Origin of the sequence: Dielma fastidiosa (assembly GCF_000313565.1) — a bacterium.
GTDB lineage: Bacteria > Bacillota_I > Bacilli_A > Erysipelotrichales > Erysipelotrichaceae > Dielma > Dielma fastidiosa.
Window position 1 is genome coordinate 173,014 of record NZ_HE578925.1, and the last position, 51,180, is coordinate 224,193.

Here is a 51,180-nt window from a genome sequence, read left to right on the forward strand (position 1 = left end):
ATGCTTTCCGGAAAGTAAAAGAGATTAACCCTTCGGCGATTAAGCTTTTAAAACTGCAGAATTTCAGTGTTAAGGGATTTGATATTCAATCCATCCTGCCATCTGGACAGATCAGTGATGTGCTGGATCATTTAGATGGGGTTAAATATTTTATTGAGGAATATCCCGATGCCGGTAAGGTGATTGAGCATGCTGTTATTCCGGTTAAGGAAGAAAATGCCAGCTTTATCATTTTGATGGATCTGACCGAAAAGATGCAGCAGGAAGAAAAACTGAAACAGCTGCGCCGTGATACGATTGCCTCCACGCAAAAGGTTATTGATAAACAGATGCGTGTGGTTCAGGAAATCGCTTCGCTGCTTGGTGAGACTACCGCTGAGACAAAGGTCGTATTGACTAACCTTAATAAGACGATTGAGGGAGAGTCGGAGTGATGAATATCCATGTTGAGACATATACCGCTTCTTTAAATAAGAAGTATGAGGAATTATGCGGTGATCGGGTGAAAATTGTCCGCAACGCGGATTCCTGCATTTTAGTGCTTGCCGATGGTCTTGGCAGTGGGGTAAAAGCAAATATATTAGCGACGCTTACTTCTGAAATCTTATCAACGATGGTTGCGGAAGGAACAACAATTGAAGAAGCCATTCAGACAATCACGGCTACGCTGCCGGTGTGCCGTGAACGCGGCGTTGCCTATTCGACCTTTATCATCGTCCAGATTTTTTATGACGGCCGTGTTTATTTGGCGGAGTATGACAGTCCTGATGTGATTTTTCTGCAGGGCAGCCGGGCTGGTACTTTTGAAAGAGAAATTCATGTGCATTCAGAGAAGAAGGTTCGGGAAGCGCATTTTATGGTTGAACCCGGAGATCGATTGATTTTATTTTCTGACGGCATCGTTCATGCCGGGGTTGGTTCAATTTTGAATTTTGGCTGGGATAAGAAAGAAATCACTCAGCATCTTTTAACGATGCAGCATTATAACGATAATGCCAGAACGACGACTTGGAATCTGCTGCATGCGGTTAATGATCTGTATCAGGGACTGCCGGGAGATGATTCCACGGTAGCAGTTGCGCATATTCTTGAGCCAAAAGAAACAATGATGATGGTTGGCCCGCCGGTAAATAAAGAAGATGATGAGGTTGTAGCTCGTAAACTAATGAGCGCTACCGGCAAGAAAATTGTCTGTGGCGGCACGACTTCACAGATCATTTCACGTTATCTCCATGAAGAAATCAAAATGGATGATCTGCTTAGCTTTACCGGTGATGTACCGCCGATTGCCAGAATCAAGGGAATTGATTTGGTTACTGAGGGTGCATTGACGATTGGCAAGGCACTGCAGTATCTTGAGGAATGTGCAAAATCAAGAGATTACTATGAGCAATTTATCGAAGCAGACCGTAACGATGGGGCTTTCTTATTGGCCCACACACTTTTATGCGACTGCACAGCGGTTCACTTCCTTTTAGGAACCGCCGATAATATTGCTCATGCTTCAATCAATTATTCGCCGATTTCACTCAGTCAGAAGATCAAGGTCATCGAAAAAATGGGTGAAGAGTTAAAAAAATTAGGTAAAATTGTCACAATTGAAAAATTTTAGTCGTTTTTCGACAAAATCCGCTCTTGGTTTCCACTAAAATAAGGAGTGGGTGATCAGAATGAGTATTCAATTAATTGCGTGTATTAATGATTCCGCAAAAATATTTAAGGGAAATGATAAAGTGCTGCTGCATACGCTGGCCAATGCTGACCGCAATCAGAAGCAGGCGTTCTTTCGCTTTCATGATTTTGAAACAATTTTAGCTGGCTGCAGTTCATTCTTTGAGGATCAGTGTATCTGTACAGAAGCAGATACACTTTATTTACGCAATGAATATCTCAGAAAAAATTATTCATTAACGGTATATGAAGATCTGCTGATCACCAATACCTTAGATGATAATCCATTTCTTGAATATCTGCTTCGATATGAAAGATGTTGGTGTGTCATTGATGAAAATCAAGGTGTTCACTGGCTGGGGGTATTGTCAAAGCGGTGAAAATCGTGTAAAATAGGTTATGATGTTAGGAGGCAGTATACCTATGTTGGAGTCTATATTATATACGCTTTTGGGTCTTATTATTGGTGGAGCATTAGGGTTCTATTTCACCAAGAAGAAGTTTGAAAAAGAATTGAGAGAAAATCCGCCAATCAATGAGAAAATGATTCGTGCAATGTTTTTACAAATGGGACGTAAACCATCTGAGGCACAGATCAAACAGATCATGAAATCGATGAATGCGAACAAATAACACAGCCTTAGCTGTGTTTTTTTGAAATTATGATTAAGAAGTTAATACGGTTTATTCTTTGTTTGATCTTGGCGGTGGTGCTGATTTTTACTACTTTAGGTTATTTTCAGTATAAAACAGCAATACAATCAATCAGTATTGAGGATAAGGTTGCACAAATCCAGGCGGATGAAAAATATGTATCATTAAAGCAGGTTTCTGATTATTTGAAAGATGCGACGGTTGCTATTGAAGACAGGCGTTTTTATGAACATCACGGTGTTGATTTCATCGCGTGGCTGCGAATTGCCAAGGATCTTATTTTTACTCAGCAAATAAACAGCGGCGGTTCTACGATTACGCAGCAGCTGGCTAAGAATATGTATTTTGGTTATGAACCCTCTTTAATCAGAAAGTTTTCTGAATTATTTGTTGTGCATGATTTGGAAAGCCGTTATGATAAGGATACGATTTTAGAGCTTTATATTAATATTATTAACTATGGGGACAATAATTTCGGCATTTATGATGCAGCATATAATTATTATGGTGTATCACCAGCAGAGCTTGATTTAGATCAGGCATCTACACTTGCTGGTATTCCGCAGTCACCGGCTTATTTGCAGTTAAGCAATTTAACGATGAAAACAATATATAAGCAGAAGGCAGTGCTGAGTGCGATGGTGAAGGAAGGCATGATCACACAGGCTGAAATGGATGCGGTGATGAGGAATAAGGGGGAGTAATCAGGAGGAAAGCTTATGGATCTGTATTCTGGACGGTATATTGCAATTCTATATGAATTTTTTGTATCTAAACAAACATTTCTGACTTCTGAAGAATTAGCAGAGAATTTAAAATGCAGTTCACGTACCATAAAGGAAGATATCAAATCATTAAATGCTTATTTGCGCCAAGAACTAATTGGTTTTATTGAATCAATTCCAGGCCGCGGATATCAATTAATTATTGAGGATCAAGGGAGAGGCAATCAATTAAAATTAATGATTGAGCGCAGCTATGAGTTTTTCTTTGATAAAGATGTTGGCCGCATAAAGCTGAGAATATTTATTTTGAAGAAAATACTCGCAGTCCCTTCTTTAGAATATGCGGATCTCTTAGATGAAGTACATTTGACACAGTCTGCACTTAGACGTGATTTTGACTGGATTCGTGAATTTCTTCAATCTTATGATTTAAAGCTGAAAGTCGTAAATGATGCAATTCAGGTCAAGGGCAGTGAGCTTCAGCGCCGTAAGGCAATGCTTGAAGCTTTTTGTGATAATTATTATGGTCTTGATGATGCATTACTTGTGAAAGAATTTAATTCCTTATTTTATGAAGATGATCAGGAATATGAAAATATTCGGCATGCATTCTTAAATATTCTGCGTCCTGAACAAATTGTCATTAACGATTTATCAACCAAAAAACTTTCAGCTTATATATGCTTGGCAAAAAGACGCAATGCAGCTAATTGCCGATTATCCGCCTTTACTGATGAAGAGATTGACGAAACAGAAAAACTATACGAATATTCAGTAGTACAAAAGATATTCAATGATCCGCTGATTGCGGCTGGTAAATGGTATGACAAAAATGAAGTTATAGCATTTACACGCATGCTGCTGACGCATCGTGATATCGATTTAAGCCGGCATCGTGATGTTGAAACCATCCCACCAGTCTATCTATTAAAAGCATCACAGAATTTACAAAGTACATTAGACTGCTTGAAAAATACGGTTTGGCAAGAATTATTTGCTTCTGAGTTATTTGCATCTTTGAACGCGATTTCTTATCTATTGTGTTGCTTTTGACTCTCAGACATCGATTGGATTCAAATAAAGAAATTCAATTGGTAATCTATTCAAAATATGAGAATTATAATTTCACGCCCTTGGCTTTAGAATTAACGCGGGTATTTATTTATCATCTAAGCAGTGTGATGAATTGTTCTGTCAACGTCATGAATCTATCAATTATTCCTTCTGTTTTTGAATATATTCTAAAACAGGTGAATTATGAGTATCATCGTCAAAATATTGCTGTTGTTTCCACGGCAGGCAGAATTGTCGCAGGCTATATAGCCAATGATTTAAACAAGAAATTCAGCCGTTATATTCAAAGCCTTGCTGTATTAAATCTTTATGAGATGCGAAGCTTGAATTTCGACGATTTTGATTGTGTAATCTGTGATAAAAATGATTACTACAAACGTTATCCAATTAAATTTGTTGCTTACACATCAATGACTAGCTTAGCCCAGGATGACCTTTATGGGAAAGTTTTTAAATCTGGCTATGATCGTCATATATTGGATTTTATGAAGCGAATTACTAAGATCACAGAAGATGTGGTAAGTGATAATTTTAATGCATTGGTTAAATGTATATGTTTTCGTCATGCGGCAGAAAGTAAATTGACTGAACTTGAAAATGCTATCCTTTGGAAAAACTCACTCATTTCTTATGTTAAACGGCAGTGTTTAATTATTTTTTGTGATATATCTCATACCAAGAAAGAATTTATTGAATTTTATCGGGTTAGCAAATTTGCCAAGTATGCAATAGTAGTATCCATAGATTATGGTTATGATTTATCTAAGATTAAATTGATTAATTCAATATTAGATCGGCTGATTGAAAATGATGGCTATTTTGATTTGATGCTTAGCGATACTTCAGCCGCTTATGATCAATTATTTGACGATATTATTGAGAATCAGTCTTAGCGGAAGCAATTCCGCTTTTTTTTTCATCAGCATTCGTGAAAAAGCATGAGTTTCACGATATCGAATGAAAAAGTAAGCGTTTACATAGGCTGCCTGTAATGTGAAAATAAGGGCAGGAGGAAGGCACATGATTAAAATTTTTTTAGCTACACACGGTCATCTAGCCAGTGGTTTTAAAAGCTCTTTGGACATCCTTTTAGGTGATTCATCAAATGTTACTATTTTTGATGCTTACGTTGATGAACATTCTGTACAATCTAAATTGGATGATTTCTATCGCAATGTTGATGAAAGAGATCAGGTATTTCTATTATCAGATTTATATGGCGGCAGTGTCAATCAAGCGATGTTTACTTATTTGAAGCATCAAAATACTACACTGATAACAGGGGTAAATTTAGCTTTGATTTTAGAGCTGGCAATGAAATTGGAACCATTGGATGAAAAGGCAATGAATCAGCTAGTTGAAAATAGCCGCAAAGCATTATTAATTGTAAAAGATGACCAAACACAATTTTTTGATGATGATTTTTTCTAAAAGAAAGGAGGCATAGAATGATTAATCTAATACGTTTAGACGAACGCATGATTCATGGACAGATTGCTATTAAATGGTCGAAACATACTGGTGTGGATCGTATCATTGTAGCTAATGATGCGGCAGCAGCCAATAGTATTGTTCAAAAATCATTAATGATGGCTGCTCCTTCTAATATTAAGGTAGCAATTAAAAGCATTGATGATGCGGTTCGTTTAATCAATGATCCGCGTTCAGATAAATTGAAAATATTGCTGATAGTGGCCAATCCTGTTGATTTATTAAAGATGGTTGAACAGGTAAAAGGAATTCCTAGAATCAATATTGGCAATTATGGAAGAATTGCTGAGAAAAAGGGAAATCTTCAGCGATGCGCCTATGGCAGTAATTTATACGCATATGAAGATGAAGCAGCAATTTTCGCAAAGATTATTCAAACTGGAATTGAATGTGTTTATCAAACAACTCCGGAAGATTATCCGGAACCATTAGCAAAAGTGCTGAAAATTAAATAAGGAGGATGGCATTATGATTATCGATGCAATGAAGTTGAGTATTCTCTATTGGATTATTTTATTACTTGATACGTATATTTTATCATGGCAATGTTTAATGCGGCCAATAGTAGTAGCGCCGTTAGCGGGATTACTGCTTGGTGATCTTAAAACTGGAATTGTAATGGGAGCGGCTTTGGAATCAGTATTTATGGGGATTTCAGCAATCGGCGGTTCAGTGCCTGCGGATGTAACAACGGGCAGTATCATTGCAGTTGCGTTTACTGTTCTAACTGGTGCCGATATGGAAACCGGACTCGCTTTATCGTTACCAATTGGAACAGCAATGGCTTCAATTAATGGATTGTTTACACCAGTCTGGGGAGCTTTATCGCCTTATTGGGAAAAGCTGGCTGGCAGCGGCAATATTAAAAATTTTGAAATACAGGTCATGTTAGTCAATCTGCTGACACCGATTGTCAGTGCTGTCGTATTATTCTTTGCAGTAGCTTATGGGGTTGAAAGTCTGCAGGCTTTCTTAGCGGTTTTGCCAGCTTGGGTCATGACTGGCTTAGGCGCTGCCAGCGGTATGATGCTTGCGGTCGGTTTTGCAATTTTAACATCAATGATCTGGTCAAAAGAAATTGGTTATTTTTTCTTTTTGGGTTATGTGATGGTGGTTTATCTAGGTATGGGAACGCTGCCAATTGCTATTGTTGGTATTGTAATTGCGATAACGATGTTTATGAATGAAAAACGGATCGTGGACTTAAAAAATCAGATTACATCATCGTCTCAGGTGATCAGCGATGAGGAGGATTTCTTCTAATGGAAAAGAAAACTTTAAATCAGGATGAAAAACGCATTCTCAGGTCGATGTTTATTCGCTCACATTTAACTTTTGTTTCAGCGAATATGGTTAAGCTGGAAGCAAACGGTATGACGATGACGTTGATTCCTGCAATTGAACATATTTATAAGGATGATGAAGTAGGGAAAAGAGAAGCATATGCACGTTCACAGCAATTCTTCAATACACATGCTGTACCATTTGCTTTTATCGCTGGCCTTGTTTACGCAATGGAAAAAGAGCATAAAGAAAACAATTCAGTGGATGGCAAAACAATTGAAAGTGTAAAAGCAGCTTTGATGGGACCAACAGCTGGTATGTTTGACAGTTTATTCTTTAATTGCCTGCGTATCATCGCTGCCGGTATCGGAATTGGATTATGCGCTGAGGGAAATATCTTAGGTTCAATTTTATTTGTATTAATCTATGGTGTTTCACAATCAGTCTGTAAATATTTCTTTGTAAATTGGGGTTATATTTATGGTACATCATTTATCGATATGATATTTAATTCAGGTTTGATGGGAGCATTTACTAAATCGGCTTCTGTTTTAGGTATCATGATGGTAGGTGCGATGACGGCACAAATGGTTAATGTGCCAATTAATTGGACATTGAATATTGGTCAGACATCATTAGTTGTTGGGGATGTATTAAACTCAATATTCCCAGGGTTCTTATCGGTATGTTTGCTGTTCTGGCTTGTCCACTTAATTAAAAAAGGAATTCGACCTACAACGTTGATTTTGATTATATTAGTTATTTCACTGTTAGGTGCATTTGTAGGTATATTCTAAAGAAAGGGGATGTGGCAATGATTTATAAGTCAGATCAAATATATACTGAAGATGGCTGCTTCAGCGGATATATGAAAGTGGAAAATGGCAAAATCTATGATTTTCTGATTGATGCAGGCACTGATGAAGTTATTGATTATACAGGCTATCGTATCATACCAGGCATTTTTGATACCCATAATCATGGCACGATGGGCTATACAATTATGGGTGATGTGAAGAATAAGGAAGCTCATGTCAGAGGCTATTTAAAGGGTTTAGCATCCCAGGGTGTTACTGCAGTTCTCGCGACGGCTGATTTACCTTTTTTTACCACTTTAGCGCAGATGGCAAGCCTTGAATTAGATGGCGCAAAAATTATTGGTATACATTCGGAAGGTCCTTTTTTAAACCGAGTAGGTGAAAAGGGAATAGATACGGGTCATCCGGAAATTACCGATGAACTGCTTGAAAAAATGGTAGATGAGGCTGGCGGCATTTTAAAGCTGGTTGCATTGGCACCTGAGCTGCCGCATGCTGATGAAGCGATTGCATATTTTAAAGGGAAGGGTATTCGCGTAGCTTTTGCCCACAGTAACTGCAATTATGAAGAAGCAGTCACAGCTTTTCGTAAGGGTATTACAGTAACAACGCATACAGCAAATGTTATGAGCGGTATTCATCATCGAAGAATGGGTGGTTTAGGTGCTTGTATTCTTGATGCTTATGTCAATAATGAATTAATTTGCGATTTTATGCATGTATCAAAAGAAATGATTGACTTAATATTGCGCTGTAAAACACCAGATAAGATTATGCTGGTTTCGGATAATACACCTTTGAGCGGCGCTCCGGTAGGGCGTTATATGTTAACTGTGAATGAAGATAACCGTATGGCTGTCAATATTGATGAAAAAGGGTATTGTCTCTCTGATACAGGACGCTTATGCGGTTCTACAAAGCCTGTTCTTACCGGCATCGGCAATTTAGTGGAACAGCTTCAAGTACCAATGGAAACAGCGATTCAAATGGCTTCTTTAAATCCTGCGCGGGTTTACGGCATTGGCGATCACAAGGGTTCACTGGCAATTGGCAAGGATGCTGACTTTGTCGTGATAAATAATAATTATGAAGCATGTTATACATACAGTGAAGGACGTATGATTTATAATTCGGAAAAGGATACAGATTTATTTAATCAAGCATATCTGAATGAAATTGCCTTTTGTGAGGATAAATAAAATGAAAAAGAAACTTATTGTTGTTGCCGATGATTTTGGTTTTAGTGAAGCGTATAATTATGGTGTGATGAAGGCATATAAAGAGGGCATAGTGACAGTTGCTTCTTTAATGAGTAACATGGAAGCAGCACCTCATGCAGTAAAGCTGGCTAAAGAGTATCCTGATCTTAATCTTACCCAACATACTAATTTTGTATCAGGGTACCCGGTGAGTGATCCGCACATGATACCATCGATGGTTGATGAAAATGGGAAATTTTATCGTTCTGTGCAATGGGCACCAACCAGCCCGCTAGACACTAAATGTCAAGGACATGTAGTAGTAAGCTATGAGGACGCAAAAACTGAAACATTGGCGCAGATGGCAAGATTTAAAGCATTGACAGGACATGCTCCTAATCATTTTGAGGGTCATTCTGCAGGTACAGATGCGATTAATAAGGCTTTTCTGGAAATTAGTGAAAACACAGGCATTCATTGTATGGCTTTGCTGGATAAGGAAACTGATAGTCTGAAGCCGGCACATGAGTTGGTGATGGCAAACAACGAATACATGCTTGCGCTGCATCGAGGTATGTGTGTTGAAGATTTTATCAATACAGAGGGCTTTGGTCTGCTGGCCAGTCCGTATGAAATTAATGTGATGCATTTTCATCCTGGTTATGTAGATGCTTATATCCTTGATAATTCTACATTGACGATCCAGCGCTGCCGAGATCTTCAAGTCTTATGTGATTCACGGCTGCGAAGCTGGCTTGATGATCATAATATTGAATTAACGGATTATAATGCGGTATATAAGTAGTCCTTACAGCCGCATTGACTTTAAGAGAGCTGTGTGTTAGAATTCAAAATGAATGAAAAGGGAGAAGCGTGCTTCTTCCTTCTTTTTAAAGGAGTAACTTATGAAGCTGATCTTAAAGTATTTAAAACGTTATAAAAAGCTTCTGCTTTTTGATTTCTTGTCAGTGTTTGGCTTTGCGCTGGTAGAGCTTGGCATCCCAACGATAGTTGCACAGATGATCGATCAGGGAATTGCCAATCAGGACCCTCAGTTTATAAAAGAGCGCACACTGGTGATACTGCTGATTGCTGTTTTGGGTGTATTTGGAACGATTTGTCTCGGTTATTGCAGCGCCCGCATCTCAATCAACATAACCCGTGATATCCGCTCAGATATCTTTAGACGCGTTCAGCAGTTTTCCCATGCGGAATTCAATAAGTTTGGGGTATCCAGTATGATAACCCGAACAAATAATGATGCGTTTCAGATACAATTATTCGTAAATGTATTGCTGAGAACAGCTTTGCTGACACCGGTTATGTTTATCGTATCCATGGTGCTGACGATTCAGAATTCACTGCCGCTCTCGTTAGTGTTGGCGGCTTCGGTTCCATTTATTGTAGCCGGTGTTTATATTGTTGCGAAAAAAGCCGATCCGCTATCAACCCGTCAGCAAAAGGGCCTTGATAAGCTGAATCAGGTAACCCGTGAAAACCTTACCGGCATTCGTGTCATCCGCGCGTTTAGAAACGATGAATTTGAAATGCAGCGGTTTGCACAGACTAATGAAGATTATACGAATACATCAAGAAAGCTGTTTAAGCTGATGACGATTACACAGCCTTTGTTCTTTTTAATGCTGAATGCGGTCATTCTGATTATTTTCTGGCTTTCAGCTAATATGATTAATGTTGGTACACTCAGTGTCGGTCAGCTGACGGCTTTCCTTGAATATTGTTTCCATGCGATGTTTTCAATGATGCTTTTCTGTACAGTATTTATCATGTATCCAAGAGCGGCCGTATCCGCAAGCCGTATTCAGGCTGTTTTTGATACTGACATCAGTATAGTCAATCCTGAGAATGGGGTAACAGAAACGCCGATAAAAGGTAAAATTGAATTTGATCATGTAGATTTCGTATATCCAAATGGCGAGGAGGCTGTCTTAAAGGATATCTCTTTTAAGGCTGAAAAGGGTGAAACGGTGGCTTTTATTGGCTCAACCGGTTCTGGCAAGTCAACACTGATTAACCTGATTCCACGCTTTTATGATGTCACCCGCGGTTCAATCCGTATTGATGATGTTGATATCCGTGATTTTGATTTAAAAGCACTGCGTTCGCGTATCGGTTTTATTCCGCAGAAAGCATTGCTGTTTTCGGGCAGCATCGGCAGCAATATCCGTTTTGGGCGTCTGGATGCGCCTGAGGATGAGGTAATTCATTCTTCACAGGTTGCACAGGCCTATGATTTTATTACTCAGAAGCCGCATCAGTTTGAGGAAGCAATTGCCGAGGGTGGTACGAATGTATCCGGCGGTCAGAAGCAGCGGTTATCAATTGCCAGAGCTTTATTGATTAAACCGGAAATCTATATTTTTGATGACAGCTTTTCAGCGTTGGATTTTAAAACCGATGCCCGTCTGCGCGCTGATCTGAAAGAAGAAACAAAAGATGCGATTACGTTGATTGTCGCACAGCGAATCTCTACGATCATGGATGCGGATCAGATCATTGTGCTGAACGAGGGAAAAATCGTTGGGCATGGCACGCATCATGAGCTATTGAAGAACTGTACGATTTATCAGGAAATTGCGGCTTCTCAGCTCAGCGAGGAGGAATTGGCACGATGAAACAATCAATAAAATTGACTTACCAGCGGATCAAACCGTTTGTTTCTCCTTATAAATGGCTATTTCTAGGTGCTATTGTCTTTTTGGTAACTGCCAGTGTATTAATGGCGCTGACACCTTCAGTCGAAGGCTGGATCACTACCTCTTTAATGAATGATGTGCTGGCAATGAAGGCCGGTACTCAAAGCGGTGTTAATTTTGCTTATGTTTTACAGACAATCATTCTTTTAGCAATTATGTATTTGATTCAAAAAGGTTCTAATATTCTGTCAGGTTTTATGCTGACGGATGCAATTCAGAAAATGATGCGCGATTTGCGAAATGCTGTGGAAATGAAAATTCATCATTTGCCGATTGCTTATTTTGATGCGCATGAAAGCGGCGATTTAATGTCACGGATCGCTAATGATGTCGATACGGTATCCAACGCGCTCCAGCAGAGCTTTTCACAAATATTGAATGGCATTCTGGCAGTGATTTTAGCATTGACAATGATGTTTAGAATCAATACGACAATGGCATTATGTACAATGCTGATCATACCGATTTCTTTGCTGATTTCTCGTATCATCGTACATTTTTCACAGCGTTTATTTAAACATCAGCAGGATGCTTATGGTGCGATGAATGGCACAATTACTGAAATGTATACCGGCTTCGATGAAATTCAGCTGTATAACCGTCAGCAGACAGCGATTGAAGAATTTGAAAAAATTAATAACAATCTTTGTCAGTCAGGCTTTAAAGCACAATTTATTTCATCACTGATGAGTCCTTTGATCTCACTGGTTACTTATCTGGGAATTGGCATTATGGCGATGATGGGGGCTTTAAATGTACTCTCCGGTGCTATCACAGTGGGAAATCTGCAGGCTTTTATCCGTTATATTTGGCAGATTAACGAGCCGTTGAATTCAATTTCCCAATTGTCATCAACACTTCAGGCAGCCGCCGCCGGTTTCGCCCGTATCTTTGAAATTCTTGATACTGAGGAAGAGGTTAAGGAAAGTGAAACACCACTCTGTGTTGAATGCCTGAAGGGGAATGTTTCCTTTGAACATGTACGCTTTGGCTATACACCAGATAAAATCTTGATTAAGGATCTGAATGTAGAAGTCAAGAGCGGTCAGACGATAGCGATTGTCGGTCCGACAGGTGCCGGTAAAACGACATTAATTAATCTTTTGATGCGTTTTTATGAATTGAATGGCGGTTCCATTAAGGTTGATGGTGTCGATATAAAGGATATGAGGCGCGATGATCTGCGTTCCATCTTTGGTATGGTTTTACAGGATACATGGCTTTACGGCGGTACAATTGAAGACAATATCCGCTATGGCCGGCTTGATGCAACCCGTGAAGAGGTTGTGAATGCGGCTAAAGTAGCCAACATCCATCATTTCATTAGAACGCTGCCGGACGGCTATGCGACAGTATTAAATGAAGAGGCAAATAATATCAGTATCGGTGAAAAGCAGCTGCTGACTATTGCCCGCGCGATTCTTGCTGATCCGCCGATTCTGATTCTTGATGAAGCAACCAGCAGTGTTGATACAAGACTTGAAATCATGCTTCAAAAAGCAATGAAAAATATGATGATGAACCGTACAAGTTTCGTCATTGCTCACCGGCTTTCCACGATCCGGAATGCGGACTGCATTTTGGTTATTAATCATGGTGATATTATCGAACAGGGAAGTCATGATGAGCTTATGAAGCAGCAAGGCTTCTATGCGGATCTGTATAATTCACAATTTGCCGACTGTATTGATGAAGAATAGGGAAAACCTATTCTTTTTTGTTTTTATAGAAATAGAATATGCATCAAATAAAATTAACCCGGCTGAATAGCTGGGTTAATGTTTTTAAATGGGAATTGTGTTGCTTTGATTTATTATATAATTATACATATCGCCTGATTGTACATAATCAATGTAAATGAGTGGAAATAGTTTTTTTAACCAATTCGGTAAATATTTCATACCTGCCTCTTCTATATTAAAATGACCTGCTATTAAAATAGTTTTTGATTGTTGCAGCAAGCAGGCATCACGCACATAAGCTGCAATACTGTAATCAACAATCTCTAAAGGTATTATTAAATCAATATTCTCATTTTCTATTTTGGTTATTTTTTGGCAGTCAATATCTTTTTTTGACTGACAATGTTCAGCAAATAAGACTGTTTCTACTTCGCTTTTATTATTACCAATAATTTTTAAACCATTTAAGTTCAATACTTTCATTAAGTGAGCTGTGATATTTGTTAATGGCGTTTTAGGTAATTTATATAATAAGGGTTTATCTAATGAGTCGATCAGATATTGTTCCCATCCTAAAGACTTCATCAAGCCATAATAAATACCATCGGAGAAATGATTGTCAATCAAGAGACCTGCATGCATAAAATCATGAAAGCGCCAGATAGTTATCGTATATTGATCCAACAAAGCCTTTTTCTGTAAAAAAACTGAATTTTGCTGAAGCCAGTCGGTTCTGTCTCCATGGTTCCAAAAGATTGATTCATGTGTAATAATAAAATTACATCCTTTTCTATGAGCTTCTTCAATAACCTTTATATTAGCAAAGCAGGTGACAATGATACCTGTACATTCAATGTCATCATTACCGTATAGTATTTTATCACTTGTTGATATACGATCAAGCTTATTTCCATACTTATCTTTGCCACAGCAATTCTTTAAAATCAAGCTTATAATTTCTGATATTTTCATGTTTATGTGATTCTTAATCGTTAATTTTGTTTTTACGAACTGCCAGCCAGTTTTGATAATCATTAGTTCCATAAAGATAATCAGAGCTGGTAATTAGTTCAACATTCAATTTTTTTAAATGATCAAATGTGGTTTTATTTAGAAGGGCATCACAATCGCGAACTCTTGCAATGTTACAGGTGGATTCTTCTAAAATATAATTATCTAAATAACCAGGGTGTAGAACAATTAAAGCAGCGCCTTCTTTACGGCAAAGTAATTCATCATTAGCCATAAACACAGATTCAATAGGATTGTAGTCCTTAATTTGATTTAATTCTGACCATTTCTGTTTGGTAGGTATAATGTGAATCGGGTATTCCTCTAGCTTCCATCCTTTTTCTGACTGTATCCATTTTCTATAAACAGCAGTACCCTCTTTTAAACTTTTATAAAGATGATCAATATGGTATTCGTATGCTAATTCTCTTAATGTACGTGAATAGATATCATTTTGATCATCAATGTTAGAAATAATATCTGGCTTCTTTTTGCGATATCGAATAAAAGTTTCAAGTTCTGCACGCAATTCAATAGCTAATTCACTGGCTAATTCTTCATTTTGAGGATGACCTCGTGATATATGGAGACAAAGATTACCATTTTCATCTAAAAGATGAGGTACTTTAGAAGCGTCAGCAGATGGACGACCGCAAACATGCACATGCCATCCGACTGGTAGCCATGGAAATTCTTCGAGCATTTTAACTGCTTCAAGAGTTCCAGGCATACCAATCATTAATTCAGCACTTGTCATTATACCATTTCTAATACATTTATAATAACCTGCGTTAAATGCTTTAGAATACCCAAAATCATCACCTCTAATAATTAATTTCATATGTTATTACTACCTATCCGAAGAAACTGTCTTCGGGTTCCTTTTCATCATTTGGTTCATAGCTTTGAATAGCTGTTTTGCCGCAACTAATTAATTCTTTCTTGCTTACAATATGCTCCTGACGACTAGTTAAAGCTTGAATAGTCATAGGGAAATTCATTCCAGAAAGAATGAGATTTTTGCCATTAATACAGGGGATTAATGCTTGTGCTGGTGTACCGCCGAAAATATCAAGCAAGATAATAACACCATCACCAGTGTCAAGGTTGTTAACTTTATCAATAATTCGTTTTTGAAATTCTTTTATATTATCTTCTGGCATGAAACATTCATAATCAAACTGGTTTATATCATTGCCAAAAAACATCGTAATGGAATGAGCAATTCCCTTAGCCATCTTACCATGGCTTGCTAAAAGTACTCCTTGCATAAATTAGGTCTCCTTTAAAAAATGCCGATGGCAGCTAAAAGAATCGAACCCAATATAAGAACGAATATCATAAGTGTTGGATTCATTCCTTTCTGCAATCTTCTAAATACCCAGGCAAACAATAAAATGCTAAGTAACCCAGGTGCAATGGAATCAAATATATTTTGTACTACAACTTCAGCTCCGTTAATCATTGGCGCGCTGACAATTTTAACCTTTACGTTAGTAGCACATAAGGCACCAATCATGATAGCACCGACAATAGTTGCACATTTACTAATTAAAGGAACAATACCTTGTTCGAAAGCTTTATCAATTAAACTCATGCCTCCTTGATAACCGGCTTTTAAAATAAACCATTTAGCAATCATCAAAACACCGCCAAAACCAAATAAGAAAATTAATGGGCCTAATAGAGAACCTTGATTACCAAAACCGATAGCAATACCAGCAATGATTGTTCTAAAACAATTATTAATTATTGAATCACCAATGCCGGCAGTTGGACCCATCAGAGAGGTTTTTACACTAGTTATTAATTCATCAGAAACACCGCCATCTAGTGCTTTCTTTTTTTCCATTGCTAAGCTGATGCCTGTAACCAATGGGAATAAGGTGCTATTTGTGTTGAAAAATTCATTAGCATGGCGAAAAAATGCTTTTCTTTTCTCGTCGGGATTTTCTTTATACCAAATATCTAAGCCAGGCTTCATGCACATGGCATAGCATTTAGATTGCTGAGTGATCTGATTGGTTGACATCATTATTGACATTGAATAATAATAACTCTTTTTCAAAATTTCTTTGTCTTCTTTAGTTAATTGATTACTTTTAATATTTGTCTTAGTCATAAAAGTCATCCTCCATATTTTCATTAACTGTAACAGCTTCATTCATTGTGGGCAATTCTTTCTTTTTATTCATTTCTGTTACAAAAACAAGGTAAGCAATGATAAAGCCAATGGCAGCTATTACAACTGTATTTAAACCTAAATACATTGAAAGGATAAAACCAAGTAATAATAATACTCCAGTGATTGGAGACCAAATTGACTGAGCCATCAAAGCAAGGCCAACTACAACCAGCATATTGCCAGATGCATTAATACCAGTTAGCACAAAAGCTGGCAAATTTTCCATTACTGTTTGTGCTGCAGTTGATCCTGCAGCTACGAAGATTAAAACAACTGCGGCTGGAATTCCAGCTTTTAGAATGAATAAATCAAGATACATCATGATTCTGAATTTTCTATATTCGCCATTCTCAGCAAGCTTCATAAAAAAAGGGTGAATCATGTTTTCTATCATTCTTGCAAATTGTGATACAATATTCATTAATGCGGCTATTGTCACGGCGATGGCTAAGGCTGCTTCTAAATCTAAGCCAGAGCCAATCGCTAGTGCAACAGCGATAACCGTAGATGAACGCGGATCTGAAACGGATACGCCACCTACACCTACTATGCCTAGAAAAACGGCTTCTAACGTAGCACCAAGAATAATACCTGTTTTAATATCACCACACAAAAGACCGGTAAAGGTTCCAATAATAATAGGTCTAGATAAGGTTTGCACGCCGGTCATATTATCTAACACCCAGATAATCCAGTAGCTTAATGCTGCTAATACTGCATAATTCATAATCTAATCCTCCTTTTTAATTTTTTTATAATTTCTTTAAAGTTTTCTTTTTCTACCCCTGGTATCATTTGTGAAATTAATTCAATATTACATTTTGCTAATTCAGCAAAATATTTTAAATCATCAGGATCAGCGCTGCAATGATGAGTAAGCTGAATTTTGTGATCGCTTTGTTTTTTAGTGAAATTAGCGACATTAACAATTTCAATAGGAAGGGCATTTACTAATGCTAATGCGTCCTTAGGATTATCGACAATAACAAGCATTCTCATGTTTTCACCACGCGGATCATTAAGTAACGATATTGCATCATCAATAGTGCGTATTGTTACTTTTATACCTACGGGAGCAGCCATTTTTAGCATTTTCTTCAGCATTTCGTTTTCTGCAGCATAATCATTTGCAACTACTATGCCAGTCACAGCTAAAAATTTAGACCATTGAGTTGTCACTTGACCATGTAACAATCTTTCATCGATTCGTAATTGTGTAATCATATTTACCTCCTAATATTGAATGCGCATTCAACTGTATAAATAGTATCATATTAATTTATTTTTTCTTTGCATTTATTTAACATTCTAAATAAAAATATTTGCAAAGAAACTTATTTAAGTTATAATTTAAATATGAAAATAGTAATAAATCATTATTTGGCAGCCGCATTTTTATTTATCAATGAATCCTGCACCGAGAAATCAATGCAGGAAACATTTCATTTTTCTGATTATGAGCTTAAAAAAACAATCAGCGCAATTATTGAACTTGCTCCACATTTTGGCGCAAAAGTTTATGAAACAAAATTTTTAATTTCCTATATTATAATTGATCAAAAATTATTCTCTGATTACTATTATTTATTGCGTGCATTTTATTATAGAAATATAAATAATTCAACCTTCACACAAAACATATTTTATAATACCTATATAGGATTAAAACTATTGATTAGTAATGAGGCAGTTAATATGGACTTGATATCCGCTGAATTATATCGTTCAAGGTCAGCTCTTCGATATAATCTGCAATGGATAAAGAAGTTTTTCTATAATTATCATTTGAATATTTATAATAAGCCTCATTATGGACTGATTGCTATTGGTAATGAATTTTATAAACGCTATGCTATGATTGCGCTTATTGGTCAATTAGATGTACGTATTTTTAATAACGATTTCTTTAATTCATGCACACAACTGATATATAATGATTTTTATATACGTTCAAGAAATATACTAAGAGAATTCGCTTCTGAAAGTACTACTACAATATCTCTAGGCAGTTCTCGCATTTTAGCATATTATCTTACAATTCAAAGAAGTAGGTCGCAAAATAGGCCAATCTTGACACCTGCATTATCAGGCTTTAAGCAAGTTATAATTCGTTCACATAGTTATGCGATTACAAAGATGCTTTACAGCCAGTTTTATGAAAAAGAAGAATTACCATTAGAGGATGAGATGATTTCTTTTTTTATCCTCTATATGGCTCATAAAGAGGAATATAGTGAAGATGAGCAATTTTTAAAAGAAATCGGTATTGAAAAAAGTTCTGAGATACTTTATAAATCAGTTAAAGCTTATTTAAGAGAGAAACTTAAAATTTCTGATTTGGAAGATTATTATAATGATTTGATAGGAACAGAGATAAAACGGCTAATGCTCAAGCATCAATTTCATATTTTAAATCTGAGAATGACAAACTTAGGAGGGCGGAAACATCTGTTTTCCAATCCGGTATTGATTATGATTTTGAATTCACTAAAGGGAATTGTGAATGAAATGCTACAGGAAGAAGAACTTCCGCCATCTCATTTTGGAGTATTATTATCAGCTATAGAACGTAAGTTTCAATTTACAAAGATACCATGTTTGAAATCCAAAATTGCACTTATTTCACGAGATAATGAAAGAGAATTATCAATTTTAAAGTGTGAAATTGAGAGGCTTGTTCCTAGTGAATATTATTCTATTATTCAAATCATACCATATCGCAGCTATCGACTGGATATGTATTCAGATTATCTTTTTATTACCGATACAGTACCTGAATATGGACCAAAATTGAAATATTATGTTTTGCCGCATCATCAAAATCAATTAAATGATTTATTGCCTTTTATCAAAAATCATCGGGAATTTTATAAAATATATATTGATTCCCAAATAATTCTAAAGAAAAGAACAGAATTCAGTACTGCAAATGGTTCAAGTGTTGAAAAGGATTATATTATTAATAATTGTTTGTTTCTTTTTTATGAGCAAGAGGTACCGATGAAAATACAAATTTGCATTACAAAATTAGGGTATGATCAATATATTGGCGGTAAAGCGGTAACTAATGTAGTGGAATTAAATTTCTATCCTGATGAATATACATATGTAATTCTATATTTTATTTGTAAGATATTTATTAGTTATCCTGAACTGCTTAATGAGCAAAATGCTGATGTGTTAAGTGAAAATATAAATCAATATTTATGTGAGTCGATCTACTGATGGATATGTTGCTTTTTTATTTGAATCTAGCTTTTTTGTTTTTTGTATGAAATGACTGAATAAGTACAATGTAAATTGATGAAGAATAGGGCAAACCTATTCTTTTTTGCGTTTAGAAATGGTAGAATGATAATAACATGGGGGAGGCTGTATTCATGGACGAACTGGCAATTCTGGACGAATTAGAGGATGTGGTATATCTTACTGATCCTGATACATATGAAGTCTATTTTATTAACCGGGCTGGCTTGAAAAATAGCCCGATAAAGGAGTATAAAGGGCTGCCCTGTTATAAGATTCTGCAGGGGAAGGAGCACCCTTGTGAATTTTGTACCAATAAGATTTTAAATGAAAAGCAATTTCTTGTCTGGGAGCATTATAACGATAATCTGCAGCGTCATTTTATATTAAAAGATAAAATGATTAAGCTAAATGGGAAGAAGCTGAAAATGGAGATTGCTGTAGATATTACTGAAAAAGAGGTAATCAGTACACAGCTTGCCAAGAAACTGGAAAGCCGTGAGAAATTGGTGGAATGCATTCAAATTTTTTCTGAATGCACAGATTTTGATGCGGGAATGCATCAGGTGCTGAAAAATCTTGCTGAATACTATCAGGCGGCAGGCGCCCAGCTGTTTGAAACAGAAGCATCTGCAATTACGAAGTCTTATGCATGGTACGATGATGGGGAGGCAAAAGCTTTCTCTAAGGCAGACGCAAATGCGTACAAGTGTCTTTTTGCCGCATGTGACAGCAAAGGAAAGCTGATGATTGATAATGTTGATAAAACGGATTCAGAAGTAAAAAAGCTTTGCATGAAGTATAATGTTTCAGCTCTAATGATGGTAGAACTGCATAAAGAGGGCAAGACTCTCGGTTATATTATGATCATTAATCCAATGCTGAGGCCTGGTTTTGACCGTTCGCTGTTTAACTCATTGGTAACGTTCATCGAAGCTGAGCTTGACCGCCAGCATGTGCATAAGCATTTTGAATTTCTTGGTTATCATGACGGCTTGACTGGTTTTAATAACCGTAACCGATATATGGATCATATTCTTCAATTAAATGATGTAAAATTGAAATCTTTGGGTATCCTTTATTGTGATATCAATGATCTGAAGCACATTAATGATTCAAGAGGACATGATATCGGCGATTTGGCTATTCTGCGCTTTTCTAAAATTTTAAGTGAATATTTTAATCAGCGAGATCTGTTTCGGCTTGGCGGCGATGAGTTTGTCGTTATCGCGCAGAATTTAGATATCCGTGATTTCCGTGAGCGAATCCGCAGTATACAAATGCAGATAGAAACACATGAGAGCTTTTCAGTATCGATGGGTTACGCATGGAGTGAGACCAATTTCAATATCCGTGAATTAACCCGGCAGGCTGATGAAATGATGTATTTGAATAAGCAGCATTATTATGAGAATAGTGAGAAGGATGATTACCGGCATTATTCTTATATCCGTCAGGAATTGATTAAGAGTATAGAGATGGGCAGCTTCGTCGTTTATCTGCAGCCGAAGGTCTATGCCTCTGACGGCAGGATTTATGGTGCTGAGGCATTAGTTCGTTATCAGCATGAAAAGCATGGTCTGATTCCGCCGGGTCATTTTATCTATCTGCTGGAAAGAGAGCGGATCATTGAAGTTCTTGATCTATATGTCCTGAAACAAGCCTGTTTGATTTTAAATCAATGGCGTGAAGAAGGTATAAAGCTCATACCGATTTCTGTGAATTTCTCCCGGCTGACAATTGCTGATGACAAGATTCTTGAAAAGATGCTGAAAATTGTCGATGAGCATGCCATTGAGCATTCACTGATTGAAATTGAAATTACTGAAAGCACAGACATGCTGGATCGGGAATTGATGGGAATCATCACCCGCCAGATTCGTGAACAGGGCTTTTTATTATCCTTGGATGATTTTGGTTCCAACTATACAAATCTCGCTTCACTGACAGAGGTGGATATGAATGTGCTGAAGCTTGATAAAAGTTTAGTGGACGGCATTTGTCAGGATCATGTATCCAAGAGTGTTGTAAAGAGTGTGATCGATTTCTGTGCAGAAATGAATATTACGTCATTATCTGAGGGTGTGGAGATGAAGGAACAGGTTGAATTATTGGTTCAGCTTGGCTGTAATCTGATTCAGGGTTATTATTACGGCCGCCCGGCACCGGTGGAAGCCTTCACCCAGCAATGGCTGAAGTAAAAGTTTTACTGGCAAATACAGTAAAAATATAGTATGATTATAAAGTATGCATTTTTAGAGTAGAGGTAGGTTGAGAGGATTGAAGACATTATTTAACGATGAATTGCAGCAGGCACTTGTACACGATAGAGGTGCCTGTGTTTTTGAGGGAAGTACAGGTTCTGGAAAGAGCACATTGATTCGCGAAAGGGCAGCGCGCTTGATTGAATCAGGGGTGATTCCACAATCAATTTTAATTCTGTGTGCGAATGAATACTGTGTGAAAGAAACACAGCGTTTGTTTAATTATGAGCATCCTGAGCTAAAGGCTCCCCTAATCACAACACTGGATCGTCTCTGCGCGAAGCTGGTTCTCGGCTATGAAAAACAAAATGGTATTAAATCAGCCCGTATTTATAAACGGATGGATCGTTTTGTGAAAAAAATCTGTAAGGATGCCTTTGGTGTGCATTTAAGCAGTGAACGTTTGGCTAAACTAATTGATAAGCTGATTGAATGCGATGCGATGATGCTGCCGGAGAGTGAAATCAATGGCAAAATGTTTGATCAGATCGATCTTGCTTATTTAGTAAAGGCATTAAAGAAACTAAAGAAAAATAATGAAATCAGAGATCTCATGGATGTCCGTTCATTATCCTTACAGCTGTTGACGAGTAAGGCTTACAGCTTAGAGGCATGTGATCTCAGACTGACGCATCTGATGCTGGATGATGCGGAAAATCTGTCTTTTCTGGATCATTTTCTCATTAAACAGCTGGCTGCTGATCTGCAGAGTATTTTCTTTGCCATCAATCGCGATAATACGTTCCGATTCGCTCAGGGCGCATTTCCGCAGGCTTATGATGCTTTTAATACCACTTATGACAATCCTTTATGGATCAAGGCGGCTGTTGATTATCATACACCGGCAACGATTACTGAATGTATGAGCCGTTTGGTTAAGAAGCCATTAAACAGCGGTAATGAAGCGGCGGATGTAGTCGCTTTTAAGGCACTTCGCGATAAAGAGCTGATGATGGATTATCTGCTTAAGAATATCAGTGCGGAAAAGGAAACGGCATTGATTTATCGGCATTCATCAACAGCCTTGCTGCTGATTGATCGGTTGCTGGAGATGGCGGTACCGTTCCAGCTGCATGATTCAATGGCACTGATGCTGGAGAATGACACGGCTCATGAATTGCTGTCAATTATGCGTTTGTTTATGAATGCTCATGATCTTGATGCATTCATGGATGTTTATGAGCAGCTGGATTTTGGTTTAACGGCAAATCAGGCAAAACAAGTCAGAGAAATTATGTTGGTAAATCCGCAGCTTGATGTATATCAGGCAATGCTTGAATGCAATATGCGGAATGCTCAGAAGCAAAAAATTATTTCTTCATTAGAAGCTATCCGCATGGCTAAGGATATGAATGCTTACCGGCTGCTTGAATTTATCCATGAGGAATCCGGTTATGCAGCATATCTGAAGCGCAATGGTTTGGCTGCGGATATCCATTTTTACAGCACGATGCTGCTGCTTGCGAAACGTTATCCGAAAGCGGATATGCTGCTTGCCCGGCTTGATGAATTGAAGAAAATCCATCCTAACGCTTCAGCACCTTTGATTTTAACATCGGTAGAGAATGCCTTTGGTCAAAGCTTTGATGATGTTTATCTTTTAGATTGTATCAATACAAGCTTCCCGCTTGTCGGCAAGGCACATCCAGATTATCCGCAGGAAATCTCTTTGTTTGCGTATTTAATGTCAAGAGCCGGCAATCATTTAGAGCTGATAGCTTATAAGGCTGCTGCGCAGGTCAAGGTGAGAATGTCAGATTTTATGTATACATTATGTTCCAAGGAAGCTGAAAGTGAGGTTGCTGAGGAGACGAATAAGCCGGCTGCAAGACTGCGGCGCGGTGCTAAGATTCAGCATAAACTGTTTGGCAAGGGAATCATATCAAATCTTTCCGAGGGTAAAATTACCGTGCGCTTTGAGATGGAGTCCAAGACGCTGTCTTTATCCCACTGTATTGAAAATAATATGATTGAATTAATCAATTAGCAGGGCAACCTGCTTTTTTAATGGGGTTTTTCATTTTCTTGAAGCCAAGGTTTAAATGCTATGGTATGCTTATTAAAACAGGATTTCAAAAAAATAAAAAAAGATGTCACAAATTGACTGCTTTGAAGTCTAACTTATAAAGGAGATGGAATCATGGACAAGAAAAATGAACAGGAATTAATTCAAGCTGCCATTCAAGGTGACAGTGGCGCACTTGAGGAATTGCTGCTGAGTGTTCGGGATCAGATTTTTACCTTGGCGTTAAGAATGCTGGGCAGCGTTGCTGATGCGGAGGATGCTGCTTCGGAAATATTAATCAAGGTAATGTGCAATTTATCTGCTTTCCGTCAGGAAAGTGCCTTTTCGACATGGGTATATAGGATTGCCGTCAATACCTTGCTGACTACCCGTAAAAGCATGTTTGCCGATCAGCCGCTCAGCTTTGAAATCATGGGGCAGGATATTGAGGCAGGTTATATTGAAGCTTCGCAAAAGGATACATGCGGTGTTGATCATGAAGTATTGGCTGATGAGCTGAAATTGTCATGTACTAATGTTATGCTGCAATGCCTGAAGCCAGAAGACCGCTGTATCTTTATACTGGGAACGATGTTTAAGCTTGACAGTCAGAATGCGGCGGATATCCTGAATATCAGTGCGGAGAACTATCGGCAGCGGCTTTCACGTTCACGTAAGAAGGTGGGCGATTTTCTTAAACAATACTGCGGCCTTGTCAATAAGGATAGCTGCAGCTGTCAAAAACGTTTGGGCGTTGCGATTAAAACCCACCGGCTGAATCCGCAGCATCTTGAATACAGTGATCATGTTAAGATAGAGAACTTTATTCAAAATATGGAAGATTTAGATGAAATATCAGATGTTTATCGTGAGGAAGTACGTTTCTGCTCACATCTTGAAATCAAAGAATTTTTAAAAAAACTGCTGCAAAGCAGACAGCTGAATGAAGTGATGAATGAGGGGAGAGAGACAGCATGAATACCGCTGAATTATTAAATTTTATCAATGAACTGAAACAGCATAACAATAAGGAATGGATGCATGAACATAAAAAAGAATATCAAGCTGCTCAGCAGTGTTTTTATGATTTGCTTCGTGATCTTTTACAGGGGCTTGATGAAGGGGAATTAAGCTTCATGGACCCCAAAGAGCTTACCTATCGGATGGTGCGGGATACCCGTTTCAGCAAGGATAAGAGCCTTTACAATCCAAACTTCCGCGCGCATTTATCAACGGGCGGCAAGCTGCCGATACCGGTTGGTTATTATATTTCATTGACTTCACAGAATCAGTCGTTTATCGGCGGCGGTTTATTCGCAGATGTTTTTAATGACGCGACTACGATGATTCGCAGTCATATCCAGCAAAATCCCGATGCTTTTCTGGCAATCATCAATGATTCTGAATTCCGCAAGTATTTTAAGGTTGGCGGCACAAAGCTGAAAAAGCTGCCTAAGGGTTATGAAGAGGATGCGAAAGTGGGTGAATATCTGCGGTATAAGAGCTGGTATCTGGAAGCCTTTATTGAAGATGAGCTGATTGCTGAGCGCGAGCGTTTCATTGCCGAGACGATCAAGCTATGCAGGCTGATGAAGCCCTTTAATGATTTCCTGAATGCGGCGCTGATCGATTTTGTATTTCCTGAAAGACATTAAAAAAACTGGCAGTATGACCCTTGAAAGTCGTGCTGCCAGTTTCTTATAACCACTTTACTTTATTTTCTGTGCCATTTAAAATCTTTTTAATATTGCCTTGATGACGATAGATAATTAATACTGCCATAAGCAGGGAGGCAATGATAACCGAAGTCTCCGCTTTGAAGAAAATCAGACAGAGCGTTGAAGTCAGCGATGCGACCATCGATGACAAGGAAACCATCTTTGAAAAATAAAGACAGATCATGAAACAGAGAAAGGGAATCAGGAAGCAGAGAAAGTTATTGACGGTAAATAATGAAACCGCAAATAAGAAGCCAAACATACTGGCAGCTGCTTTTCCTCCCTTAAAATGTGCGAATACTGGATAACAGTGGCCGATGCAAACGGCAAGACCGCACCAGATCGATGCCTGCTTATCAAAGAGTGAGACAAGATAGATTGCCAGTACGCATTTCAGCGCGTCTAATACAATGACGGCAATGCCTGCTTTCTTGCCGAGTACACGGCCGGCATTGGTGCCGCCGAGATTGCCTGAGCCATAATTGCGTACATCCGTATGATAGAAGACTTTCCCGATAACTAACGCAAATGGAATTGAGCCTAATAAATAGCCAAATAACATATAAAGAATGAACATAGTTTCACCTCATTGACTATTCTATCATGGTTGTACAACTTTAAAAAGTTTTTTTGAATATTATGAAAAATTTCATTATTGGATTCAGGTCATTTTATGCTATACTATACAAATGGAATGAGGTGAATCCATGAGTGAAAATGTTTATGATGCCACCAGTATACAGATTTTAGATGGTCTGGAGGCAGTACGTAAGCGTCCGGGTATGTACATTGGTTCAACGGATAGCCGGGGGCTGCACCATTTAGTTTGGGAAATTGTTGATAATGCAATCGATGAAGCACTGAACGGACATGGGAACACAATTAAAATCACCATTGAAAAAGATGGTTCACTGACAGTTGAAGATGAAGGCCGAGGCATGCCGGTAGGGATGCATGCCAGCGGCGTATCCACACTGCAGGTTATTTTTACGGTACTGCATGCGGGCGGTAAATTCTCGACCAGCGGCGGTTATAAAACCAGCGGCGGTCTGCATGGCGTAGGTGCCAGCGTTGTTAACGCGTTGAGTAAGTGGGTAGAGGTGACAGTCTGCACCGGCGGCAAGATGTATGCCATGAGTTTTAAAAACGGCGGCAGCGAAGTCTCTGAATTAAAGGAATTGGGAAAGACGAATAAGACGGGAAGTAAAGTGCGCTTTATGCCTGATGATACGATTTTCTCAACGACGGATTTCTCTTTTTCAACGATTGAAGAAAGAGCCAGAGAAAACGCGTTCTTATTAAAAGGTCTGAGAATGATCGTTACGGATCTGCGCAAGGATAAGCATGCTGACTTTTGCTATGAAAATGGTTTAGAGGCTTTTATTGAGTATCTTCATGAGGATAAGGAAGTCTTTCATAAGCCGGTATCCTTCAGCGGTATGGTGAATGAGATTCAGATTGACTGTGCTTTTCAGTATACCGATGAATATCAGGAGAATATGTTTTCTTTTGTCAATATGGTAAGAACGAAGGATGGCGGTACCCATGAGGTAGGCGCCCGCAGCGCTTTTACCAAGGTGTTTAATGATTATGCCCGCCGTTATGGTCTTTTAAAGGAAAAGGATCGTAATTTTGAGGGCAGTGATGTCCGCGAGGGGCTGACGGTTATTTTGTCACTGGGGATTCCGGAGAACTTACTGCAGTTTGAAGGACAGACAAAGGGGAAGCTGGGCACCGCGGAGGCTAAGTCAGCGGTTGAAAATCTAGTCAGTGAAAAATTAACTTATTTCCTTGAAGAAAATAAGGATTTGGCATTTACGCTGATTAAAAAGATGTCACGGGCTTTTCAGGCGCGTGAAGCGGCCCGCAAGGCGCGTGAGGATCTGCGTAAAGGTAAAAGCCGCGGTAAGTCTGAGAAAATCTTATCTGGTAAGCTGGCTGCTGCGCAAAGCAAGGATGCCCGTAAAAAAGAGTTATATCTGGTCGAGGGTGATTCTGCCGGCGGCAGTGCCAAGCAGGGACGTGATTCCCGCTATCAGGCAATCCTGCCGCTGCGCGGTAAGGTGCTGAATACAGAAAAAGCCAGCATCGCCAATATTGAAAAAAATGAAGAGTTGAATACAATTATTCACGCGCTGGGAGCTGGTGTGGGAGCTAATTTCTCCGCTGAAGACAGCAATTATCACAAAGTGATTATCATGACCGATGCCGATGATGACGGCGCGCATATTCAAGTCTTGCTGCTTACTTTCTTTTTCCGTTATATGCGTGAATTGATTGAAAAGGGTATGGTTTATATCGCATTGCCGCCTTTATATAAATTAAGCAAAGGCAATCAGACACAGTATGCATGGAGTGATGAGGAGTTGAATGCACTGCGTAAAACATTCCCGAAGAATTTCACTTTGCAGCGCTATAAAGGTCTTGGTGAAATGAATGCCGATCAGCTGTGGGATACAACGATGTGTCCGGAAACCCGCACATTGATTCAGGTAAGCATTGAGGATGCGGTGCTTGCGGAGCGCCGGGTGTCGGTGCTGATGGGAGATAAAGCCGATGTGCGCCGTGACTGGATTGAGGAGAATGTCAGCTTTACGCTTGAGGATAATTATGCATTGGAGGTTAAACGTTAATGGCCGATGAACAAAAAACACATGTTTTGATATCGCCGCTTGAAGAGATCATGGGTGATCGCTTTGGCCGTTATTCAAAATATATTATTCAGGATCGAGCGCTTCCGGATGCCCGTGATGGTTTAAAACCGGTACAGCGCCGAATCCTATATACGATGCAGATCGATGGCAATACCCATGATAAGCCTTACCGTAAATCAGTAAAATCGGTAGGTTTAGTTATCGGTAATTTTCATCCGCACGGCGACAGTTCGGTTTATGACGCCATGGTTCGTATGTCGCAAAACTGGAAAACTCGGGAACCTTTGATCGATATGCATGGTAATAATGGTTCTATGGATGATGATCCGCCGGCAGCCATGCGTTATACGGAAGCGAGATTAGCGCCCTTAGCCCAGTATCTGCTTCAGGATATTGATAAAAACACCGTAGAGTTCACGCCTAACTTTGATGATACCAACATGGAGCCAACAGTGCTGCCTGCCCGCTATCCCAACCTTTTAGTGAATGGTATCAGCGGTATTGCCGCCGGTTACGCGACCAATATTCCTCCGCACAATTTAGGTGAGGTAATTGATGCGGCTATCTATCGGCTTCAGGTTCCTGATTGTGAATTAGATGAACTGATGGAATACATTCAGGGCCCAGATTTTCCAACCGGCGGTATCGTACAGGGAATCGAAGGTATTAAAGATGCCTTTACTACCGGCCGCGGTAAAATTGTAGTCCGCGCCAAGGTTGAAATCAATCAGACAAAAACCGGCCAGCAGATTATTGTGAAGGAACTTCCTTATGAAGTAATCAAATGCAATCTGGTCCGCAAGATTGATGACATTCGTCTGAATAAAAAAATTGACGGCATCATCGATGTTCGTGATGAGAGTGACCGCAATGGTCTGCGTGTAGCGATTGATTTAAAGAAGGAAGCCAATGCTGAACTGATTTTAAATTATCTGTATAAGAATACGGATCTGCAGGTTTCTTATAACTATAACGTCGTGGCTATTGTTAATAAGCGGCCGATGCAGTTAGGTCTGACTCAGATGCTGGATGCTTTTATCAACCATCGAATTGATGTAATTACCCGGCGCTGTAAGTTTGAATTGGACCGCATGGAAAAACGCTGTCATATTTTAGAGGGTTTGATTAAGGCTGTTTCAGTTTTGGATGAGATTATCGCGCTGATTCGATCATCTAAGGATAAGGCTGATTCTAAAAAAAGAATCATTGAACGCTTTGAATTTACCGAGGAACAGGCAGAAGCTATTGTAACCTTACGTTTATATCGTTTATCAAGTACCGATGTCAATGAGCTGCGTGATGAATTTTCACATTTGGTTAATGAAATGGAAATTTTAAACGATATGCTTGCCTATCCAAAGCTGATGCGTAAAGAAATTGTGCGTGAATTAAAGGAAGTTAAGAAGGCTTTTGGTTCACCGCGTCTGACTAAAATTGAGAATGAAATCCAGGAAATTGTCATCGATAAGCAGCAGATGATACCGAATGAGAGGGTGATGGTAACAATCTCACGCGATGGTTATGTAAAACGTGTATCACTGCGTTCTTACAGTGCCAGCGAGCATCTGTCTACGGGCTTAAAAGATGGCGATGAGCTGATTGGTTATAAGGAAGTAAATATGCTTGATACATTGCTTTATATAACCAGCTCCGGCGCTTATGGCTATACGCCGGTCTATGAGATCGAGGAAGCTAAATGGAAGGATATCGGTTCTCACTTGAATACGATGGTATCCATCAGCAGTGAGGAAAAAGTTATTGCTTCCTTTGTTTTGAGCAGCTTTGATACTAATGCTTCGATTATTACTCTCTCTCTGCAGGGAATGATCAAGCGAACAATGGTCAAAGATTTAATGGTTTCAAGAAACAACAAGACAATGAACCTGATGGGACTTAAGGCTGAGGATCGTGTCGTAGCTGCCTGCGTGGTTTATGACAATGCGGATTTAATCGTTTGTTCAGCTAATGGCTTTGTTTCTCGTTATAATGTGAATAACATAACGCCTACCGGTGCGCGCAGCAAGGGAATTATTGCTATGAAGGCAGAGGCGATGGCTAGTTTATGCGCCTTAAATAATAATGAGAATTATGTTGTTATCTATTGTGAAAATCAATCAATCAAACGTCTGAAAACCAGTGATCTGCCGCTGACGGGAAGACCGGTACGCGGTGAAAGTATCTGTAAAAAGGTGAAATCAAATCCATCTGTCATTAAGATGATTGCCAGCGGTGATTTGAATGACGCGATTGATTTTATGAAAGAAAAGATTGAACCGGTATTGTTTAAGGATATCGCATTGATGAGTAAGGATGCGACCTTCTCGTCCGCCCTTCATCTTGAAGCTGACAGCTATCCGCTGAAAGGAATCCAAACGGTTGAGATTCGTGAATTTAGTGAAACAGAACCGTTAGAAGATAATCTGGAAGTAGAACAGGAAGCTTTTGATTTGAATTAATAAATAAAATTGCAGCCTAAGCATTTGCCTGGGCTGCAATTTCATTATTTCTGTTCTATAAAATAAGAACCTTTCTGTTGCGCTGGTGGGAAACGATGCCCTTCATCAACGTCGATATCTTCATTGACTAACTTGCCTGATTCTGTATATTCAGCATATTTAGCTGTTTTTTCACAGTTTTCACCAGGTTTGTATTTTTTTGTTTGAGCCATTGAAATCACCTCCTGCAAGTAGTATGCGGACGATTTTAGAAACTATACGCGAAAGTGAATCCGTGATATAATTTGAATGAAGGAGTTGTTGATGATGAGAATAAAACAAGGATTGATCGCAGCTTTAAGCTTAAGCCTGTGTTTGGCGATGACAAGTATCAGGGTATCTGCCGATTGGGCAACCATAGGGGATAACCGGGTCTACATTGAAGATAATAAAATGGTAAAAGAATGGAAAAAAATCGACGGCAGCTGGTATTATTTCCAAAAGGATAATGGTTATATGACCAAGGGCTGGCTGAAAACGAATGACTGCTGGTACTATCTTGATGAGAAGAATGGCAAAATGGTGACCGGCTGGCTGGCACAGAATAAATCTTGGTTCTATCTGAATCCGGCAAACGGTATTATGTATTCAAACATGTGGCTTAGTGAGAATGGCAGCCGCTACTATTTTTTAGGTAATGGTCAAATGGCAACCGGCCGAGTTGTCATCGATAATCAAACCTTTGAGTTTGCGACTGATGGCAAGTATATTGGCACAAGTTCTGAAAGCTTGCTGAATGGATTGGTGACAATTAATGACAAACTATATTACTATAAACAGAATGTAGCGCAGACCGGCTGGCAGGAGGCAGATGGCAGAAAGCTTTATTTTGCGGCTGATGGAGCGGCAGTTTATGGCTGGCAGACGATCAATGGAATCAGTGCTTATTATGTGAATGGGGAAGCCATGGTCACAAGTGATGCGGCTGATCTAAAAAAGGAAATTATCAAGGAATTAAAGAAAATGAGCGGCGGTCAGCTTGATACCCAAATGGCTGATCTGCAGACGGCGGCTGAGATCAGAGCTTTTGAAGGATTGTCGCGAGCTGATTCCATCCGTCCGAATAATACATATTTCACGACGGTTTTGGATGAACAGAAAATAAGCTATCTGGATGCGAAGGAAGCTATTTGCCTGAATGTGACAAGCGCAGAGGATTGTATCAATCAGCTTGAAGATGATTATGTCTTTATGAAAGCGCTGAATGACAAAGCATTTACCAAATCAGCGGTGGGAATTGCCCAGCAAGGGGATACGTATCAGGTTCATATTTTATTGCTTGAAGAATAGAAAAAGGGTTGTGATCGCTGTCACAGCCCTCTATTTTTTGAGACATAATTGCATATCTTCCGGCATTTTTGTTTCTATGAGTAAGGCTTTCATACTCATCGGATGAATCAATCGCAGCTTATAGGCATGCAAGGCACATCGCTGAATCAGCGGCGAGGGTTTTCCATAAATCGGATCGGCGAGAATTGGCCGCTGTATTGAAGCCAAATGAACACGGATCTGGTGCGTCCTGCCGGTTTCTAACTGACACTCGACAAGTGAAATTTTCTTGCGCTGATTTTCTTTTAGACAGGTAATATGAGTCACCGCCGGCTTACCGGTCTTGCTTACTCTGTATTTATTGTTTACATGCCGGTCACTGCCAATCGGCGCGTCAATGGTCTGCGTTGAGTGAGGCTTCAGCGCACCGTTAACGATGGCCAGATAGCTGCGGGCAATCTGCTTATTCGCGAGCATTTCATCAAGCAGCGGCTGAAAGAATGAGCATTTGCTGAATAATACCAGACCGCTGGTTTCAAAATCAAGGCGATGAATCGGACGGATCGCATGTGATTGACCGCTTGCGTGATAATAAGCGCTGACGGCATTTGCCAAGGTATGACGGCCATCCTTCTGATCCGGATGAACTAATAATCCAGGCGGCTTATTGACAATCAGCAGCACCTCATCCTCATAAACAATATCAAGGGGCAGGACATCAGGCAGAAAGTCGATGGCTTCATCAATGAAAACACGGATTGCCAATTCATCACCCGGCTTTAACGGACAATTTTGTATGATTGGCTGCTGATTCACTAACAGCCTTCGCTGCTGATAGCAGAGATAGCGCTGCTTTTTAGACTGACGGCAGGCTGTCAAGACCTCATCAACAGAGCTGTCATGTTCAATCACCGTTACGGCATATTCATCTTTTTTATAAAATTTCATCTTATTCTCCAATGCAGATCATCGCCCACAGATAACCTGTGCTTGAAGGAATCAGGCTGACAGCAATTTCATTAAAGCTTTCATTTAAGATATTGATGCGATGGGACTCTGAATGCATCCAGAAATCCATGGCTTCATCAACACTTTGATATTCAAAAGCGATATTCTCCGCATAATAATATGTATCAATTCCTACCTCATCAAGCACGGTTGCGAAATAACTGCCGTCAGGTCTTTCATGACTGAAGTCGGCGGCTAACTCATTCACTCGGATATCAGCAGCGTTTTGTAATGCGGCAGAAGCATTGCTGAGTGCTTTTAAGCCAGCTTCAGCGCGATATTCATTGACTTGATCAATGACCTGTTCAGCCATCGAGCGTTCATAGCTGCTTTCGCTCAGATCACTGTCAGGCGGCAGCGGTTCATTTTGAGAAGCTTCGCCGAGATAACTGCCATTTTCCGCAAATAGGTGACTGACACCGTCAATTTCAACGAGGCCGACCGCCATTTTACCATTTGGCAATAGATAGTAGCTTGTACCGTTTTCAGTAATCCATTTGCTGTCCTGCATGATGCCGTTATCAGGATTCAAGTAATACCAGTCACGGTTTTCCGCAACCCAGCCAGTCTTCATGATGCCGCTGTCATAATCCAGCATGTACCAGCATTGATACTGATCCTGAATCCAGCCGCTGAGCCGCATATTTTCAACATTATAATAAGCCCAGCCAGCTTCTTCCTTAACCCAGCTGCCCTCGCTGAACGCGTGAACAGACAGGGAAGATGCCATGAAAAGGCAGAGTGTAAGCATTATTTTTTTCATATAAAACCCTCTTTTAAGTGTTATTATTATATCATTATCAGCATCAATTGTCGATTTTCTTCAATTGTATAAATAACTGAATAATGATAAAATAAATGCGATTGCTGAGGTGGTATAGAATGATTCGTTTAGGAATTCTGGGAGCAGGCAACATTGCTCATCGTTTTATGAAGGGTGTACAGGGAGCAGAGACATTTAGCGTTGTCAGTGTTTACGCGCGTAAAGCGGATAAGGCAAAGCAATTTGCTGATGATTTTAATATTCAAAGCTATACTGATGATCTTCATCAGTTCCTGAATCATGATGAGCTTGATGCGGTATATATTGCCACCCCTAATTTTCTGCATTTTGAAAATGTGATGCAGGCTTTAAGGGCTGGACTGCATTGTATGGTAGAAAAGCCGGCGTTTATTGAACCAGCGCAAGCTTTAAGCGCCTATCAATTTGCCCAGGAGCATAATCTGATTCTGATGGAGGCCATGAAGGTCTGTTATCTGCCGACCACCCAAAAGGCGAAGCAATGGCTGAATGATGGTAAAATCGGTAAGGTGATTCACATGGAAGCTAGCTTCTGCCGCAAAAGTGACATTGATGCAAGCCATCCGATTTTTGATGTGCAGAAGGGCGGCGGTGCTTTATTTGATGTCGGCTGTTATGCCTTGGCAATGGTACGTGAATTGCTGAATGAACCCAATCATGTTGACGCATGGTTTCATTTATGCGCCAGCGGTGTTGATGATACGGCTGAATTATTATTGACATACCAAGATACCTGGGCATCGATTCAGGCCAGTTTCCTGCTTGATAAGCAGAATGCCGCGATTATTTACGGCAGTGAGGGAACGATAACGATTCCTGATTTTTGGAAGAGCAGCCGCATGGAGCTGCAGCGATATGATGGTTTAAAGGAAAGCTTTATCTGTGACCAGCCTTCTGAATTTACGCCGCAGATCAATTATTTTGCTGATTTGATTCTGGGCAAGGTCAAAAGCAATGCATCGATATCCGGACTTTTGAATTGTGGAATCATTAAGGAGGCAATAGAACATGGATACAATCAAAACTAAGACTAAGAAATTCTGGCAGCTGTTTATCAAGCAGCAAATGGAACTACAAGAAGCATTAAAGGATCAGCAGCAGGCAAAAATTATAGAGCTTGTCCGGATTTTAAATGATGAATTATTATCAACAGCCGGTTGTTTCTTAGAGGTTGAAGGCAATGGCGAAGATTTTTATGAATGTACTTTTCTAAGCGGCGATGATAAAAGCTCACAGCTTATCTGCGCTTATATCAAAAAATTTGCACCGGAAAGAGTATTAAATCATTGGATCATCAATGATTGCCAGCAGCCATTAAGCGAAAAAGGCTTTCAAACACGTTTTGATGTGCGCGATGTCAGCTATGGAGTTGAAGATATTCAAATATGCATGCATGTGCTTGAGGGCGCTCAGATGGTTGATCTTGATGTGTGCTGCGCGGCATTTGAATGGCAGGATGAAAAGGAAAAGCAAACGATTACCGCCCTGCTGCTTGAAATGATGATTGGTACTTTACAGATGGAAGCTCATATCAATAGCTTTACTTGTGTAGATCAGCAGGATGCCAAGGAAGAGTGGTTTGCCTTAGCCGATTTATATGAACGATTGCTTGATCTGATTGAAACTAAAAAATGGCCGGACTTTAAAGATCCGACCCAGATTTATCGGGCGTATAAGCTGGATAAGGAAGAAATCAATGATAGTGTTCATCACGATAAGCTGCTGATCACTACATGCCATCCGGAATTATTTGTGGAAATCATGAATGAACAGCGTTTGATTTTAGATAACTTTAATCGGCTTGGCGGTGAATACGGAACTCTGGTTTATGAGCATGAGGGAGTAAGTGAAAATCTCGCGCATAATAAAAAACAGCTTGAAAGGGAATTGAATGAATTGCTTTATTCACTGGGGCTGGCACGTTGCATCGGCGGTGCTTTAGGTACGCATTATTGTTATATCGATGTTGCGGTATTTGACCGTCAGGATTTTAAACAGGCATTAGTTAAAATCAATGAAAAGCTGCCAGTTCAGCTGAATTATTTCCCTTATTAGTGTCACTTAGCGGACACTTTTTTCATGTTTGCAGAATTCCTTATACAGATTGATTATCGCTCTTTTTTCGATCCGTGAGACATAGGAGCGTGAAATGTGAAATTCCTTTGCGATTTCCTTTTGCGTCTGTTCAGGATGATTAAATAAGCCATAACGGCGTGTTAAAATCTCTAATTCACGCTGATCAAGGACATAGAGATAGTCCTTCATTTTTTTAATGTTTTCATCAAGCATATAATCATCAATCGGATTGGTCGGTTCTGAAGCAATGGCATCAATTAAAGACATTGAACTGCCGTCAGTTTCATTGCCAATCGGTTCATTTAACGAAATGGTGGACGCGTGTTTGGCATTAGAACGAATAGCCATCAAAATTTCATTTTCAATGCATCGGGCTGCGTAGGTTGTTAATTTATGGCCGGTTTCCAGCCGATACGTATCAATCGCCTTAATCAAACCAATCGTACCGATGCTGATCAGATCTTCTTTATCAATTTTCTTGATGTCATATTTTTTTACGATATGAGCGACCAGTCTGAGATTATGCTCAATCAGCTTGTTGCGGGCTTCCTGATCATGATTTTCAAGTCGCTGCAGCAGCTCAGCTTCTTCCTCTTTGGAAAGCGGATCTTTAAAGCGGCGGGACTGGATAAAGCCTAAATAAGTAAATAGATTGGTAAAACACGATAATAAAGTTTCAAACATAATTTTCTCACCTGATATAGTCTATGAATAATTTTAAGAAACTATTTCTAATTAATTTATTTTGTATCTGATTCGGTTTTGATACAATCTTTAGGGATCGTGTTTAAAACCGAGAATTCAGTTGATTTGATGATTAAACACGGATAAAAGTCTTTATTCACACTGCTGGTTTTGGTATAATAAGCAGGAGGTGGCCTATGTTTGATTATTTAAAACCGGATCTGCAGATTGCATCTTATCAGCAGCTGGATGTCGGCATGCTTCAAAGGGCAGGCATTGAATTGCTGATCTGTGATATAGATAATACATTGGCGGTTCATGATGAAAAGCTGCCTGGTGCAAATGTAAGCGAATTTGTCAGAAAGGTACAGGCTGCCAATCTTAAGTTCTGTCTGATTTCTAATAATCGAGAAGAGCGGGTAAGGCAATATGGTGAGGCTTTAGGTGTAAGGTCATATGCTTTCGCGCTGAAGCCGATGAAGCATACATACCGTAAAATATTGAATGATTTTCAGGTTGACGCTCATCAATGCGCCTGTCTTGGCGATCAGCTGCTGACTGATGGGCTGGGTGCTAAGCGAATGAAGATGCTGATGATATTAAGTCAGCCCTTATCTGAAAAGGATATTATTTATACTCGAATCAATCGTCATGCAGAGCGGTGGATTCTGAAACAGTTTGAAAAGAGGTAAACGAATGAGTAAAAAATGTATTGGCTGCGGTGCTGAGCTGCAGAGCGAGGATGCCGGCCAGATCGGATATACACCTAAACCTGAGGCTGATTATTGTCAGCGTTGTTTTCGCATCCGTCATTATGACGATGTGATGATTTCAATGAAGCAGGGAATTGATTCTGATTCAGTGCTGAGCCGGGTTGCTGAACTGGATGCTTTAATTTTATGGGTTGTGGATCTGTTTGATTTTGAAGCGAATCTGCTAAGCGGCATAAACCGCCATTTAGCGGGTAAGGATATCGTACTGGTTGGTACGAAGCGGGATCTGCTTCCGGATACGCTGGGAAATGAGAAGCTGGCTCAGTTTATCATGCGCCGATTGAAGCAGACAGGCATCAGTGTCAAGGGAATCGTGATATGCGGAGATTTGGTTAAGAATGCCAATACGCAGATGAATTACAGTGTTGATGAGGTGCTGAACTGTATCCATCTGCTGCGTCATGATCGTGATGTGGCCGTGATTGGTATGGCTAATGCTGGTAAATCAACGCTGCTGAATGCTTTGATGAATTCAGCGCAGCTGACTACGTCGCGTCATCCCGGCACGACCTTAGATTTTACCAAGCTGCCGTTTGAAGATTTTGTGATTTATGATACACCGGGCTTAACACGCTTAGACAGCTTGCTGACGCATATCAGCGATGCGGATTTAAAGAGTGTGATCCCGATGAAACAGGTGAAGCCGATTGTTTATCAGCTGAAAGGTTCACAAACCCTTTCCGTAGGCGGTTTGGTACGGTTGGATTTATTGGATTGTGAAGCGGTGAGCTGTGTCTGCTACTTCAGTGACCGATTAAAAATTCACCGCGGCAAGCAGGAAAATGCGGATAAGCTGTGGGTGGATCATATCAATGAGCTGCTTGTGCCATCAATCAGCAAATCATTCAGGGATTTTGCGATGGTACAGCGGGATGGATTGAATGGCAGTATCGATGTTGTGATCCATGGACTTGGCTGGTTCTGCATTCAGGGACATGTGTCTCAGATACGTGTATATACAGATAAAAATGTCAATGTGACATTCAGAGAGGAAATGATTTAATGTTAAGTAAAAGTGATAAAACTAAATTAAGAGGCATGGGGCAGAAGCTTCGTCCTTTATTTCAAATCGGCAAAGATGGTATTACCGAAAATCTATGTGCCACCTTGTCTGATTCTTTGGAAGCACATGAGCTTGTGAAGCTGAATGCTTTGAAGACTTGCCCGGTGGGTATTCAGGAAGCAGCGCTTGATCTGTCAGCCGCCACCAATAGTGAAATTGTACAGATCATCGGCAAAACAGTTATCCTGTATCGCCGCAGCAAAAAGAATAAGTGTGAATTATAAGATGCGGATTGGTTTGGTGGGCGGCAGCTTTGATCCAATCCACAATGCCCATCTGGCAATGGGAAAATGGGCACTGAGGAAGGATCACTGCAAAGAGGTTTGGTATATTCCAACGGTTTCTACCCCGCTGAAGGATCGGGCGCTGACTTCCTATGCGATCCGCGCGGCCATGGTGAAAGCGGCGGTTGCGCCATATCGGCATATGAAATTATGTACGATTGAGGAAAAGCTGGCAGCTCCATCTTATACGGTGAGAACGCTGAGAGCGTTAAAGAAGCGTTATCCAAAGGCTGAATTTGTTTGGTACATCGGCGCTGATCAGGCTGCACAGCTTGATAAATGGAAGAATATTGAGGAGTGTCTGCAGCTGGCTGCTTTTAAAATATTTCGCCGCAATGGGGAATTGATCAACTGCGCTTATGACCTGCCGATTTTGGATATGGAGGAAATGCCGGTATCCAGTACGCAGATCCGCCAAGGGGCTTTTCAGCATTGTCCCGCGTCTGTGCGTTCTATTATAGCGCAGGAGCGGCTTTATATTGATGAATACGCGGCTCATTCAATGAGTGAGAAGCGGTATCGGCATTCTGTCAGTGTGGCGGCATTAAGCGCCCATTTGGCTAAAGCCCATGGTCTTGACGCCCAGGCCGCTTATACAGCGGGGATGCTTCATGATATCTGCAAGCAATGGCCTTATGAAAAAGCACGGCTTTGGATGCAGACGCAATTTCCTCAATATCTGGATGAAGCACCGGCCATCTGGCATGGTTATCTGGGGGCTGATACGGTTAAAAGACATTATCGGTTAAATGATAAAAAAATTCTGAACGCCATCTATCATCATGTCAAGGGAGACAGTACAGACCCGTTGGCGATGATTTTATATATGGCTGATAAGCTAGACCCGCTGCGTGATTATGATTCCAGTCAGGAAATCGTACTTGCCGAAGAAAATCTGCATAAAGCCTATGAACTGGTTCATGCACAGCAGCAGGCATATTTAAAGAAGGAGAAGAAACTATGAATCAAACGCTTGAAACAATTTTGAAATCTATTGATAAAGCGAAAGGATACAACACCATCGTCTATGATTTTAATAAATTTAATCCATTCATCGATTATGTGGTAATCACGACTGCCAGCAATCTGCGTCAGGTTAACGCGCTGGCTGATTATATCCGTGAAGATCTTTTAAAAGAACAGCTGCCGTTAAAGCATATTGAAGGCAACAAGGAAAGCAAATGGGTGCTTGTCGATGCTGATAGTGTTGTTGTCCATATCTTTGAAGAAAATGAACGGTCAGTCTATGCGCTTGAGAAGCTGTATGCCGGCTGTGATCGGGTGAATTTTTAATGAATATGTATCATGCTTTAGCTGCTCATTATGATTCATTGGTGAAGGATGATGAGGCTACGCAGGCATGGGTCGATCTGATTGAACGTTCTGCCGATTTTAAGCATGTTGTCGAATGTGCCTGCGGAAGCGGGGAGATTACACTTGCTTTGGCGCGCAAGGGCTATACGATTGAAGCCAGTGACTTATCTGAGGATATGATTAATCAGGCAAAGCAAAAGCCTGATGCGGATAAGGTCGATTGGAGTGTTCAGAACATGATTGACTTAAAGATTAAAGCAGTGCCTGAACTGATGCTATGTCTTTGTGACAGCTTAAATTATATTCTGGAGGATGAACAGATCATTCATCTTCTGCAGCAAGCGTATGAACTGCTTTCTGAGCAGGGCACATTTATCTTTGATGTTCATTCCTTAGACCGACTTGATGAATTTAAGGAAGAATTTCTTGAAGAGGGCTGTTTAGACGGCACAAATTATGAATGGAGTATTCAAAGTGATGATGATTTAATCTATCAGAATTTTGTATTCTATGATGAAGCGGCCAATGCCCATTATGAACAGCATATACAGCGTGTGTATGATCCGCTGTGGCTGAAGGCTGAAGCTGAAAAATGCGGGTTTACAGTGAACATCGTGACGGATTTTATTCATGACGGCATCACTGAAGGAGAAAAATATTTCTATATTTTGAAAAAGGGGGCAGAACAATGATTGGAATCATTGCGGCAATGCAGAAAGAAATTGATGAAATGCTGCTGCTGTGTGAACATGTGCAAGAAAAGCAGGTCGTTCACACAACCGTTTATGAAGCAGAATTAGCCGGTAAAAAGGTTGTGCTGTGTCTGAGCGGTGTCGGCAAGGTAAATGCGGCAATCGCGGCAACGGTGCTTGCGACCCGCTATCCGTTAAAGGCGCTCTTGAATATCGGCACCGCCGGCGGTTTAAAGGCGAGTGAACATGTGCTTGATGTCGTGATCAGTGATCGTGTTGTTCAGCATGATTTTGATACCAGCGGCATTGATGGGGAAAGCGGTTATGGATTGTTTTATGAAGCAGATCAGCACTTGCTTGAAATCGCCAGCCAAGTTCTTCAAAACATGGCAATTCCTTATCATATTGGCATGGTAGCGACCGGTGATCAATTTATCCATGAAGATCATCAGATAGAGCGCATCTTATCACGCTATCCAAAAAGTATCTGCGCTGAAATGGAAGCTGGCGGTATCGCACAGGCAGCGGCTTATTATAAACTGCCATTTATCGTTTTGCGTTCGCTCTCAGATGTAGCGGTGAATGATGATTCACCAATGGATTTTCTAAAATATGTCAGTGTAGCTTCAAAGCGATCCGCTGAGTTTACTAAACAAATCGTAGCAATATTATAAGCTGAAATCCCTGTGATTCCAGCTTTTTTCTTTATAATAAAAGCAATTTTACCAAAACTATTTGGCATAAATAAGTATGGAGGTAATTATAAAAGCAGTGCATTATATAACTGTAAGGAGAAAGAAAATGAATCAAGAAAGACGGTTGAATATTCTATTGCATGAATTATTAGAAAATCATGAGCCGATGACAATCAAGGATTTATCGTTAAGATTAAATGTTTCATACAAAACAGTGCAGAATGATCTTATGCAATTAAAACGTGAATTAAGTACAAAAGGCGCGCATATTGAATCAAAAAGAAGTATCGGTATTCACTTGATTATTGATGATGAACATCGATTTAATTCATTTCTGAAAAGTGTCGTCATACAGCGGGAAGATGCAAATCGTGATGAAAATATTGAAATTCAGCTGACCTATTTTTTACTTACAACCAAGAATTATATAAAAATTGATGAGCTGACAGATATTTATTATTTTTCAAGAGCGAAGATATCTTCGGTATTAAATAAAATTAATAAAAGCTTTATGAAATACCATTTAGAAATCGTGTCAAAACCATTTTATGGCATGAAAATTGAAGGTAAAGAAAGAGACCGCCGTCGATATATTCAATCTATTTACTCATCATATATTTCTAATGAGCAATTAAATCAATATGAAAAATTATTAGCGATGAATCAGATCAAACAAATCCTTAAACGTCATGAATTATCGATGTCATCTACCTCATTAGATTCAATAAGGATTTATATGGTAATTGCCATGTATCGTATGCAGAAGAATTGTTACATCGGAATGGATGTCGCGGAATTAAGCTACTGCTGTGAAATGAAAGAATTTGCTGCTGCCAGTGAACTTGCCAAATTGATGGAAGATAAAAATCATGATCCTGTGCCGATTGATGAAATTGCCTATCTGACCCAGCTTCTCAGCGGTAATCAGAAATATAGTCAAGATAAATACCAGAAATTTGAGGAATCGATTCATTTCGATCTGGATCGCTTGATTAAAAAGATTTTTCATCGAATCAATGATTTATTCGCTAAAGATTTTTCTAAAGATTTTGAACTTTATATATCTCTTGGCCTGCATATGATTCCTTTAATAAGCCGTATTCGATTTAATTTTGGCATCAAAAATCCCTATGTCAGTGATATTAAAAAAACATATCCGTTAGCCTATGAAATTGCAGTTGAAGCAGCTATGGTATTAGAAGAAGAATTTGATATGGGATTGGACGAAGATGAGATAGGCTATCTGGCACTGCATTTCAATCTTGCACTCGAACGTGAAAAGCTTCAGATTATCAACCTTAAAAAAATTTTGATAATCTGTTCAACCGGCGGCGGCATGGCCAATTTACTGGCTTTTAAAGTAAGCTCAAATTTTGCGAAATATATTTCAAAAATTGATACTGCTGATCTTCATGAAGTGAGTGAAAAAAATCTCGATGAATATGATTATGTCTTGACGACAGTACCGCTGCCTTATGAATTACAGAAGCCTGTATTGCAGATTTCACATATGCTCAGCAGCAATGATATCGGTAATATCAATAGCTTCTTTGATGCCCAAAAAGAGAGCTGGGGCTTGATTGATATATTATCTCCTGAAGATTTTATGACTGATATAAAGGGTGAGAATAAGCATGAAATTATTAATGCAATTGTTTTGCGATTGAAATTAAATCATCAGCTGCAGGAAGATTTCTATGAACAAACTCTGCGCCGTGAAGCATTATTTTCAACGGAAATAGACAATAAAATCGCTTTTCCGCATCCACTGGTGCAGGAAACAAATGAAACCTTTATGTCGGTAACAATCTTAAATAAACCAGTCTTTTGGACCCATGATTATGTGCAGGTAATATTGATCGGCAATGTGAAAAAGGGGGACGGCGCTAAAGCACAGCGGATGTATGAAGAGTTTGCAAAGCTGGTATCAAGTAAGGAAAGCATTCTTACTTTAATAAAAAATCCTACTTACCAGACATTATTTAATGAAATAGAAAAACAAGGAGAACATTAAAATGGGAATTGAAAAAGGGTTTGAGATTATTTTGCATGCGGGTAATGCTAAGAGCATGGCTTTAGAGAGCATTGCCTTTGCGGAAACAAATGAATTTGAGAAAGCAAAACAGGAACTTGAGAAAGCGGATAAGGAATTGGTTTTAGCTCATCAGGTACATAAAGATATATTAGATTTGCTGGCTAACGGTCAAAAGATTGATGTCGATTTAATTCTCGCGCATGCTTTAGATCATTTGTCATCAGCAGAACTAATATGTATTTTAGCACAGAAATTCATTCATCTTTATGAAAGGATAGGAGGAAAATAGAATGAATATATTATTGTGTTGCAGCGGTGGTTTTTCAACAAGCTTAGTCGTATCGAAAATGAAAGAGGCAGCAAAGCAGAAAGGGGTGGATTGCCGGATATGGGCGGTAGGTGAGAAAGATATTGATGAGAATCTGCCTAAAGCGGATATTGTCATGCTGGCACCGCAAATTGCTTATCGGGCGGGTGATTTTGAATTAAGATGCCGACAGGCTGATAAAAAATTTGTGATGATCGGTCAACTTGATTATGGTCGATGCAATGGGGAAAATATATTGACACAGGCGCTTGAAGCGTTATCTTAAAGAAAGGGAAAGATTATGAAAAAACTAATGACATTCATAGAGGGGACATTATTACCAGCTGTAAATAAATTCGGATCAAATAAATACATAGTTGCATTAAGAGATGGTATCGCAGCCATTATTCCATTTACGATTATTGGCAGTATCTTCATGATTATTACAAGTTTTCCGGTTAAAGCCTGGACAAATTTTATTGAACCTTACAGTGCTTATTTGAATATTCCTAACACTGTATGCATGGGCTTGATGGCAATTATTGCGGTTTATTCAGTGGCTTATAACGTTGCGAAACAGTTGGGTGTAAAACCAGTGTCGGCAGGCTTTGTTTCGCTGGTTGCATTTGTAATTACGCAGACTCAGCTGGATGGTACGATCAGTACGGCTAATTTTGGCTCAACTGGCTTATTCTTGGCAATTGTGATTGCATTGATTTCTACCAAAATCATTGAAATATTTGAGAAGAATAATATTACGATTAAATTGCCCGCCAGCGTTCCTACCATGGTAGCTGATTCATTTTCTGTATTGATTCCGGGTTTTGTGGTGATTACCTTATTCTGGGTATTAACAAGTATTTTAGGCTTAGATCTTAACGCTATTTTGACTCTGGTTTTCAGTCCATTAGTCAGAGGCTTGGATACTCTGCCGGGTATGCTGTTAGTAGTTTTTGTTTCCTTAGCGCTTTGGTGCTGCGGAATCAATGAATCGGTTATTTCAGGGTTAACTTATCCTGTATGGTATGCTTTATTGGCTGAAAACACAGCAGCTTGGCAGGCTGGCGAAACCGTAACTCATATCGGTGCTTATGGATTTCAGTATTTTGGCTTCTGGATGGGTGGCACGGGCCTTACGATTGCTTTAGTATTACTAATGCTGCGGTCAAAAGTGAAAATGTATAACCAGTTAGGAAAGCTGTCAATTATTCCAGGTATTTTTGAAATTAATGAGCCAGTGGCTTTTGGCTTCCCAATCGTTTTTAATCCAATTATGTGGATTCCTTATATTTTAGCTCCGTTAGTAACGACAACATTATATTATTTTGCCTGCAGTATGGGTTTGATTGGTATGCCGGTAGTAGCTATTCCTTGGACGACACCGCCAGTATTAAATGGTTTCCTAGTTACCGGCGGTGATTGGCGGGCTGCGGTATTCCAATTAGTGATGCTGGTAATCGGTGTTATTATTTATTATCCATTCTTTAAATATGTTGAGAAAAAAGAATTGGCTGCCCAGCTGAGCGCTGAACAGAATGAAGCAATTCAGTAATTGAGAGGGACAAATGAAAACTTTAAAAGAAAATTTTTTATGGGGCGGAAGTATTGCCGCGCATCAATGTGAAGGCGCTTATCAGGAGGATGGCAAAGGGCTGGCGATTATGGATCTGGCAACGCAGGGCAGCTATGGGGTGCCGCGTGAGTTTACAAAACAGGTTGAGCCTGGCAAAATCTATCCATCTCATGAGGGCATTGATTTTTATCATCGTTATAAAGAAGATATTAAATTATTTGCTGAAATGGGATTTAATTGTCTTAGAATTTCTATTGACTGGTCTCGGATATATCCAAGTGGTGATGAAGAAGTTCCTAATCAAAAGGGAATAGAATTCTATCAGCGGCTGGTTGATGAAATGCTGAGCTATGGAATAGAGCCGATGGTTACGCTTTATCATTTTGAAATGCCGGTTGAAATTGTCCGGCAATACGGTTCATGGGCAAATCGCAAAATTATTGATTTGTATTTGAAATTTGCTGAAACGATGTTTAAGGCATTAAACAATAAGGTACGGTATTGGGTTACTTTTAATGAATTAAACCATGTTGATCCGATGAGTAAGGCCTCCGATATGTTTACTTATCTAGTGGCTGGTATTAAGTATTCTGAACTGGAAAATCCTAAACAGATACTTGCGAACATCGGTTATAACATGAGCTTAGCGAGCGTGAAAGCTGCTTGTTTAGCCCGTAATATCAACGCTGATAATAAAGTGGGCTGTGTATTTGGCATTACACCATTTTATCCGGCAACACCGCATCCGGATGATGTCTTAGCGGCTTTTAAACAGACGATGCGTGATTTCTATCAAGTTGACGCTATGTGTTTTGGTCAATTTCCTCAATATAAAATAAATGAATATATCAGCAATGATATAAATATCAATATTCTTGAGGAAGATGAAAAGTTCTTTTTTGAGGGCAGATTGGATTTCTTAGGCTTTAACTATTATCAAAGTGAAATGTCATCGACGCTTAACACCAAACAAACGTCTGAAAACCGCGGCTTGCATGGCGGTTATATCAATCCCTACCTTGAAGTATCCGACTGGGGCTGGCCGATTGATGCAAAGGGTTTGCGATATATGCTTAACCTTGTTTATCGGCGGTATAACCTGCCGATCATTATCACAGAGAATGGTCTAGGAGCTGCTGATGAGGTCACTGCAAATAATGAAATTATTGATGATTATCGAATTAAATATTTGAATGATCATATCAGAGAATTGAAAAAAGCAGTTATTGAAGATGATGTTGATTGTTTTGGGTATCTGATGTGGGGACCGATTGATTTAGTCAGTGCGACAACTGGAGAGATGAAGAAACGATATGGCTTTATCTACGTTGATAAACAGGATGATGGGTCAGGGACACTCAACAGATACAGAAAGAAGTCTTTCAATTGGTATAAAGAAGTAATCGCCAGCAATGGCGAGAGTATTGAATAAAATTAAAGATTCCTCTACAGTTTAAGTCACTGAAAAGGAATCTTTTTCTTGTTTCTATTAGATGGCAATCTATTTTTAATCATGTTATACTCCTTGTATTTCTGATATTGACTTTGCCCTTAGGGCAAGGTGTACCATTGATTTAGACAGGAGGTGGCTTTATGCTGACAATTGGTGAATTCTCAGCAATATGTAAGGTTTCTGCGAAAACATTGCGTTATTATGCTGAGATTGGCTTAATATTGCCAGAGCTTATTAATCGTGAAACCGGTTATCGTTACTATTCTATGAATCAGCTTGAAACGATGCTGATTATTCAGCGATTAAAGAATTATGGCTTTTCATTAGAACAGATCAAGGCATTGATTCAATCAGAAAATAACTTCAGCGATCAGCTTTATTTGGCCTTATCACAGCGCAAACTAGAAATGGAAAAGCAGATCCAGGCGATGAATGGTACCCTTGATCAGCTGGATCACGATTTAGTGATTTTAAAGGAAGGTAAATCTATCCTTTCATATTTGGAGGATATCGATGTGCAGCTCACAGAGGTTCCTGAAATGAATCTTCTGTCAATCCGCAAGCTAGTTCAGCAGGCAGACTTTCCAGCAGCGTATGAGGATTGTTTCGCTGCCTTATTCAGAAAAATTGTGCAGGATCAGCTGACATGTGCAGCAGCGCCGATGGTGCTTTTTCACAGTGATGAATTCAGCCCTTGTGGGATGGATACTGAATTTGCGATACCGATCAAAGAGCGGGTAACCGGCACCAGAGCTTTTTTGCCTGGCCTCTGTTTGAAAAGTGTACTGACTGGTTCTTATGATAATCTGCCTTCTGTATATGCCAGACAGAGTGATTGGATCAATCAGGAAGGTTATGAAAGTAAGGACGCCTTATTTGAGGTCTATGTTAACGATCCTTCTCAGGTTGAAAGCTATGATGAGCTGATCACGGAAGTTTATCTGCCAATCCGAAAAAAAGAGAATGTGCTGAATCGAAAGGAAAATGCGTATTATGATAAATCAGGAGCAGTATAAAATAATTGAGAATTGTGTTATGAAAGATTACAAGAATACAGCCGGAATTGTTGTTATGAAAAAGGGTCAGCTTATGCTTGAACAATATTTTAATGGCTGTGATGCTGAAAGTATGGTTCATGTTTATTCCGTAACCAAAAGCATTGTTTCAATTCTTATCGGCATTGCATTAGATCAAGGGTTCATTAAAAGCATTGATCAGAAGGTGCTTGATTTCTTTCCTGAATATGTGATTAAAAGAGGCGAGAAGCTGATCCAGCAGATAACCTTGCGTGACTTGCTGATCATGCAGGCACCATTTAAATATCGAATCCCGCCTTATTTGAAATATTTTAAGAGTGATGACTGGCTGCAATTTACGCTGGACTTATTAGGCGGCCGAAAACCTGTCAAAACCTTTAACTATACACCCTTGATTGGCCCGGATATTTTTACCGGCATCTTACGCAGGTCCAGCGGCCAGACAGTGTTGGAATTTGCCAGAGAATACCTTTTTGAACCTTTGGGAATCAATGTCGAAAAGAGTATTTATTTTAACAGCAAAGAAGAACAGATGGCTTTCAATAAGGCTAAGGATATCAACGGCTGGGCAGCTGATTTGACGGGTCTAAACGCCGGTGGCTGGGGCTTAACGCTATCTACGTTAGATATGGCTAAAATCGGTCAGTTATATTTAGATAACGGTCTTTGGAAAGGCAAACAAATCGTTTCTGAGCAGTGGGTAAAGATGAGTACAAAAAGACAAAATTTTTGGGAACAGGAAAAGCTGGCGTATGGTTATCTTTGGTGGGTTATTGATGAAGAGAAGCACTCAGCGGCAGCGGTTGGAGACGGCGGCAACGTGATCTATTATAATGCTGAGCATGATTTGGTTATAGCCATTACCTCGCTCTTTGTTCCCCGTGCGAAAGACCGCCTCGCATTTATAAAAAATACTATTGAGCCGCTTTTTATCGGCTGATGCTGAAACCGCAGCTTTTGCGGTTTTTTATATTAAAAAACGTGCCTTTGCACGTTAATTAACAGGTATCAATTCATTTCTTTTCAGGAAAGCCGTCAGATTTTCAATATCCGTTTTTGTATTTGCTGACCATTCAAAAGTATCTAGGATATCATAACCGCTGTCAAGTTTCTTTACTTTGACAATGGCTGGGATACTCTCTATTGAATAGAGATTTTTTATGATTTGATTGTTGTAGGTAGAGGATGAATCTTTATAATTTATTTTATAAATTTCATCGAAGTGAATTTCACCGTTCTCATTGCTGATCTGCCTAAGCATAACTTCATCAAGATAGATACAATCTTCGTTCTCAGAATCATAGACAAATACATAAATCGTATGATCCTCAGCAGCTTCAAATACATCTGTTATTTCACTTTCTTTATAAAGTTTAGCATTTACGACACTTAAATTTACTTTTTGCAGCTTCATGTAAGTATACAGCAAAGATAAGGCGGCAAGGATGGCGAAAATTGCTACTGCGACAGCGGCAATCTTAAGCGTTTTTTTCATAATAAATCACCCCGTACTATTTATTTTAACATAACCAAGATTTTATGACAATAACCCTTAACTTAATGTATAATAGAGGAGACGAAGGTTGGAAGGAATGATTCGCTTTTGAAAATACAGAGTAAATTAATATCGTTGTTTATGGTCTTGCTGCTGCTGATTCTGATTGTTGTTAATTATGCGCTCAATATCAGCGGGCCGGCTATTAAGGCAGAGGCTGAAGAAAAACAGATGATTTTAAAGATACAGGAAGAATACCCGCAGTGTGAGGATTTTTATCGTCATAGTTTTCGTTATGTGACATATTCAGCAGCAGATGCGGAAAAGATTTACTGGTTTAATCAGTTTGGCGAGCTGATTCAGTCAAAAACAAAAGCGTCGGCACAAACTACTGAAGCGCTGCGAATCGCGGCTGAATATGGTTTCAGTGACATTGCGCCGGTTTATGGCTATGGTTATGAAAATGCTGTATATGTATTTGAGCAAAAGGGTACTTATTTGTATCTTGATTATGATACACTTGAAGTAGTTTATTATATGAAGGAGAAGCTGGTATGAGCAAATGGTTTGAGAAGGATTACATTGATCGGATCAGTTATATCCTGAGTGAGTTTGAAACGATCAATCTGAATGCTGAAGAGGGAATGGTTGTTTTGCTGATTCAGTTTTATAATGATCATAAACAGACGATTGAAGCGGCATCTATTGCGCAAAAGCTGAAGGTGGATGTGGATCGGATAGATGAAATTATCAATGGTTTAAGTGAGAAGGGATATTTAAAGATCAGTTTTACGAATCGAACTTTAGAATTTAATTTAGATGGTATTTTTGAACATAGTGAAGAGGCTATGGAGTTTAATGAAACCTTGTTTGAAATGTTTGAGAATGAATTTAAACGGCCTTTGACACAGATTGAACTGCAGCGGTTAAGTGATTGGATAAAAACTTATGAATTGAAATTAATCAGTTATGCGCTTCGAGAGGCTTCAATTAATAAAAAATGGAGCTTTGACTACATCGATAAAATTCTTTATGAATGGCAGCGCAAGGGGATTACAGCTGAGAAATATGAAAGTGGGGATAAATAATGACAACGGATGAAATACTTGATGAACTTGAATTGATTTTTCCAAATGCTGAATGTGAATTGATTCATAAAAATGCGTATGAATTATTGATTGCTGTAATTTTATCCGCGCAGACAACCGATGTGTCAGTGAATAAGATTACACCCGCCTTGTTTGAGCGCTTTCCAACCCCACAGCTATTGGCGAAGGCTGAGCTTAGTGAGATTGAGCCATACATTCATTCAATTGGTCTCTACCGCAATAAGGCGCGTTCAATCAAGGGCTGCGCTGCTGCGTTAGTAGAGAAGCATCAAGGCATAGTGCCTTCGACTATGAAAGAATTGACTGCTTTGCCTGGCTGCGGAAGAAAAACGGCAAATGTCGTGCTCAGCGTTGCTTTTAATGTACCGGCCATTGCTGTTGATACCCATGTTGAACGGGTAAGCAAACGACTGGGATTAGCGAAACCGGATGACAGTGTGCTTGAAGTAGAGAAAAAATTAAAACGTAAGATTAAAAGAGAACGCTGGAATAAGAGTCATCATTTATTTATCTTCTTTGGCAGATATTTATGTATGGCGCGAAATCCTCAATGTGAGCGCTGTCCATTTCAGTCAATATGTAAACGAAAAAAAATTGAAGCTGTCAGTTAGCTGATCA

Annotated in this window: 53 protein-coding genes and 2 pseudogenes (1 of these 55 only partly in view); 42 read left to right on the top strand and 13 right to left on the bottom strand. The window is 39.4% G+C overall.

The genetic code is table 11. The features are described from left to right. The 15 genes from DAHG_RS06545 to DAHG_RS06615 form a co-directional block, all read left to right on the top strand. A protein-coding gene (locus DAHG_RS06545; RefSeq protein ID WP_022937545.1) for a [Fe-Fe] hydrogenase large subunit C-terminal domain-containing protein crosses the window boundary here: on the top strand, positions 1 to 434 show its 3' portion. It extends 1,237 nt beyond the left edge of the window; the window shows 434 of its 1,671 coding nt (coding positions 1,238-1,671); the start codon falls outside the window, past its left edge; its stop codon occupies positions 432 to 434. Then, the gene (locus DAHG_RS06550; RefSeq protein ID WP_022937546.1) at positions 434 to 1,612 is read left to right on the top strand and encodes a SpoIIE family protein phosphatase; all 1,179 of its coding nucleotides are present in this window, start codon (positions 434 to 436) and stop codon (positions 1,610 to 1,612) included. Before DAHG_RS06545 ends, DAHG_RS06550 begins: the two co-directional genes overlap by 1 nt. A gap of 58 nt (positions 1,613 to 1,670) precedes the next feature. After that, complete coding sequence (locus DAHG_RS06555; RefSeq protein WP_022937547.1) at positions 1,671 to 2,051, top strand: hypothetical protein; 381 nt, start codon at positions 1,671 to 1,673, stop codon at positions 2,049 to 2,051. A 43-nt stretch (positions 2,052 to 2,094) separates the two neighbouring features. Then, positions 2,095 to 2,304, top strand: a complete 210-nt coding sequence (locus tag DAHG_RS06560) for a YneF family protein (RefSeq protein ID WP_022937548.1) — start codon at positions 2,095 to 2,097, stop codon at positions 2,302 to 2,304. 29 nt (positions 2,305 to 2,333) lie between these two features. Next, positions 2,334 to 3,029, top strand: a complete 696-nt coding sequence (locus DAHG_RS06565) for a biosynthetic peptidoglycan transglycosylase (protein WP_034456743.1) — start codon at positions 2,334 to 2,336, stop codon at positions 3,027 to 3,029. 15 nt (positions 3,030 to 3,044) lie between these two features. Further along, the gene (locus DAHG_RS06570) at positions 3,045 to 4,103 is read left to right on the top strand and encodes an HTH domain-containing protein (RefSeq protein WP_022937550.1); all 1,059 of its coding nucleotides are present in this window, start codon (positions 3,045 to 3,047) and stop codon (positions 4,101 to 4,103) included. Between the two features lie 14 nt (positions 4,104 to 4,117). Then, the gene (locus tag DAHG_RS06575) at positions 4,118 to 5,017 is read left to right on the top strand and encodes a hypothetical protein (RefSeq protein ID WP_022937551.1); all 900 of its coding nucleotides are present in this window, start codon (positions 4,118 to 4,120) and stop codon (positions 5,015 to 5,017) included. A gap of 127 nt (positions 5,018 to 5,144) precedes the next feature. Beyond that, on the top strand, positions 5,145 to 5,555 hold the full coding sequence (locus DAHG_RS06580) for a PTS sugar transporter subunit IIA (protein ID WP_022937552.1): 411 nt from the start codon (positions 5,145 to 5,147) through the stop codon (positions 5,553 to 5,555). Between the two features lie 17 nt (positions 5,556 to 5,572). Beyond that, complete coding sequence (locus DAHG_RS06585; RefSeq protein ID WP_022937553.1) at positions 5,573 to 6,070, top strand: PTS system mannose/fructose/N-acetylgalactosamine-transporter subunit IIB; 498 nt, start codon at positions 5,573 to 5,575, stop codon at positions 6,068 to 6,070. Positions 6,071 to 6,083: 13 nt separating this feature from the next. Then, a complete protein-coding gene (locus tag DAHG_RS06590; protein ID WP_022937554.1) occupies positions 6,084 to 6,878 on the top strand; it encodes a PTS mannose/fructose/sorbose/N-acetylgalactosamine transporter subunit IIC in 795 nt (264 codons plus the stop codon). Further along, complete coding sequence (locus DAHG_RS06595) at positions 6,878 to 7,696, top strand: PTS system mannose/fructose/sorbose family transporter subunit IID (protein ID WP_022937555.1); 819 nt, start codon at positions 6,878 to 6,880, stop codon at positions 7,694 to 7,696. The genes DAHG_RS06590 and DAHG_RS06595 overlap by 1 nt, the downstream gene beginning before the upstream one ends. A gap of 17 nt (positions 7,697 to 7,713) precedes the next feature. Continuing rightward, complete coding sequence (locus tag DAHG_RS06600; RefSeq protein WP_022937556.1) at positions 7,714 to 8,916, top strand: N-acetylglucosamine-6-phosphate deacetylase; 1,203 nt, start codon at positions 7,714 to 7,716, stop codon at positions 8,914 to 8,916. 1 nt (position 8,917) lies between these two features. After that, on the top strand, positions 8,918 to 9,721 hold the full coding sequence (locus DAHG_RS06605; RefSeq protein WP_022937557.1) for a ChbG/HpnK family deacetylase: 804 nt from the start codon (positions 8,918 to 8,920) through the stop codon (positions 9,719 to 9,721). Positions 9,722 to 9,821: 100 nt separating this feature from the next. Further along, positions 9,822 to 11,552 (top strand): ABC transporter ATP-binding protein, encoded by a 1,731-nt coding sequence (locus tag DAHG_RS06610; RefSeq protein ID WP_022937558.1) that lies wholly within the window; start codon positions 9,822 to 9,824, stop codon positions 11,550 to 11,552. Then, positions 11,549 to 13,333 carry an ABC transporter ATP-binding protein gene (locus tag DAHG_RS06615; protein WP_022937559.1) on the top strand — a complete coding sequence of 595 codons (1,785 nt, stop codon included), beginning with the start codon at positions 11,549 to 11,551 and terminating at the stop codon, positions 13,331 to 13,333. The genes DAHG_RS06610 and DAHG_RS06615 overlap by 4 nt, the downstream gene beginning before the upstream one ends. 84 nt (positions 13,334 to 13,417) lie before the next feature. On the opposite strand, the gene DAHG_RS06620 is transcribed toward DAHG_RS06615, so the two are convergent. From DAHG_RS06620 to DAHG_RS06645, 6 genes are read right to left on the bottom strand one after another with little or no spacing between them, the layout of a single operon-like run. Further along, complete coding sequence (locus tag DAHG_RS06620) at positions 13,418 to 14,287, bottom strand: Nif3-like dinuclear metal center hexameric protein (RefSeq protein WP_026880852.1); 870 nt, start codon at positions 14,285 to 14,287, stop codon at positions 13,418 to 13,420. Between the two features lie 13 nt (positions 14,288 to 14,300). Next, on the bottom strand, positions 14,301 to 15,167 hold the full coding sequence (locus tag DAHG_RS06625; protein WP_022937561.1) for a ChbG/HpnK family deacetylase: 867 nt from the start codon (positions 15,165 to 15,167) through the stop codon (positions 14,301 to 14,303). A gap of 13 nt (positions 15,168 to 15,180) precedes the next feature. Continuing rightward, on the bottom strand, positions 15,181 to 15,597 hold the full coding sequence (locus DAHG_RS06630) for a PTS sugar transporter subunit IIA (protein WP_022937562.1): 417 nt from the start codon (positions 15,595 to 15,597) through the stop codon (positions 15,181 to 15,183). 14 nt (positions 15,598 to 15,611) lie between these two features. Further along, on the bottom strand, positions 15,612 to 16,448 hold the full coding sequence (locus DAHG_RS06635; RefSeq protein ID WP_022937563.1) for a PTS system mannose/fructose/sorbose family transporter subunit IID: 837 nt from the start codon (positions 16,446 to 16,448) through the stop codon (positions 15,612 to 15,614). Beyond that, on the bottom strand, positions 16,441 to 17,238 hold the full coding sequence (locus DAHG_RS06640) for a PTS sugar transporter subunit IIC (RefSeq protein WP_022937564.1): 798 nt from the start codon (positions 17,236 to 17,238) through the stop codon (positions 16,441 to 16,443). Before DAHG_RS06640 ends, DAHG_RS06635 begins: the two co-directional genes overlap by 8 nt. Beyond that, positions 17,235 to 17,735 carry a PTS system mannose/fructose/N-acetylgalactosamine-transporter subunit IIB gene (locus tag DAHG_RS06645; RefSeq protein ID WP_022937565.1) on the bottom strand — a complete coding sequence of 167 codons (501 nt, stop codon included), beginning with the start codon at positions 17,733 to 17,735 and terminating at the stop codon, positions 17,235 to 17,237. Before DAHG_RS06645 ends, DAHG_RS06640 begins: the two co-directional genes overlap by 4 nt. 132 nt (positions 17,736 to 17,867) lie before the next feature. Between DAHG_RS06645 and DAHG_RS06650 the strand changes: the two genes are divergently transcribed. The 5 genes from DAHG_RS06650 (at position 17,868) to DAHG_RS06670 (ending at position 25,681) form a co-directional block, all read left to right on the top strand. Then, the gene (locus DAHG_RS06650) at positions 17,868 to 19,736 is read left to right on the top strand and encodes a BglG family transcription antiterminator (RefSeq protein ID WP_022937566.1); all 1,869 of its coding nucleotides are present in this window, start codon (positions 17,868 to 17,870) and stop codon (positions 19,734 to 19,736) included. Between the two features lie 155 nt (positions 19,737 to 19,891). Then, positions 19,892 to 21,958 (top strand): putative bifunctional diguanylate cyclase/phosphodiesterase, encoded by a 2,067-nt coding sequence (locus tag DAHG_RS06655; protein ID WP_022937567.1) that lies wholly within the window; start codon positions 19,892 to 19,894, stop codon positions 21,956 to 21,958. 79 nt (positions 21,959 to 22,037) lie between these two features. Then, positions 22,038 to 24,008: a UvrD-helicase domain-containing protein gene (locus DAHG_RS06660; RefSeq protein WP_161650508.1), complete on the top strand. Its 1,971-nt coding sequence runs from the start codon at positions 22,038 to 22,040 to the stop codon at positions 24,006 to 24,008. A 153-nt stretch (positions 24,009 to 24,161) separates the two neighbouring features. Further along, a complete protein-coding gene (locus DAHG_RS06665) occupies positions 24,162 to 25,004 on the top strand; it encodes an RNA polymerase sigma factor (protein WP_022937569.1) in 843 nt (280 codons plus the stop codon). Then, positions 25,001 to 25,681 (top strand): DUF2461 domain-containing protein, encoded by a 681-nt coding sequence (locus DAHG_RS06670; RefSeq protein ID WP_022937570.1) that lies wholly within the window; start codon positions 25,001 to 25,003, stop codon positions 25,679 to 25,681. The genes DAHG_RS06665 and DAHG_RS06670 overlap by 4 nt, the downstream gene beginning before the upstream one ends. A 43-nt stretch (positions 25,682 to 25,724) precedes the next feature. On the opposite strand, the gene plsY is transcribed toward DAHG_RS06670, so the two are convergent. Continuing rightward, the gene (plsY, locus tag DAHG_RS06675; protein WP_022937571.1) at positions 25,725 to 26,321 is read right to left on the bottom strand and encodes a glycerol-3-phosphate 1-O-acyltransferase PlsY; all 597 of its coding nucleotides are present in this window, start codon (positions 26,319 to 26,321) and stop codon (positions 25,725 to 25,727) included. Positions 26,322 to 26,451: 130 nt separating this feature from the next. Between plsY and parE the strand changes: the two genes are divergently transcribed. Both parE and parC read left to right on the top strand, forming a co-directional pair. Further along, positions 26,452 to 28,377: a DNA topoisomerase IV subunit B gene (gene parE / locus DAHG_RS06680; protein ID WP_022937572.1), complete on the top strand. Its 1,926-nt coding sequence runs from the start codon at positions 26,452 to 26,454 to the stop codon at positions 28,375 to 28,377. Next, positions 28,377 to 30,854, top strand: coding sequence for a DNA topoisomerase IV subunit A (gene parC / locus DAHG_RS06685; RefSeq protein WP_022937573.1), 2,478 nt, complete (start codon positions 28,377 to 28,379; stop codon positions 30,852 to 30,854). The genes parE and parC overlap by 1 nt, the downstream gene beginning before the upstream one ends. 44 nt (positions 30,855 to 30,898) lie before the next feature. Here the strand turns inward: parC and DAHG_RS20870 are convergent, their stop codons facing one another. Further along, positions 30,899 to 31,066, bottom strand: coding sequence for a YjzC family protein (locus DAHG_RS20870; protein ID WP_022937574.1), 168 nt, complete (start codon positions 31,064 to 31,066; stop codon positions 30,899 to 30,901). A gap of 91 nt (positions 31,067 to 31,157) precedes the next feature. Here DAHG_RS20870 and DAHG_RS06695 point away from each other — a divergent pair, with 91 nt between their 5' ends. Continuing rightward, positions 31,158 to 32,183 carry an N-acetylmuramoyl-L-alanine amidase family protein gene (locus DAHG_RS06695; protein WP_161650510.1) on the top strand — a complete coding sequence of 342 codons (1,026 nt, stop codon included), beginning with the start codon at positions 31,158 to 31,160 and terminating at the stop codon, positions 32,181 to 32,183. 30 nt (positions 32,184 to 32,213) lie between these two features. On the opposite strand, the gene DAHG_RS18975 is transcribed toward DAHG_RS06695, so the two are convergent. Both DAHG_RS18975 and DAHG_RS20485 read right to left on the bottom strand, forming a co-directional pair. Next, a complete protein-coding gene (locus DAHG_RS18975; RefSeq protein WP_022937576.1) occupies positions 32,214 to 33,110 on the bottom strand; it encodes an RluA family pseudouridine synthase in 897 nt (298 codons plus the stop codon). 1 nt (position 33,111) lies between these two features. Beyond that, entirely contained in the window at positions 33,112 to 33,933 is an 822-nt protein-coding gene (locus DAHG_RS20485) for a CAP domain-containing protein (protein ID WP_022937577.1), read from the bottom strand. A gap of 119 nt (positions 33,934 to 34,052) precedes the next feature. Here DAHG_RS20485 and DAHG_RS06710 point away from each other — a divergent pair, with 119 nt between their 5' ends. Beyond that, the gene (locus DAHG_RS06710) at positions 34,053 to 35,000 is read left to right on the top strand and encodes a Gfo/Idh/MocA family protein (protein WP_022937578.1); all 948 of its coding nucleotides are present in this window, start codon (positions 34,053 to 34,055) and stop codon (positions 34,998 to 35,000) included. Beyond that, on the top strand, positions 34,981 to 36,027 hold the full coding sequence (locus DAHG_RS06715; protein ID WP_022937579.1) for a hypothetical protein: 1,047 nt from the start codon (positions 34,981 to 34,983) through the stop codon (positions 36,025 to 36,027). The genes DAHG_RS06710 and DAHG_RS06715 overlap by 20 nt, the downstream gene beginning before the upstream one ends. 6 nt (positions 36,028 to 36,033) lie before the next feature. Here the strand turns inward: DAHG_RS06715 and sigK are convergent, their stop codons facing one another. Next, positions 36,034 to 36,732 (bottom strand): RNA polymerase sporulation sigma factor SigK, encoded by a 699-nt coding sequence (sigK, locus tag DAHG_RS06720; protein ID WP_022937580.1) that lies wholly within the window; start codon positions 36,730 to 36,732, stop codon positions 36,034 to 36,036. A gap of 197 nt (positions 36,733 to 36,929) precedes the next feature. Here sigK and DAHG_RS18985 point away from each other — a divergent pair, with 197 nt between their 5' ends. The 14 genes and pseudogenes from DAHG_RS18985 to DAHG_RS06790 form a co-directional block, all read left to right on the top strand. After that, positions 36,930 to 37,424 carry a YqeG family HAD IIIA-type phosphatase gene (locus DAHG_RS18985; RefSeq protein WP_022937581.1) on the top strand — a complete coding sequence of 165 codons (495 nt, stop codon included), beginning with the start codon at positions 36,930 to 36,932 and terminating at the stop codon, positions 37,422 to 37,424. Positions 37,425 to 37,428: 4 nt separating this feature from the next. Beyond that, entirely contained in the window at positions 37,429 to 38,508 is a 1,080-nt protein-coding gene (gene yqeH / locus DAHG_RS06730; RefSeq protein ID WP_022937582.1) for a ribosome biogenesis GTPase YqeH, read from the top strand. Then, a complete protein-coding gene (locus DAHG_RS06735; RefSeq protein WP_022937583.1) occupies positions 38,508 to 38,792 on the top strand; it encodes a YhbY family RNA-binding protein in 285 nt (94 codons plus the stop codon). Before yqeH ends, DAHG_RS06735 begins: the two co-directional genes overlap by 1 nt. Next, the gene (gene nadD / locus DAHG_RS06740) at positions 38,782 to 39,816 is read left to right on the top strand and encodes a nicotinate (nicotinamide) nucleotide adenylyltransferase (RefSeq protein WP_022937584.1); all 1,035 of its coding nucleotides are present in this window, start codon (positions 38,782 to 38,784) and stop codon (positions 39,814 to 39,816) included. Before DAHG_RS06735 ends, nadD begins: the two co-directional genes overlap by 11 nt. Further along, positions 39,813 to 40,145, top strand: a complete 333-nt coding sequence (rsfS, locus tag DAHG_RS06745) for a ribosome silencing factor (protein WP_022937585.1) — start codon at positions 39,813 to 39,815, stop codon at positions 40,143 to 40,145. The genes nadD and rsfS overlap by 4 nt, the downstream gene beginning before the upstream one ends. Then, positions 40,145 to 40,858 carry a class I SAM-dependent DNA methyltransferase gene (locus DAHG_RS06750; RefSeq protein ID WP_022937586.1) on the top strand — a complete coding sequence of 238 codons (714 nt, stop codon included), beginning with the start codon at positions 40,145 to 40,147 and terminating at the stop codon, positions 40,856 to 40,858. The genes rsfS and DAHG_RS06750 overlap by 1 nt, the downstream gene beginning before the upstream one ends. Continuing rightward, complete coding sequence (locus DAHG_RS06755) at positions 40,855 to 41,532, top strand: 5'-methylthioadenosine/adenosylhomocysteine nucleosidase (protein ID WP_022937587.1); 678 nt, start codon at positions 40,855 to 40,857, stop codon at positions 41,530 to 41,532. Before DAHG_RS06750 ends, DAHG_RS06755 begins: the two co-directional genes overlap by 4 nt. A gap of 127 nt (positions 41,533 to 41,659) precedes the next feature. Next, positions 41,660 to 43,567: a BglG family transcription antiterminator gene (locus DAHG_RS06760; protein ID WP_022937588.1), complete on the top strand. Its 1,908-nt coding sequence runs from the start codon at positions 41,660 to 41,662 to the stop codon at positions 43,565 to 43,567. A gap of 1 nt (position 43,568) precedes the next feature. Then, on the top strand, positions 43,569 to 43,877 hold the full coding sequence (locus DAHG_RS06765; protein WP_022937589.1) for a PTS lactose/cellobiose transporter subunit IIA: 309 nt from the start codon (positions 43,569 to 43,571) through the stop codon (positions 43,875 to 43,877). A 1-nt stretch (position 43,878) separates the two neighbouring features. Next, positions 43,879 to 44,181: a PTS sugar transporter subunit IIB gene (locus DAHG_RS06770; RefSeq protein WP_022937590.1), complete on the top strand. Its 303-nt coding sequence runs from the start codon at positions 43,879 to 43,881 to the stop codon at positions 44,179 to 44,181. 15 nt (positions 44,182 to 44,196) lie between these two features. After that, on the top strand, positions 44,197 to 45,447 hold the full coding sequence (locus tag DAHG_RS06775) for a PTS sugar transporter subunit IIC (RefSeq protein WP_022937591.1): 1,251 nt from the start codon (positions 44,197 to 44,199) through the stop codon (positions 45,445 to 45,447). 13 nt (positions 45,448 to 45,460) lie between these two features. Continuing rightward, positions 45,461 to 46,900 (top strand): family 1 glycosylhydrolase, encoded by a 1,440-nt coding sequence (locus DAHG_RS06780; protein ID WP_022937592.1) that lies wholly within the window; start codon positions 45,461 to 45,463, stop codon positions 46,898 to 46,900. A 161-nt stretch (positions 46,901 to 47,061) separates the two neighbouring features. After that, entirely contained in the window at positions 47,062 to 47,937 is an 876-nt protein-coding gene (locus DAHG_RS18990; protein ID WP_022937593.1) for a MerR family transcriptional regulator, read from the top strand. A gap of 19 nt (positions 47,938 to 47,956) precedes the next feature. Beyond that, positions 47,957 to 48,814 (top strand): annotated as a pseudogene (locus tag DAHG_RS06790) (serine hydrolase domain-containing protein); the annotation flags it as partial. A 9-nt stretch (positions 48,815 to 48,823) separates the two neighbouring features. Here DAHG_RS06790 and DAHG_RS22130 read toward each other — a convergent pair. Together DAHG_RS22130 and DAHG_RS06795 are read right to left on the bottom strand one after the other, a co-directional pair. Next, positions 48,824 to 48,871: pseudogene (locus DAHG_RS22130) on the bottom strand (hypothetical protein); the annotation flags it as partial. 81 nt (positions 48,872 to 48,952) lie between these two features. Continuing rightward, on the bottom strand, positions 48,953 to 49,453 hold the full coding sequence (locus DAHG_RS06795) for a hypothetical protein (protein ID WP_022937595.1): 501 nt from the start codon (positions 49,451 to 49,453) through the stop codon (positions 48,953 to 48,955). A 108-nt stretch (positions 49,454 to 49,561) separates the two neighbouring features. On the opposite strand from DAHG_RS06795, the gene DAHG_RS06800 reads away from it, so the two are divergent. Genes DAHG_RS06800 through nth form a run of 3 tightly spaced genes read left to right on the top strand, consistent with a single transcriptional unit; the run spans position 49,562 to position 51,173 of the window. Then, a complete protein-coding gene (locus tag DAHG_RS06800) occupies positions 49,562 to 50,011 on the top strand; it encodes a hypothetical protein (protein ID WP_026880857.1) in 450 nt (149 codons plus the stop codon). Continuing rightward, entirely contained in the window at positions 50,008 to 50,541 is a 534-nt protein-coding gene (locus DAHG_RS06805) for a DnaD domain-containing protein (RefSeq protein WP_022937597.1), read from the top strand. Before DAHG_RS06800 ends, DAHG_RS06805 begins: the two co-directional genes overlap by 4 nt. Then, complete coding sequence (nth, locus tag DAHG_RS06810) at positions 50,541 to 51,173, top strand: endonuclease III (RefSeq protein WP_022937598.1); 633 nt, start codon at positions 50,541 to 50,543, stop codon at positions 51,171 to 51,173. Before DAHG_RS06805 ends, nth begins: the two co-directional genes overlap by 1 nt. Positions 51,174 to 51,180: the final 7 nt, after the last annotated feature.

Bases quoted from the DNA above. Each gene is read 5' to 3' on its own strand.
- DAHG_RS06670 (WP_022937570.1), top strand. From the start codon at position 25,001: ATGAATACCGCTGAATTATTAAATTTTATCAATGAACTGAAACAGCAT.
- DAHG_RS06555 (WP_022937547.1), top strand. From the start codon at position 1,671: ATGAGTATTCAATTAATTGCGTGTATTAATGATTCCGCAAAAATATTT.
- DAHG_RS06650 (WP_022937566.1), top strand. From the start codon at position 17,868: ATGAAAATAGTAATAAATCATTATTTGGCAGCCGCATTTTTATTTATC.
- DAHG_RS18985 (WP_022937581.1), top strand. From the start codon at position 36,930: ATGTTTGATTATTTAAAACCGGATCTGCAGATTGCATCTTATCAGCAG.
- DAHG_RS06655 (WP_022937567.1), top strand. From the start codon at position 19,892: ATGGACGAACTGGCAATTCTGGACGAATTAGAGGATGTGGTATATCTT.
- DAHG_RS06805 (WP_022937597.1), top strand. From the start codon at position 50,008: ATGAGCAAATGGTTTGAGAAGGATTACATTGATCGGATCAGTTATATC.
- DAHG_RS06570 (WP_022937550.1), top strand. From the start codon at position 3,045: ATGGATCTGTATTCTGGACGGTATATTGCAATTCTATATGAATTTTTT.
- DAHG_RS06585 (WP_022937553.1), top strand. From the start codon at position 5,573: ATGATTAATCTAATACGTTTAGACGAACGCATGATTCATGGACAGATT.
- DAHG_RS06635 (WP_022937563.1), bottom strand. From the start codon at position 16,448: ATGACTAAGACAAATATTAAAAGTAATCAATTAACTAAAGAAGACAAA.
- DAHG_RS06610 (WP_022937558.1), top strand. From the start codon at position 9,822: ATGAAGCTGATCTTAAAGTATTTAAAACGTTATAAAAAGCTTCTGCTT.
- DAHG_RS06645 (WP_022937565.1), bottom strand. From the start codon at position 17,735: ATGATTACACAATTACGAATCGATGAAAGATTGTTACATGGTCAAGTG.
- DAHG_RS06615 (WP_022937559.1), top strand. From the start codon at position 11,549: ATGAAACAATCAATAAAATTGACTTACCAGCGGATCAAACCGTTTGTT.
- yqeH (WP_022937582.1), top strand. From the start codon at position 37,429: ATGAGTAAAAAATGTATTGGCTGCGGTGCTGAGCTGCAGAGCGAGGAT.
- DAHG_RS06750 (WP_022937586.1), top strand. From the start codon at position 40,145: ATGAATATGTATCATGCTTTAGCTGCTCATTATGATTCATTGGTGAAG.
- parC (WP_022937573.1), top strand. From the start codon at position 28,377: ATGGCCGATGAACAAAAAACACATGTTTTGATATCGCCGCTTGAAGAG.
- DAHG_RS06595 (WP_022937555.1), top strand. From the start codon at position 6,878: ATGGAAAAGAAAACTTTAAATCAGGATGAAAAACGCATTCTCAGGTCG.
- sigK (WP_022937580.1), bottom strand. From the start codon at position 36,732: ATGTTTGAAACTTTATTATCGTGTTTTACCAATCTATTTACTTATTTA.
- nth (WP_022937598.1), top strand. From the start codon at position 50,541: ATGACAACGGATGAAATACTTGATGAACTTGAATTGATTTTTCCAAAT.
- rsfS (WP_022937585.1), top strand. From the start codon at position 39,813: ATGAATCAAACGCTTGAAACAATTTTGAAATCTATTGATAAAGCGAAA.
- DAHG_RS06630 (WP_022937562.1), bottom strand. From the start codon at position 15,597: ATGCAAGGAGTACTTTTAGCAAGCCATGGTAAGATGGCTAAGGGAATT.
- DAHG_RS18975 (WP_022937576.1), bottom strand. From the start codon at position 33,110: ATGAAATTTTATAAAAAAGATGAATATGCCGTAACGGTGATTGAACAT.
- DAHG_RS06620 (WP_026880852.1), bottom strand. From the start codon at position 14,287: ATGAAAATATCAGAAATTATAAGCTTGATTTTAAAGAATTGCTGTGGC.
- DAHG_RS06590 (WP_022937554.1), top strand. From the start codon at position 6,084: ATGATTATCGATGCAATGAAGTTGAGTATTCTCTATTGGATTATTTTA.
- parE (WP_022937572.1), top strand. From the start codon at position 26,452: ATGAGTGAAAATGTTTATGATGCCACCAGTATACAGATTTTAGATGGT.
- DAHG_RS06710 (WP_022937578.1), top strand. From the start codon at position 34,053: ATGATTCGTTTAGGAATTCTGGGAGCAGGCAACATTGCTCATCGTTTT.
- DAHG_RS06775 (WP_022937591.1), top strand. From the start codon at position 44,197: ATGAAAAAACTAATGACATTCATAGAGGGGACATTATTACCAGCTGTA.
- DAHG_RS20870 (WP_022937574.1), bottom strand. From the start codon at position 31,066: ATGGCTCAAACAAAAAAATACAAACCTGGTGAAAACTGTGAAAAAACA.
- DAHG_RS06560 (WP_022937548.1), top strand. From the start codon at position 2,095: ATGTTGGAGTCTATATTATATACGCTTTTGGGTCTTATTATTGGTGGA.
- DAHG_RS06605 (WP_022937557.1), top strand. From the start codon at position 8,918: ATGAAAAAGAAACTTATTGTTGTTGCCGATGATTTTGGTTTTAGTGAA.
- DAHG_RS06795 (WP_022937595.1), bottom strand. From the start codon at position 49,453: ATGAAAAAAACGCTTAAGATTGCCGCTGTCGCAGTAGCAATTTTCGCC.
- DAHG_RS06580 (WP_022937552.1), top strand. From the start codon at position 5,145: ATGATTAAAATTTTTTTAGCTACACACGGTCATCTAGCCAGTGGTTTT.
- DAHG_RS06715 (WP_022937579.1), top strand. From the start codon at position 34,981: ATGGATACAATCAAAACTAAGACTAAGAAATTCTGGCAGCTGTTTATC.
- DAHG_RS06735 (WP_022937583.1), top strand. From the start codon at position 38,508: ATGTTAAGTAAAAGTGATAAAACTAAATTAAGAGGCATGGGGCAGAAG.
- DAHG_RS06565 (WP_034456743.1), top strand. From the start codon at position 2,334: ATGATTAAGAAGTTAATACGGTTTATTCTTTGTTTGATCTTGGCGGTG.
- DAHG_RS06770 (WP_022937590.1), top strand. From the start codon at position 43,879: ATGAATATATTATTGTGTTGCAGCGGTGGTTTTTCAACAAGCTTAGTC.
- DAHG_RS06755 (WP_022937587.1), top strand. From the start codon at position 40,855: ATGATTGGAATCATTGCGGCAATGCAGAAAGAAATTGATGAAATGCTG.
- DAHG_RS06550 (WP_022937546.1), top strand. From the start codon at position 434: ATGAATATCCATGTTGAGACATATACCGCTTCTTTAAATAAGAAGTAT.
- DAHG_RS18990 (WP_022937593.1), top strand. From the start codon at position 47,062: ATGCTGACAATTGGTGAATTCTCAGCAATATGTAAGGTTTCTGCGAAA.
- DAHG_RS06780 (WP_022937592.1), top strand. From the start codon at position 45,461: ATGAAAACTTTAAAAGAAAATTTTTTATGGGGCGGAAGTATTGCCGCG.
- DAHG_RS06760 (WP_022937588.1), top strand. From the start codon at position 41,660: ATGAATCAAGAAAGACGGTTGAATATTCTATTGCATGAATTATTAGAA.
- plsY (WP_022937571.1), bottom strand. From the start codon at position 26,321: ATGTTCATTCTTTATATGTTATTTGGCTATTTATTAGGCTCAATTCCA.
- DAHG_RS06765 (WP_022937589.1), top strand. From the start codon at position 43,569: ATGGGAATTGAAAAAGGGTTTGAGATTATTTTGCATGCGGGTAATGCT.
- DAHG_RS06665 (WP_022937569.1), top strand. From the start codon at position 24,162: ATGGACAAGAAAAATGAACAGGAATTAATTCAAGCTGCCATTCAAGGT.
- DAHG_RS06625 (WP_022937561.1), bottom strand. From the start codon at position 15,167: ATGAAATTAATTATTAGAGGTGATGATTTTGGGTATTCTAAAGCATTT.
- DAHG_RS06600 (WP_022937556.1), top strand. From the start codon at position 7,714: ATGATTTATAAGTCAGATCAAATATATACTGAAGATGGCTGCTTCAGC.
- DAHG_RS20485 (WP_022937577.1), bottom strand. From the start codon at position 33,933: ATGAAAAAAATAATGCTTACACTCTGCCTTTTCATGGCATCTTCCCTG.
- DAHG_RS06695 (WP_161650510.1), top strand. From the start codon at position 31,158: ATGATGAGAATAAAACAAGGATTGATCGCAGCTTTAAGCTTAAGCCTG.
- DAHG_RS06640 (WP_022937564.1), bottom strand. From the start codon at position 17,238: ATGAATTATGCAGTATTAGCAGCATTAAGCTACTGGATTATCTGGGTG.